The organism is Amycolatopsis thailandensis (genome assembly GCF_002234405.1).
GTDB classification, from domain to species: Bacteria; Actinomycetota; Actinomycetes; order Mycobacteriales; family Pseudonocardiaceae; genus Amycolatopsis; species Amycolatopsis thailandensis.
Window position 1 is genome coordinate 1 of sequence record NZ_NMQT01000013.1, and the last position, 56,032, is coordinate 56,032.

The 56,032-nt window shown below is 68.1% G+C and carries 53 protein-coding genes, 1 tRNA gene and 1 pseudogene (1 of these 55 cut by a window edge); 36 read left to right on the top strand and 19 right to left on the bottom strand.

Features of this window, described 5'->3' with window-relative positions:
* Window positions 1–65: 65 nt before the first annotated feature.
* On the bottom strand, window positions 66–1,178 hold the full coding sequence (locus CFP71_RS03020) for a UDP-N-acetylglucosamine 2-epimerase (RefSeq protein ID WP_020632204.1): 1,113 nt from the start codon (window positions 1,176–1,178) through the stop codon (window positions 66–68).
* A 61-nt stretch (window positions 1,179–1,239) separates the two neighbouring features.
* Between CFP71_RS03020 and CFP71_RS03025 the strand changes: the two genes are divergently transcribed.
* From CFP71_RS03025 to CFP71_RS03080, 12 genes are all read left to right on the top strand, one after another.
* Window positions 1,240–2,256, top strand: a complete 1,017-nt coding sequence (locus CFP71_RS03025; RefSeq protein ID WP_093932289.1) for a glycosyltransferase family 2 protein — start codon at window positions 1,240–1,242, stop codon at window positions 2,254–2,256.
* Window positions 2,253–3,551 carry a polysaccharide biosynthesis protein gene (locus CFP71_RS03030; protein ID WP_093932290.1) on the top strand — a complete coding sequence of 433 codons (1,299 nt, stop codon included), beginning with the start codon at window positions 2,253–2,255 and terminating at the stop codon, window positions 3,549–3,551. The genes CFP71_RS03025 and CFP71_RS03030 overlap by 4 nt, the downstream gene beginning before the upstream one ends.
* A gap of 62 nt (window positions 3,552–3,613) precedes the next feature.
* Window positions 3,614–5,593, top strand: coding sequence for a DUF6541 family protein (locus CFP71_RS03035; protein WP_093932291.1), 1,980 nt, complete (start codon window positions 3,614–3,616; stop codon window positions 5,591–5,593).
* Window positions 5,594–5,652: 59 nt separating this feature from the next.
* Window positions 5,653–6,354: a glycosyltransferase family 2 protein gene (locus tag CFP71_RS03040; protein ID WP_093932361.1), complete on the top strand. Its 702-nt coding sequence runs from the start codon at window positions 5,653–5,655 to the stop codon at window positions 6,352–6,354.
* A gap of 12 nt (window positions 6,355–6,366) precedes the next feature.
* Window positions 6,367–6,804: a DUF2304 domain-containing protein gene (locus CFP71_RS03045; RefSeq protein WP_020632199.1), complete on the top strand. Its 438-nt coding sequence runs from the start codon at window positions 6,367–6,369 to the stop codon at window positions 6,802–6,804.
* Between the two features lie 29 nt (window positions 6,805–6,833).
* Complete coding sequence (locus CFP71_RS03050) at window positions 6,834–7,349, top strand: uridine kinase family protein (protein WP_425266594.1); 516 nt, start codon at window positions 6,834–6,836, stop codon at window positions 7,347–7,349.
* A gap of 339 nt (window positions 7,350–7,688) precedes the next feature.
* On the top strand, window positions 7,689–9,362 hold the full coding sequence (locus tag CFP71_RS03055; RefSeq protein ID WP_482746716.1) for an ABC transporter substrate-binding protein: 1,674 nt from the start codon (window positions 7,689–7,691) through the stop codon (window positions 9,360–9,362).
* 86 nt (window positions 9,363–9,448) lie between these two features.
* On the top strand, window positions 9,449–10,450 hold the full coding sequence (locus CFP71_RS03060; RefSeq protein WP_093932294.1) for an ABC transporter permease: 1,002 nt from the start codon (window positions 9,449–9,451) through the stop codon (window positions 10,448–10,450).
* Window positions 10,447–11,382, top strand: a complete 936-nt coding sequence (locus CFP71_RS03065; RefSeq protein WP_093932295.1) for an ABC transporter permease — start codon at window positions 10,447–10,449, stop codon at window positions 11,380–11,382. Before CFP71_RS03060 ends, CFP71_RS03065 begins: the two co-directional genes overlap by 4 nt.
* A 6-nt stretch (window positions 11,383–11,388) precedes the next feature.
* A complete protein-coding gene (locus CFP71_RS03070; RefSeq protein WP_093932296.1) occupies window positions 11,389–12,384 on the top strand; it encodes an ABC transporter ATP-binding protein in 996 nt (331 codons plus the stop codon).
* Entirely contained in the window at window positions 12,381–13,499 is a 1,119-nt protein-coding gene (locus CFP71_RS03075; RefSeq protein ID WP_093932297.1) for an ABC transporter ATP-binding protein, read from the top strand. Before CFP71_RS03070 ends, CFP71_RS03075 begins: the two co-directional genes overlap by 4 nt.
* Window positions 13,500–13,909: 410 nt before the next feature.
* Window positions 13,910–14,551 (top strand): SDR family oxidoreductase, encoded by a 642-nt coding sequence (locus tag CFP71_RS03080; RefSeq protein ID WP_093932298.1) that lies wholly within the window; start codon window positions 13,910–13,912, stop codon window positions 14,549–14,551.
* On the opposite strand, the gene CFP71_RS03085 is transcribed toward CFP71_RS03080, so the two are convergent.
* The gene (locus CFP71_RS03085) at window positions 14,544–15,107 is read right to left on the bottom strand and encodes a CGNR zinc finger domain-containing protein (protein WP_093932299.1); all 564 of its coding nucleotides are present in this window, start codon (window positions 15,105–15,107) and stop codon (window positions 14,544–14,546) included. The genes CFP71_RS03080 and CFP71_RS03085 overlap by 8 nt on opposite strands.
* Before the next feature lie 87 nt (window positions 15,108–15,194).
* Here CFP71_RS03085 and CFP71_RS03090 point away from each other — a divergent pair, with 87 nt between their 5' ends.
* Window positions 15,195–15,893 (top strand): SDR family oxidoreductase, encoded by a 699-nt coding sequence (locus CFP71_RS03090; protein WP_093932300.1) that lies wholly within the window; start codon window positions 15,195–15,197, stop codon window positions 15,891–15,893.
* 183 nt (window positions 15,894–16,076) lie between these two features.
* Complete coding sequence (gene erm / locus CFP71_RS03095) at window positions 16,077–16,811, top strand: 23S ribosomal RNA methyltransferase Erm (protein ID WP_093932301.1); 735 nt, start codon at window positions 16,077–16,079, stop codon at window positions 16,809–16,811.
* On the opposite strand, the gene CFP71_RS03100 is transcribed toward erm, so the two are convergent.
* Window positions 16,714–17,637, bottom strand: a complete 924-nt coding sequence (locus CFP71_RS03100) for an EamA family transporter (protein ID WP_093932302.1) — start codon at window positions 17,635–17,637, stop codon at window positions 16,714–16,716. The two genes, erm and CFP71_RS03100, sit on opposite strands and share 98 nt — an antisense overlap.
* A gap of 86 nt (window positions 17,638–17,723) precedes the next feature.
* Here CFP71_RS03100 and CFP71_RS03105 point away from each other — a divergent pair, with 86 nt between their 5' ends.
* Window positions 17,724–18,662 carry a LysR family transcriptional regulator gene (locus tag CFP71_RS03105; protein WP_093932303.1) on the top strand — a complete coding sequence of 313 codons (939 nt, stop codon included), beginning with the start codon at window positions 17,724–17,726 and terminating at the stop codon, window positions 18,660–18,662.
* Here the strand turns inward: CFP71_RS03105 and CFP71_RS03110 are convergent.
* The gene (locus tag CFP71_RS03110) at window positions 18,619–19,224 is read right to left on the bottom strand and encodes a TetR/AcrR family transcriptional regulator (protein ID WP_425266593.1); all 606 of its coding nucleotides are present in this window, start codon (window positions 19,222–19,224) and stop codon (window positions 18,619–18,621) included. The two genes, CFP71_RS03105 and CFP71_RS03110, sit on opposite strands and share 44 nt — an antisense overlap.
* 58 nt (window positions 19,225–19,282) lie before the next feature.
* Here CFP71_RS03110 and CFP71_RS03115 point away from each other — a divergent pair, with 58 nt between their 5' ends.
* Window positions 19,283–19,909, top strand: a complete 627-nt coding sequence (locus CFP71_RS03115) for a peroxiredoxin-like family protein (RefSeq protein WP_093932305.1) — start codon at window positions 19,283–19,285, stop codon at window positions 19,907–19,909.
* 363 nt (window positions 19,910–20,272) lie between these two features.
* Here the strand turns inward: CFP71_RS03115 and leuA are convergent, their stop codons facing one another.
* Entirely contained in the window at window positions 20,273–22,030 is a 1,758-nt protein-coding gene (gene leuA, locus CFP71_RS03120; RefSeq protein WP_167405979.1) for a 2-isopropylmalate synthase, read from the bottom strand.
* Between the two features lie 244 nt (window positions 22,031–22,274).
* Here leuA and CFP71_RS03125 point away from each other — a divergent pair, with 244 nt between their 5' ends.
* The 4 genes and pseudogenes from CFP71_RS03125 (at window position 22,275) to CFP71_RS45300 (ending at window position 25,042) form a co-directional block, all read left to right on the top strand.
* On the top strand, window positions 22,275–22,640 hold the full coding sequence (locus CFP71_RS03125) for a hypothetical protein (protein ID WP_093932306.1): 366 nt from the start codon (window positions 22,275–22,277) through the stop codon (window positions 22,638–22,640).
* A gap of 23 nt (window positions 22,641–22,663) precedes the next feature.
* Window positions 22,664–23,203: a chemotaxis protein CheB gene (locus CFP71_RS03130; protein WP_093932307.1), complete on the top strand. Its 540-nt coding sequence runs from the start codon at window positions 22,664–22,666 to the stop codon at window positions 23,201–23,203.
* Window positions 23,200–23,682 (top strand): annotated as a pseudogene (locus CFP71_RS45675) (CheR family methyltransferase); the annotation flags it as partial. The gene CFP71_RS03130 and the pseudogene CFP71_RS45675, both read left to right, overlap by 4 nt.
* 103 nt (window positions 23,683–23,785) lie before the next feature.
* Complete coding sequence (locus CFP71_RS45300; protein WP_341866876.1) at window positions 23,786–25,042, top strand: PAS domain S-box protein; 1,257 nt, start codon at window positions 23,786–23,788, stop codon at window positions 25,040–25,042.
* Window positions 25,043–25,060: 18 nt separating this feature from the next.
* On the opposite strand, the gene CFP71_RS03140 is transcribed toward CFP71_RS45300, so the two are convergent.
* Window positions 25,061–25,810, bottom strand: a complete 750-nt coding sequence (locus CFP71_RS03140) for an ANTAR domain-containing protein (protein WP_093932308.1) — start codon at window positions 25,808–25,810, stop codon at window positions 25,061–25,063.
* Window positions 25,811–25,979: 169 nt separating this feature from the next.
* Here CFP71_RS03140 and CFP71_RS03145 point away from each other — a divergent pair, with 169 nt between their 5' ends.
* Window positions 25,980–26,870 (top strand): ANTAR domain-containing protein, encoded by an 891-nt coding sequence (locus tag CFP71_RS03145; RefSeq protein ID WP_093932309.1) that lies wholly within the window; start codon window positions 25,980–25,982, stop codon window positions 26,868–26,870.
* Here the strand turns inward: CFP71_RS03145 and CFP71_RS03150 are convergent.
* Window positions 26,863–27,456, bottom strand: a complete 594-nt coding sequence (locus CFP71_RS03150) for a hypothetical protein (RefSeq protein WP_244199543.1) — start codon at window positions 27,454–27,456, stop codon at window positions 26,863–26,865. The two genes, CFP71_RS03145 and CFP71_RS03150, sit on opposite strands and share 8 nt — an antisense overlap.
* Window positions 27,457–27,465: 9 nt before the next feature.
* Complete coding sequence (locus tag CFP71_RS03155) at window positions 27,466–28,305, bottom strand: helix-turn-helix transcriptional regulator (protein ID WP_093932310.1); 840 nt, start codon at window positions 28,303–28,305, stop codon at window positions 27,466–27,468.
* A gap of 103 nt (window positions 28,306–28,408) precedes the next feature.
* Here CFP71_RS03155 and CFP71_RS03160 point away from each other — a divergent pair, with 103 nt between their 5' ends.
* Window positions 28,409–29,878, top strand: coding sequence for an MFS transporter (locus tag CFP71_RS03160; RefSeq protein WP_093932311.1), 1,470 nt, complete (start codon window positions 28,409–28,411; stop codon window positions 29,876–29,878).
* On the opposite strand, the gene CFP71_RS03165 is transcribed toward CFP71_RS03160, so the two are convergent.
* Entirely contained in the window at window positions 29,839–30,435 is a 597-nt protein-coding gene (locus tag CFP71_RS03165; protein ID WP_093932312.1) for a nitroreductase family protein, read from the bottom strand. The genes CFP71_RS03160 and CFP71_RS03165 overlap by 40 nt on opposite strands.
* A 281-nt stretch (window positions 30,436–30,716) precedes the next feature.
* On the opposite strand from CFP71_RS03165, the gene CFP71_RS03170 reads away from it, so the two are divergent.
* Window positions 30,717–31,982: an aspartate kinase gene (locus tag CFP71_RS03170; protein ID WP_093932313.1), complete on the top strand. Its 1,266-nt coding sequence runs from the start codon at window positions 30,717–30,719 to the stop codon at window positions 31,980–31,982.
* Window positions 31,982–33,022, top strand: a complete 1,041-nt coding sequence (locus CFP71_RS03175; RefSeq protein ID WP_093932314.1) for an aspartate-semialdehyde dehydrogenase — start codon at window positions 31,982–31,984, stop codon at window positions 33,020–33,022. The genes CFP71_RS03170 and CFP71_RS03175 overlap by 1 nt, the downstream gene beginning before the upstream one ends.
* Before the next feature lie 327 nt (window positions 33,023–33,349).
* Here the strand turns inward: CFP71_RS03175 and CFP71_RS03180 are convergent, their stop codons facing one another.
* Together CFP71_RS03180 and CFP71_RS03185 are read right to left on the bottom strand one after the other, a co-directional pair.
* Complete coding sequence (locus CFP71_RS03180; RefSeq protein WP_093932315.1) at window positions 33,350–34,456, bottom strand: DUF4034 domain-containing protein; 1,107 nt, start codon at window positions 34,454–34,456, stop codon at window positions 33,350–33,352.
* A 9-nt stretch (window positions 34,457–34,465) separates the two neighbouring features.
* Window positions 34,466–35,974 (bottom strand): M48 family metallopeptidase, encoded by a 1,509-nt coding sequence (locus CFP71_RS03185; protein ID WP_093932316.1) that lies wholly within the window; start codon window positions 35,972–35,974, stop codon window positions 34,466–34,468.
* Between the two features lie 239 nt (window positions 35,975–36,213).
* On the opposite strand from CFP71_RS03185, the gene CFP71_RS03190 reads away from it, so the two are divergent.
* Both CFP71_RS03190 and CFP71_RS03195 read left to right on the top strand, forming a co-directional pair.
* Window positions 36,214–37,404 (top strand): RtcB family protein, encoded by a 1,191-nt coding sequence (locus CFP71_RS03190; RefSeq protein ID WP_093932317.1) that lies wholly within the window; start codon window positions 36,214–36,216, stop codon window positions 37,402–37,404.
* Between the two features lie 72 nt (window positions 37,405–37,476).
* On the top strand, window positions 37,477–37,848 hold the full coding sequence (locus tag CFP71_RS03195) for a hypothetical protein (protein WP_093932318.1): 372 nt from the start codon (window positions 37,477–37,479) through the stop codon (window positions 37,846–37,848).
* 71 nt (window positions 37,849–37,919) lie between these two features.
* On the opposite strand, the gene CFP71_RS03200 is transcribed toward CFP71_RS03195, so the two are convergent.
* A complete protein-coding gene (locus tag CFP71_RS03200; protein WP_093932319.1) occupies window positions 37,920–39,062 on the bottom strand; it encodes an MFS transporter in 1,143 nt (380 codons plus the stop codon).
* Window positions 39,063–39,318: 256 nt separating this feature from the next.
* Here CFP71_RS03200 and CFP71_RS03205 point away from each other — a divergent pair, with 256 nt between their 5' ends.
* Complete coding sequence (locus CFP71_RS03205) at window positions 39,319–40,761, top strand: catalase (protein ID WP_093932320.1); 1,443 nt, start codon at window positions 39,319–39,321, stop codon at window positions 40,759–40,761.
* A gap of 449 nt (window positions 40,762–41,210) precedes the next feature.
* Window positions 41,211–41,741, top strand: a complete 531-nt coding sequence (locus CFP71_RS03210; RefSeq protein WP_093932321.1) for a hypothetical protein — start codon at window positions 41,211–41,213, stop codon at window positions 41,739–41,741.
* Window positions 41,742–42,023: 282 nt separating this feature from the next.
* Here the strand turns inward: CFP71_RS03210 and CFP71_RS03215 are convergent, their stop codons facing one another.
* Entirely contained in the window at window positions 42,024–43,070 is a 1,047-nt protein-coding gene (locus tag CFP71_RS03215) for an alpha/beta hydrolase (RefSeq protein WP_093932322.1), read from the bottom strand.
* Window positions 43,071–43,218: 148 nt separating this feature from the next.
* Here CFP71_RS03215 and CFP71_RS03220 point away from each other — a divergent pair, with 148 nt between their 5' ends.
* The 6 genes from CFP71_RS03220 to CFP71_RS03245 all read left to right on the top strand — a co-directional run bounded on the left by CFP71_RS03220 (window position 43,219) and on the right by CFP71_RS03245 (window position 47,281).
* The gene (locus CFP71_RS03220) at window positions 43,219–43,794 is read left to right on the top strand and encodes an NADPH-dependent FMN reductase (RefSeq protein ID WP_093932323.1); all 576 of its coding nucleotides are present in this window, start codon (window positions 43,219–43,221) and stop codon (window positions 43,792–43,794) included.
* 137 nt (window positions 43,795–43,931) lie between these two features.
* Window positions 43,932–44,354 (top strand): organic hydroperoxide resistance protein, encoded by a 423-nt coding sequence (locus tag CFP71_RS03225; protein ID WP_093932324.1) that lies wholly within the window; start codon window positions 43,932–43,934, stop codon window positions 44,352–44,354.
* A gap of 57 nt (window positions 44,355–44,411) precedes the next feature.
* The gene (gene dps / locus CFP71_RS03230) at window positions 44,412–44,888 is read left to right on the top strand and encodes a DNA starvation/stationary phase protection protein Dps (protein ID WP_093932325.1); all 477 of its coding nucleotides are present in this window, start codon (window positions 44,412–44,414) and stop codon (window positions 44,886–44,888) included.
* Window positions 44,889–45,023: 135 nt separating this feature from the next.
* Window positions 45,024–46,397 (top strand): glutamate decarboxylase, encoded by a 1,374-nt coding sequence (gene gad / locus CFP71_RS03235; protein ID WP_093932326.1) that lies wholly within the window; start codon window positions 45,024–45,026, stop codon window positions 46,395–46,397.
* 62 nt (window positions 46,398–46,459) lie between these two features.
* Complete coding sequence (locus tag CFP71_RS03240; protein ID WP_093932327.1) at window positions 46,460–47,086, top strand: TIGR03085 family metal-binding protein; 627 nt, start codon at window positions 46,460–46,462, stop codon at window positions 47,084–47,086.
* A gap of 9 nt (window positions 47,087–47,095) precedes the next feature.
* Complete coding sequence (locus CFP71_RS03245) at window positions 47,096–47,281, top strand: 2-hydroxymuconate tautomerase (protein ID WP_093932328.1); 186 nt, start codon at window positions 47,096–47,098, stop codon at window positions 47,279–47,281.
* 69 nt (window positions 47,282–47,350) lie between these two features.
* Here the strand turns inward: CFP71_RS03245 and CFP71_RS03250 are convergent, their stop codons facing one another.
* Window positions 47,351–49,195 carry a prolyl oligopeptidase family serine peptidase gene (locus CFP71_RS03250; protein WP_093932329.1) on the bottom strand — a complete coding sequence of 615 codons (1,845 nt, stop codon included), beginning with the start codon at window positions 49,193–49,195 and terminating at the stop codon, window positions 47,351–47,353.
* A gap of 39 nt (window positions 49,196–49,234) precedes the next feature.
* Here CFP71_RS03250 and CFP71_RS03255 point away from each other — a divergent pair, with 39 nt between their 5' ends.
* Window positions 49,235–49,927 carry a methyltransferase domain-containing protein gene (locus tag CFP71_RS03255; protein ID WP_093932330.1) on the top strand — a complete coding sequence of 231 codons (693 nt, stop codon included), beginning with the start codon at window positions 49,235–49,237 and terminating at the stop codon, window positions 49,925–49,927.
* Between the two features lie 403 nt (window positions 49,928–50,330).
* Here CFP71_RS03255 and CFP71_RS03260 read toward each other — a convergent pair.
* The 4 genes from CFP71_RS03260 to CFP71_RS03275 form a co-directional block, all read right to left on the bottom strand.
* A tRNA-Pro gene (locus CFP71_RS03260) sits at window positions 50,331–50,404 on the bottom strand.
* 28 nt (window positions 50,405–50,432) lie between these two features.
* Complete coding sequence (locus CFP71_RS03265) at window positions 50,433–51,377, bottom strand: metallophosphoesterase (protein ID WP_093932331.1); 945 nt, start codon at window positions 51,375–51,377, stop codon at window positions 50,433–50,435.
* A gap of 265 nt (window positions 51,378–51,642) precedes the next feature.
* On the bottom strand, window positions 51,643–51,954 hold the full coding sequence (locus tag CFP71_RS03270) for a hypothetical protein (protein ID WP_093932332.1): 312 nt from the start codon (window positions 51,952–51,954) through the stop codon (window positions 51,643–51,645).
* Between the two features lie 75 nt (window positions 51,955–52,029).
* Complete coding sequence (locus CFP71_RS03275) at window positions 52,030–54,198, bottom strand: transglycosylase domain-containing protein (protein ID WP_093932333.1); 2,169 nt, start codon at window positions 54,196–54,198, stop codon at window positions 52,030–52,032.
* Between the two features lie 350 nt (window positions 54,199–54,548).
* On the opposite strand from CFP71_RS03275, the gene CFP71_RS03280 reads away from it, so the two are divergent.
* Window positions 54,549–54,866 (top strand): WhiB family transcriptional regulator, encoded by a 318-nt coding sequence (locus tag CFP71_RS03280; protein WP_005166974.1) that lies wholly within the window; start codon window positions 54,549–54,551, stop codon window positions 54,864–54,866.
* A gap of 63 nt (window positions 54,867–54,929) precedes the next feature.
* Here CFP71_RS03280 and bagB read toward each other — a convergent pair whose 3' ends face one another.
* Window positions 54,930–56,032: the 3' portion of an ATPase BagB gene (bagB, locus tag CFP71_RS03285; protein ID WP_093932334.1), read on the bottom strand. 31 nt of this gene lie beyond the right edge of the window; 1,103 of the gene's 1,134 nt are visible here — the last part of the coding sequence; its start codon lies beyond the right edge, outside the window; its stop codon occupies window positions 54,930–54,932.

Consider the following 56,032-nt stretch of genomic DNA (forward strand, 5'->3'; position numbering starts at 1 on the left):
CGACGCTCGTCCGAGCCCCTTTCCCTCGGCTCAGCCGAGGGAAAGGGGCCTTCACGCGCAAAAGGTCAGCAGTAACCCAGGCGAGCGAGAGTGTCGACGATGATCTCCGACGGGTGGAACTTCTCGACCCACGACTCGCCGCGGCGGTTCTGGTAGGTGTCGAGGAAGTTCTGCAGCTTGTCCCCGCGCATCTCGGTCAGCACGACGGTCTCGCCGAGGTGCTGCGGCGTCTCGGTGCGCTCGCGGTGCACGGCGCACGGCAGGCCGAGGTAGTAGCACTCGGCCGAGAGGCCGCCCGAGTCGGTGACGACGTACTCCGCGCGCGCGACCAGCGGCAGGAACTTCAGGTACCGCATCTTCGGCTGGATGATGAAGTTCTTCTCGTCGAAGAGGTTCGCCAGGCCCAGCGCGCGGATCTTCTCGCGCTCGGGCGCGCCCGCCATGTAGAGGATCGGCATCTGCTTGCTCTGCTCGCGCAGGATCTCCAGCGCCTCGCGGTACTTGTCCGCGCGCGAGACCAGCTCGAAGCGGTGCAGGGTGGCGAGGCCGAACTTCTCCGGCAGGCCCTCGATGTCGAGCGGGCCGTTGATGGCCAGCCGCATCGCGTCGATCGCGGTGTTCGCCTCGGTGTCGACGACGACGCCGCGGGCGTTGCGGAGGTTGTTCACCTCACGCGCGCTCGGCGCGAAGTGCATGTCGACGATCTTCGCGGCGATCTTCCGGTTCAGCTCTTCCGGCAGCGGCGACATGATGCTGCCCGACCGCGCACCCGCCTCGACGTGCCCGACCCGCGACTTGAGGATCCGCTTCCCGATGAGCGAGCCGTACGGCGTGGTGAAGGTGTCGCCGTGCACCAGCACCAGCGGCGGGCGCCCGTCCTCGACCAGCGCGGCCTTCAGTTCGGCCCGGCGGCTCCACGCGGTCCGCAGCACCTGCGCGGCCCAGCCCGGCACCTGCGCGGGCGACTCCAGGTTGTGCGCCTTCTCCTTCGGCACGAGCCAGACGTCGGGCTCCGGGAGGTTCAGGTCGGCGAGAACGTCCGAGACCTCGTCGACGTGCTGCGCGGTGAACCAGATCTTCGGCCGGACCCCGCGTTCGAGGATGCCGTGGTAGACCGGCGCGATTTTGATCAGTTCCGCCGTGGTGCCGAGAATGAAGGAAATCACCGGAAGAGCCATTCTGTCGGGGTCTGCGGTGCCCGAAGGATACTGGTGGGCCGCGCAAGGTAGCCTCGCCGGGGTGAGTGCGAATTCGCTCCTCCCGGCCCTGTCCGTCGTGATCCCGGTCTACAACGAGCAGAACTGGATCGACCGCAGTGTGGGCGCGCTGATCGCGTCGGCACAGGCGGCGAACTGGCCGGTCGAGGTCGTCGTGGTCGACGACGGCAGCACCGACGGCACCGGCGACAAGCTCACCAGGCTGCAGGAGCTCTACGGCATCACCGTCCTTTCCCAGCCGAACAGCGGCCGGTTCGAGGCCCGCCGGGCGGGGATCGCGAAGGCCTCCGGGCGGCAGATCCTCCTGCTCGACAGCCGCGTGATCGTGGACACCGGCTCGCTCACCTTCCTGCGCGACCAGCTCGTCGACCACCCCGAGCGCACGGTGTGGAACGGTCACATCAACGTCGCGTCCGAACACAATCCGTATGCGGGATTCATGGCGGGACTGGTCAAGATCCCGTGGCGCCGTTATTGCGCGAACCCGAGATTGATGTCGTTCGGTATCGAGGAGTTCGACGTCTTCCCCAAAGGAACCGGATTCTTTTCCGCGCCGAAGGACGTTCTCGAGGATTCCTCGAACGCGTTCGAGTCGCTCTTCGAAGACGTCCGTTTCGCCAGTGACGACACGGGTGTTCTGCGCTGGATCGCCGAACGGCACCGGATCTTCCTGGCCCCGGAGTTCTCCGCGACTTACCACGGCCGCGATTCCTTCAAGAAGTTCATCGGGCAGTCGTATTTCCGCGGCACCACGTTCGTCGATTCGTATCTCGCGTCGCCCGGCCCCGCGCGCAACGGCCTGTTCGCCGCGATGGCCGTCGGGGTGCTCGGGCTCGGTGTCGCCGCGAAGCGCCCGAAGACCGCCGTCGCACTGGCCGCCGCCGGTTCGACGGCCGCCGGGTTCGCGGTGACGAAGTTCGGCGCGACCAAGGCCGAGGCCAAGGCCGTCGCCCAGCTCACGCCGGTGTTCGCCGCCGGGTTCGGGGCCGGGGCGATCCGCGGCCTCTTCATGGCGCTGCGGTCCCGGCGCAAACGATGAGCAACGCGGTGAGCGACGAAAAACTGGCCAAGAGCACCGGGAAGTCCGCCGGCCGCATCGGCGTCTACCTGCTGATCGCGATCGCGCTGGGCTACGCGCTGACCGTGGTCTGGGGCCGGACGCTGTCCAAGGCCGACAACGCTGTCCTGCTGTCCTTCTGGGGCATGCTGATGGGGCTGGGCGCCGCCCTGTCCCCGCTCGAACAGGAGATCTCGCGCCAGTCCGCGCACGCCGCGCTCGACGGCCGCAAGGCCGGGCGACCGGCCGTGATCGCCTTCGTCACCAGCGCGATCGCCGTGGTGGTCGTCGCACTGATCACGCTCATCCCGCCGGTGACCGAGAAGGTCTACGGCGGACAGTTCGCGCTCGCCGTGATCGTGCTGGCCGGCGGGGTTTCGTTCGCCTTCCAGTTCGCCGCGCGCGGTCTGCTCATCGGCCAGGACCACGTCCGGTCCTACTCGTGGCTGATCCTGGTCGAGGCCGCGGTGCGGATCCTCGTGGTCGCCGCGCTGGTGGTCGCCGGGCTCACCCAGCTGTACTGGTTCGCCGTCGCCGCCGCGACCGGCTCGTTCGCCTGGCTGCTGTTCGCCCGCGGCGCGGCCCGGCTGGTCGACCCCGAGCTGGACGCCGACGAGCCCGCGAAGCCGATCGTGACGAACATGCTGATGCTGCTGGCGGGCGCCGGGCTCACCGCGAGCGTCATCACCGGCTATCCGGCGCTGGTCAGCCTGCTCGCGCCCGGCGGCGACAAGGACGCGCTCGGCGTGCTCTTCCTCGCCCTGTTCGTGGCGAGGACCCCGCTCACGCTGATGGCGCCGGTCCAGGCCCTCGCGGTCCCGACCGTGGTGCGCCTGTCCAGCACCGAGGAGGGCAAGCACCGGCTGCGCAGGCTGCTCGCGCTCGGCTCCGTGGGCGCGCTGGCGCTCGCGGCCCTCGGCGCGCTGATCGGCTGGCTGATCGGCCCGTGGGTGGTGCGCCTCGTCTACGGCGCGAAGAACGATCCCCAGGCCTGGTGGATGGCCGGGCTGGTCTGGTCGTCGGTGCTGCTGGCCGCGATGCAGCTGCTCGCCGCCGTCCTCGTCGCGCAGGCCAAGGCCAAGAAGGTGCTGATCACCTGGGCCGCCGTCGTCGTCGCGACCGCGCTGGTCCTGCTGTTCTTCCCCGGTGACACCGTCGTGCGCGCCGTCGTCGGGCTCGCCGCCGGTCCGACGGTCGGACTGCTGGTCGTCATGGGTTTCGTGGTGAGGGGCACGCCGGAGACGGGCAACCCGAAGCCGTCCGAAACGTCTCGATAGTGTGGCCGCGCCACGAACGGGTTGGCGTTATTGACGCCGAATAGGGTTGGACAGCGAATTCGATGAACGTTCTTTTGGTGTTGCTGGCGTTCTGGCTGCCGGGTCTCGTCTTCGGCGCCGCGATCAGGCTGCGCGGCTGGACCCTCGCCGCCGCGGCCCCGCTGCTGACCTTCGGCCTCGTCGCCATCGGCATCCCGATCCTCGGCCGGTTCGGCATCCGCTGGACCATGCTGAACGTCGGCCTGTGGGTGCTGCTGCTGTCCGTGATCGGCTTCGCGCTCTCGTTCCTCGTCCTCCGCTTCACCGCGAAGCGGCACGCGGACTGGGCCGAGGACGAAGACGACGACGAGACGAAGCGCTCCCTGCGCGACCACCTGCTGATCGGCGCAGGTGTCGTGGTCGGCCTCGGCGTCGGCACGGTGACCTTCCTGCGCGGTTCGCACAGCCTCGAGAACGTCCAGCAGGGCTGGGACGCCCCGTTCCACGGCAACCTGGTGCGCTGGATCGCCGAGCACGGCGACGCGCGCGCGTCGACCGTCGGCACCATCGCGAACCTGCCGAACCAGACCGACTACTTCTACCCGGACACCTACCACGCGCTGCTCGCCCTGGTCTTCGGCAAGGGCGGCCTGACGATGATGCCGACGCTGAACCTGGCGGCGCTCATGGTCGTGCTGACCGTCCCGGTCGGCGTCGCGGCGATGTGCCGCGCCTGGCGCATGCCGGTCCTCGCGACCGCCGCCGCCGCGGCCGTGTCCACCTGGTTCACCGCGTTCCCATACGACTCGCTGTGGCGCGGCCCGCTCTGGCCGTACGTCGCCGGGGTGGCGCTCGTGCCCGCGATGCTCGCGCTCGCCCGCCTGCTGCTCAAGCCGAACGGCGTCGCCGGGCCGATCGCGATCGGCGTCGGCGTCGCCGGGTTGGCGGGCCTGCACACCAGCCTGATCTTCGTGATCATGGTCTATTTCCTGCTGATCCTGCTCGCGGTGCTGTTCCGCTTCGAGAAGATCGACTGGCGCCGGAGCGCCGCTTCGCTGGTGGCCACGGTCGTGATGGCCGTCGTGCTCGGCGTGCCGCAGGTCCTGCCGGCGCTCTACAACGCGGGCGGCGTGACCAGCGCGTTCTGGGCTTCGGAGACCAGCGTGTCCGGCGCGCTCGGGCAGACCATCACCTTCTCGCCGATGGCGTCGTTCCCGCAGTGGTGGATCGGCATCCCGGCGATCATCGGGGTGTTCTTCCTGGTCAAGCACCGCCGGATGCTCTGGATGGTCGGCGCGTACGTCGTCCTCGGCGGCCTGTTCGCCGCGACGATCTCGCTGGAGACGCCGCTCATCCACACCCTGACCGGGGTGTTCTACAACGACCACTGGCGGATCGGCGCGCTCGTGCCGCTGGCGGGCGCCGTCGCGTTCGGCGAGTTCGTGCACACCGCGTCGGGCAAGTTCGCCGAGAAGATCGGCGAGCGCAAACCGAACCTGAACCCGTTCACCGCCGCCATCGCGGGCGCGCTGGTGATCGGCCTGGTGGTCGCGGTGCTGAGCCGAGGCGGCTACATCGGCCGCAACTCCGCGCGGCTCGCGATGAACTACGGTCCGGACGGCCCCTCGGTCAGCAAGGGCGAGGAAGAGGCCTACGCGTGGCTCGGGAAGCACGTCGTGCCGGGTGAGCGCGTCATGAACGACAAGGCCGACGGCTCGGTGTGGCTGTACGCCCTTTCTGGCGCCCAGCCGGTCGAGTGGACGAACTACGGCGCCGAGTTCACCACCAAGGCGGGCTGGCTCAGCGTCTTCCTGAACGACCTCAACCGGGACCCGCGCGTGCGCGAGGCGCTCACCGACCTCAAGGTGCGCTACGTGCTCGTCGGCAAGGGCAAGGTGGCCCCCAACGCGCAGTCCGCGGTGGGCCTCCAGCGCCTCGACATCACTCCGGGTTTCAAGCGCGTTTTCCACAACCTCGACGCGTCTGTCTACGAAATCGAAGGTCAGCAAGGTGTGGTCGCCGCCGGCGCCACCACCGGGTCCGACACCGCTCACGGCCAGTAAGAAGATAGAGTGATCCAGTGTCCAGTACGTCCGTGACCACCCGTCGAGTGCTCATCGTGATGCCTGCTTTGAACGAGCAGGCCAGCGTCGGCGCGGTCATTTCCCAGGTCAAGCAGTCCTTGCCGGGCATGGACGTGCTGGTGGTCGACGACGGTTCGTCCGACGACACGGCCAAGCTCGCCCGCGCGGCTGGCGCGGAGGTGGCCCGCCTGTCGGTGAACCTCGGCGTCGGCGGGGCGATGCGCACCGGCTTCCGGTACGCGGCCGCCCGCGGCTACGACGTCGTCGTCCAGGTGGACGCGGATGGCCAGCACGATCCCGACGAGGTCGCCGCGCTGTTGGACGCGCTCGACGACGCCGACATCGCGATCGGCTCGCGTTTCGCGGGCAAGGGCGCGTACAAGGCGAGCGGCCCGCGGAAATACGCGATGGTCGTGCTCTCGTTCGTTTTCTCCCGGCTCGGGAAGACCAAGCTCACCGACGTGACCTCCGGGTTCAAGGCGATGGGCCCGCGCGCGATCAAAATGTTCGCCGCGTACTACCCGGCCGAATACCTCGGCGACACGGTCGAATCGCTGGTGATGGCGATCCGCGCCGAACTGAAGATCAAGGAAATCCCGGTGATCATGCGGGAACGGGCCGGTGGCACACCGAGCCATTCCCCGGTGAAATCGGCCGTCTACCTCGGCCGCGCCGGACTCGCCCTGCTGCTGGCGCTGGTGCGCCGCCGCCCCGCGGTCGACTCGTCGGATTCGGCGTAAAAGGAGCTGATTATGGCTGGCTGGCGCATTCTCAGCATCGTCGTCGCCTGTCTGGTGCTGTTCGTCGTCCTCGAGATGATGCGACGACGGAAACTGCGGGAAAAGTACGCGGGTGTTTGGCTCGTCCTCGCCATCGGCGTGGTGGTGCTCGCCCTCGTTCCGCAGGCCGCCGACTTCCTGGCGCGAGTAACCGGCGTGCAAACGCCGTCGAACTTCGTATTCCTCTTGGCCGGTGTCGTTCTCGCACTGGTCGCCTTGCATCTGTCGACCGAGGTCGGACACCTCGAAGAAGAGGTCCGGACCTCCGTCGAAGAGATCGCGCTGCTCCGTTGCGAACTCGCCGACGCCCAGCGTGACCTGGAAGAACGCGTCGCCGCGCTCGAAGCCCGGACGGCCACGCCCGACAACGTCAAAGGGCTCCCCGAAGTGAGCCCCGCACGCGCACGCTGATCGACGCGCTCCTGGCGGCCCCGCCGAAGCTGGGGGCCGTCCGCGTCCTCGCCGTCGACGGGCCTTCAGGCTCCGGAAAATCCACGCTGGCGGGGAAGATCGTGGCCGGACTCGCCGGTCGCGACGTCGCGGTCGCGCTGGTCAGCACCGACGAGTTCGCGACCTGGGACGAGCCCGTTTCCTGGTGGCCACGGCTCGAAACCGGTGTCCTGGCACCGCTGTGCGCGGGCAGGACCGGCCGCTATCGCCGCGTTGACTGGTCCACCGGTGTCCCGTCGCCCGGCGAAGAAGTCGAGATCCCGGTCCCGGAAGTCCTGGTCCTGGAAGGCGTTTCCAGTGGCAGGGCGCGGATGCGGCCGTCGTTGTCCCTGCTGACCTGGTTGGACGGTGGGACCGAAGCCGAACGCCTCGACCGCGCCGCCGGGCGGGACGGCGAGGAGTCCCGGGCGGACCTGCGGCGCTGGCAGCTGTTCGAACGAGGCTGGTTCACCGTGGACGGCACCAAGGCCGCCGCGGATTCCGTGGTCTCGTCTCGTGAGTGGTAAGGACGGTTCTAACCGTCCTTACCACTCACGAGACGCGCCTTGAACCCCTCGGATGTCCACTTCTGTCAGTGATCCAATGAGCCTAGTGGTGGACACCCATTTGAGTTAGTGGACCGGCACTCTGTGCGTTAGTGGACCGGAATTGATTACACTAAGTGCGGAATTGTGGACACTTTGCGGTCGTATTGGCCTTCGTGTAGCGCGATCGTAACCTCGCGTGCTTAAGTGCGGGCTGAGTTCCCGCTAGTGTCGGCGAGCACACCGATCGTCCGCGGAGTTCGAGTTTTCGACCGACGCCGACGGTGCCTAAACACCGAAATTCTCCTCAAGGGGTGCCAGATGCAGCAACTGCGGGTGACCCGAGCACGCCGTGTGGCCCTGATCGGGCTTGCCGGCGCACTCGCGGTCTCCATGTCCGCCTGTGCCGATTCGAAGCGTGAAGAAGGCGCAGGGGGTGGCTCGGGAGGCACCATGGTCTTCGGCGCCGCCGGTAACCCGAAGACTTTCGACCCGCTCTTCAACGACGACGGTGAGACCTTCCGCATCATCCGCCAGATGATGGACACCCTGATCATGAACAAGCCGGGGACCGCGGACCTCGAGCCCGGCCTTGCCGAGAAGTGGGAAGGCAGCAACGAAGGCAAGACGTGGACCTTCACCCTGAAGAAGGGCGTGAAGTTCCACGACGGCACCGCGTTCAACGCCGAAGCGGTCTGCTTCAACTTCAACCGCATGTTCAACATGAAGGGCGCGGCGGCCCAGAGCCAGATGATCTACTACGGCGACGTCTTCGAGGGCTTCGCCAAGAACGAGGGTGACGCTTCCGGCGCCCCGGTGTTCAAGGACTGCCAGGTCAAGGACGAGTCGACAGCCGTCCTGAACCTGAACAAGGCCAAGGGCGCGTTCCCGGCCGCCTTCACGCTGCCGTCGTTCTCGATCCAGAGCCCGGACGCGCTGAAGAAGTACAACGCGGACAACGTCACCCAGAGTGGTGACTCGTTCTCCTACCCGGAGTACGCGTTGCAGCACCCGACCGGCACCGGCCCGTTCAAGTTCGACAGCTGGGACCAGGCCAAGGGTGAGATCACGCTCTCCAAGGCGACCGACTCCCCGACCCAGACGGCCAAGCTCGACAAGCTGGTCTTCAAGGTCATCCCGGACGAGAACGCCCGCAAGCAGGCGCTCAAGGCCGGCGACATCCAGGGCTACGACTACCCGTCGCCCGCGGACTACGGCCTGCTGCGCAACGACGGCGAGCAGGTGCTCATCCGCCCGTCGTTCAACATCCTCTACCTGGGCATCAACCAGGCGAACAACCCGAAGCTGAAGGACCTCAAGGTCCGCCAGGCGCTGGCCTACGGCCTCAACCGCGACCAGTTCGTGAAGTCGAAGCTCCCCGAGGGCGCCGAGACCGCGACGCAGTTCGTGCCGAAGGCGATCGACGGCTACAACGAGAACGTCACCAAGTACCCGTACGATCTCAACAAGGCCAAGCAGCTTCTCAAGGAAGCCGGCGCCGAGGGCATGACGCTGAAGTTCTACTACCCGACCGAGGTCTCCCGGCCGTACATGCCGAACCCGGCGGACATCTTCACGTCGCTGTCCGAGGACATGAAGGCCCTGGGCATCAAGGTCGAGCCGATCGCCAAGCCGTGGAACGGTGGCTACAAGGACGACGTGCAGAAGGCCGGCAAGCAGGACGTCCACCTGCTCGGCTGGACCGGTGACTACAACGACGCCGGCAACTTCGTCGGCACCTTCTTCGGCCGCGAGAAGCCGGAGTTCGGCTTCACCAACGCCGAGCTGTTCTCGGCCATCTCCGCCGCGGACGCCGCGCCCGCCGGCGAGGCGCACACCAAGGCGTACCAGGACGTGAACCAGAAGATCATGGAATACCTGCCCGCCATCCCGATCTCCTACGGCCCCCCGGCGATCGTCGTCGGCCCGAAGGTGAAGGGCCTGGTGGCCAGCCCGCTGACCGACGAGCGCTTCTACACCGTCACGGTCAACTGATCCACCACCACTAAGCCACCAGGGGGTGGGCGCTACCGCGCCCGCCCCCTGTGGCCCATTCCCGGGCTGGCAACAAAGGAACGCACGTGCTCCGTTTTCTCGTGCGTCGGCTGCTACAAGCGATACCGACGCTCTTGATCCTGTCCATTTTGATCTTCGCCTGGCTCCGGTCCCTTCCCGGCGGCCCCGCCGGCGCCCTCCTGGGTGACAAGGCGACCCCGGAGAAGATCGCCGACCTGAACCGGATCCTCGGCCTCGACGATCCCATCTTCGTCCAGTACTTCAAGTTCCTCGGCCGGGCCATCACCGGCGACTTCGGCAACTCGCTGGTCTCCGCCCAGCCGGTCATGTCGGAGATCGGGAACTTCCTCCCCGCCACCATCGAGCTCGGCTTCTGCGCGATGCTCATCGCGGTGGGTCTCGGCATCCCGTTCGGCTACCTGTCCGCCCGCTTCCGCGGCGGGGCCGTCGACAACGTGATCATCGTGCTTTCGCTGGTCGGTGTCGCCGTGCCGGTGTTCTTCCTCGGCTACATGATGCAGGACCTGCTGGCCGCCCCGCTGGGACTTCCCTCGCAGGGCCGTCAGATGGCCGGTCTCGACGCCACCACCGTCACCGGGTTCGCGGTCTTCGACGGCATCATCACCCAGGAATGGGACGCCGCCTGGGACGCGATCCTCCACCTGATCCTCCCGGCGTTCGCGCTGGCCACCATCCCGCTCGCGGTGATCGTCCGGATCACCCGCGCGTCGGTGCTGGACGTGCTGAACGAGGACTTCATCCGCACGGCCAACTCGAAGGGCCTGACCCAGCCGATCGTCCGGCGCCGTCACGTGCTCCGCAACGGCCTGCTGCCGGTGGTCACCACCATCGGCCTGCAGACCGGCGCGCTGCTCGGCGGCGCGGTGCTGACCGAGCGGGTGTTCAACTTCCGCGGCCTCGGCTTCCTGCTCGCCGAAGGCATCGAGCGGCGTGACTACCCGCGCCTGCAAGCGCTGCTGCTGTTCGGCGCGCTGGTGTACGTGCTGGTGAACATGCTGGTCGATGTCTCGTACGGGCTCATCGACCCGAGGGTGCGTGTCCGATGAACACATTGCTGAACAAGAAGAAGGAACCGATCGACAAGCTCGCCGCGTCGACGGCCAAGGGGCACAGCCTCGGTGGCGAGGCGCTGCGCCGGATGCTGCGGAGCCCGGTGGCCATCACCGGTGCCGTGATCACCGGCCTTTTCCTGCTGGTGGCGATCTTCGCGCCGCTTCTCGCGCCGAAGGACCCCTACGAGCGGTACCTGCAGAGCGAGGTCATCCTCGGCCAGGGCATCATCCCCGGCGCGCAGGCCGGTTTCCCGCTCGGCGTCGACGACTTCGGCCGTGACTACCTTTCGCGGCTGCTGGTCGGCGCGCAGAACACGCTGCTGGTCGGCGTGCTCGCGACGGTCATCGGCGTCGTGGTCGGCATGATCATCGGCGGGCTCGCCGGTGCCTTCGGCGGCTGGGTCGACACGGTGCTGATGCGCCTGGTCGACGTCATGCTGTCGGTGCCGTCGTTGCTGCTGGCGATCTCGGTGGCCGCGCTGTTCCAGAAGCCGAGCCAGTGGACCGTGATCGTGGCCGTGTCGATGGTCGGCGTGCCGATTTTCGCGCGGTTGCTGCGCGGTTCGATGCTCGCGCAGAGAAACAGCGACCACGTGCTCGCGGCGACGTCACTCGGCGTCAAACGCGGGACGATCGTGTTGCGGCACATGCTGCCGAACTCGCTCGGCCCGGTCATCGTGCAGGCCACGCTGACCCTGGCGACGGCGATCCTCGAGGCGGCGGCGCTGTCGTTCCTCGGTCTCGGCGACCCGGACCCGAACCGGGCGGAATGGGGCATCATGCTGAGCCGCAGCGCTCGGCAGTTCCTCGACATCCGCCCAGAGCTGGCGTACTACCCGGCCATCGCGATCATCATCGTCGCGCTCGGCTTCACGCTGCTCGGCGAGTCCTTGCGGGAAGCCCTCGATCCGAAGAACAGGCGGTGATCTTTCATGGCTCTCCTTGAAGTACGCGACCTCAAGGTCGTTTTCCAGCGACGCGGCGAGAAGCCGTTCACCGCGGTGGACGAGGTCAGTTTCGACGTCGAACCCGGCCAGACGGTCGGCCTCGTCGGCGAGTCCGGTTGCGGCAAGTCCGTGACCTCGCTGGCGATCATGCGGCTGCTCGCGAAGCGCGGCAACCAGGTCAGCGGATCGGTGTCGTTCGAAGGCACGGACCTGCTTCGCTTGTCGGACAAGGAAATGCGGGACCGCCGGGGTCGCGACCTCGGCATGGTCTTCCAGGACCCGCTGTCCTCGCTGAACCCGGTCATCCCGATCGGGCTGCAGATCACCGAGGTGCTGGAGCGGCACCGCGGGATGTCGCGCAAGGTGGCGTCGAAGGAAGCCATCGAACTGCTCGACAAGGTCGGCATCCCCGACCCGTCGAGGCGGCTTTCCGAGTACCCGCACCAGCTTTCCGGCGGGATGCGGCAGCGCGCGCTGATCGCGATCGCGCTGGCGTGCCGTCCGCGGCTGCTCATCGCCGACGAGCCGACCACCGCGCTCGACGTGACGATCCAGGCGCAGATCCTCGCCCTGCTGCGGGAACTGGTGCAGGACACCGGGACCGCGCTGATCATGATCACGCACGACCTCGGTGTCGTCGCCGGTCTCTGCGACGAGGTCAACGTGCTCTACGGCGGCAAGATCGTCGAGCGCGCGGAACGGCACTCGCTGTTCGCCGAACCGCGGCACCCGTACACGCACGGCCTGCTCGCCTCGATCCCGCGTCTCGACGCGGGCCGCGGCGAGAAACTGATCCCTATCAAGGGATCCGTCGCCGACAACATCCCGTGGGACGGCGGCTGCGCGTTCGCGCCCCGCTGCCCGAACGCTCTCGGCGTGTGCCGGGAGGTTTCACCGCAGCTGACCCCCGATCGCGGTGGGCTGCTGCGCTGCCACAACCCGGTGATCCCGGCCGTGGCCGCACAAGGAGGGGCCCGATGACGCACGCGGTACCGGAGCAGGAAGTGCTCCTGGAGGTCGAAGACCTCAAGGTCCACTTCCCGATCAAGCGCGGCATTGTGGTCGACAAGACGGTCGGGCACGTGTTCGCCGTCGACGGCGTCGATCTGGCCATCCGCAAGGGTGAGACCTACGGCCTGGTCGGGGAATCCGGCTGCGGCAAGTCCACTTTGGGCAGGGCGATCCTCCGGCTCACCGAGCTGACGGCGGGCAAGGTCGTCTTCGACGGCACCGACGTCGCCGGGCTCAAGGGCGAGGACCTGCGCAAGGCGCGCCGCCGGATGCAGATGGTCTTCCAGGACCCGATGTCCTCTTTGGACCCTCGGCAGTCGGTGGAATCCATTCTGACGGAAGGGATGAAGGCGCACGGCCTCGACAAGGACAAGGAAGCGACCGCCAAGCGGTTGCGGGAACTCCTCGCCGCCGTCGGTCTTCCGGAGTCTTCGCTGCGGAAGTACCCGCACGAGTTCTCGGGCGGTCAGCGTCAGCGCATCGGCATCGCGCGGGCGCTCGCGGTCCAGCCGGACCTGATCGTCGCGGACGAACCGGTGTCGGCGCTGGACGTCTCGGTGCAGGCGCAGGTGGTCAACCTCCTGGAGGACCTTCAGGAGAAGCTCGGTCTCACGTACCTCGTGATCGCGCACGACCTCGCGGTGGTGAGGCACATCTCGGACCGCATCGGCGTGATGTACCTCGGCTCGCTGGTCGAAGAGGCCGACGCCGACACGCTGTACGAGAACCCGCTGCACCCGTACACGCGGGCGCTGCTCTCGGCGATCCCCGTGCCGGACCCGACGGTGGAGGACAGCCGGGAGCAGATCCTGCTCGCCGGTGACCTGCCTTCGCCGGCGCGGCCGCCGTCCGGGTGCCGGTTCCACACGCGGTGCCCGTGGAAGCAGCAGAGCCTGTGCGACACCGACCGCCCGCAGCTGCGGGAGATCGGCGCCGGTCACCGGGTCGCGTGCCACTACGCGGAGGACATCCGCGACGGGCGGATCAAACCGCACGCGGTCGAGGCGGAACTCGTCGGAGCCGGGGACCTGAACCCCGACGTCGGCGGACTGCCGGACGTGGGCTCGGCGGCGGAGATCCTCTAGCCCCGCTGTAGTACATGAAGGCCCCCTTCCTTGCGCCTAGGTACAGGAAGGGGGCCTTCATGTACTTTCCGCATTTAGAGGACGAAATGCGGGGGGCGCGGGCCGCCCGTAGCGAAGGCCTCCTTGCCTACCCTCAAGGTAGTGAAGGGGCCCTTCACGGACCCTGGGTCCCTTAAGGAGTCCTTCACGGACCGCCGGATCGCCTCAAGCGCCTCAGTAACTCGACACATCACAGCTCCGGTCCAAGTGCATGAAGGGGTCCTTCACGGAGCTAGGCGCAAGCAAGGGGGCCTTCATGTACTTCCGGCACCTGTGGCGACGCGGCCGCCCAAGCCCGCATTTAGAGGACGAAATGCGGGGGAGGACGCGTGACCGGCGGGGGTGGCCGTGATCGGGCAGACTCTCCTGTCATGCGGGTCACAGTGCTGGGTGCGTCGGGGCGGACGGGGATTCACGTGGTCCGGCTGCTGCTGGAGCGGGGACATGAGGTGCGGGCGGGGCTGCGCAGCCGTCGCCGCGCCGAGGAGGTCGCCGGGCTCGGCGCCGAAACCGTGGTCGCGGACGTCACCGCCGACGCGGACGACCTGGTCGAGGCACTCGTCGGGTCCGAGGTGGTGATCAACGCGATCGGCGCGCCCGATCCGGATCAGGCCTCGGTCGACCTCGTCGACCGCGACGGCGTGATCACCGCGATCCGCGCCGCGGAGAAGGCGGGGGTAGCGCGGTTCGTGCAGCTTTCCGCGCAGTTCGCGGATTCGCCGGATCAGGGCGATCGGCTGGTGCGGTCGATCCTGATGGCGAAACAGATCTCCGACAGCGTCCTGCGGCGCTCCAGCCTGAACTGGACGATCGTCCGCCCCGGCACTCTCACCGACGACCCGCCCACCGGCCGCGTCAAGCTCGGTGGTCACCTCGAACCCGGGCACGTCTCCCGCGCCGACGTCGCCGGGGTCCTGGTCGCCGTCCTCGACGAGCCGCTCGCGGAGAACCAGGGTTTCGACGTCATCGGCGGCGAGATCCCGATCCCGTCGGCGCTCGCCGCACTCAGCTGAGCGCCTTCTTCCGCTCCCGAGAGGCCCGCAGGTTCGCGACGTTCCCGCAGGTCCGCACGTCGTGCCAGACCCCGCTGTTGTTGCGCGAGACGTCGTAGAACGCCGAGCGGCAGCCGTCGAGACGGCACAGTTTCAGCCGCTGCCAGATCCCGGCCTGCTGCGCGAGCAGTGTCTCCGTCCACAGTGCCGAAGCGAGCCACTGCCTTCCTGTGCCCGACGGGAACAGCCGGACGACGCCGTCCCGCACGGCCAGGTCCGCCTTGATCGGTTTCTCGACGGCCGCTTCGTCGCCGTCCAAGAGCGAAACGAACGACTCCCGCAGATCGCGAAGCGGGCGAAGGTCACCCGAGCCCGGAGTGAAGCCGGGCACTTCGGCGCCTCGCACGCGAGACCATTCCGCCAGCGCCTCGGCCGCCCACGGTCGCGCCAGATCGGCGTCGCTGAGCAGGTCGAGGCCGTGCGTCTTGATCGCCTTCGTGTTGAGGAAGTCCTGAACGAGCGCCAGCCCCGAGGGGGCGGTGCGTAACCGGTATCGGTCCGTCGCGGTCCATGACATAGGTCAAGCGTACTTGACTCTGTCAGTGCGCGCCGCCATGCTGACGACAGAGGCAAAAGCCGAACACTTCTGTCAAGGGAGCAAGTCATGACCTCCATCGAGGGCGCGGTCGTCCTGGTCACCGGCGGACAGCGCGGACTGGGCAGGGCGTTCGTCGCCGAACTGCTCGACCGCGGCGCCGCCAAGGTCTACGCGACGGCCAGGACGCCGCGCGCGGAGGCCGATCCGCGGATCGTGCCGCTCCCGCTCGACGTCACCGACCCGGAGTCCGTCCGCGCGCTGGCCGCCGAAGCGAGCGACGCGACCATCGTCTTCAACAACGCCGGTGTCCTCGGCCTCGGCTCGCTGCTCGCCGAAGACGTCGACGCGCACCGGCCGGTCTTCGAGACGAACGTTTTCGGGGCGCTGCGCGTCGCGCAAGCGTTTGCGCCACGGCTCAAGGACGGCGGGGCGCTGGTCAACGTCCATTCCGTCCTGTCTTGGGCGGCGGGCTCGGGGTCCTACGGCGCCTCGAAAGCGGCCTTCTGGTCGCTCACCAACTCGCTCCGTATCGAGTTCGCCGAACAGGGCACCCAGGTCGTCGGTGTCCACCTCGGCTACACCGACACCGACATGACCCAGGGCCTCGACATCCCCAAGAACGACCCGCGCGACGTCGCCCGTCAGGTCGTCGACGGGCTGGAGAAGGGCGAGACCGAGGTGCTCACCGACGACCTCACCCGCCGGGTCAAGGCCGCGTTGTCCGGTCCGGTCGAGCAGCTCGGCACCAGCCGGATCGCCGGGTGAAAAACCGTTGGCGGAAGCACGCGAGCCCGAGGTAGCTTCGCCGCCATGTGTGCTTCCGCGTTCACCAGGACCCGCCGCGCCTAGCGGCGGATCCAGCGCTTCAGGCAAGGAACCGCCGCCCGAGCGAGTCATCGCCGGGCAGGCCTCGTGCTGCCCGGCTCACCTCGAAGCCGCGGAGATCCCTTGCGCACACACCGTCCTGGCCGCCATGAACTCGGCCAGAACTTCCTCATCGACCGGAACATCATCGAAACCGTCGTGCGGCTCGTCGACGGCACGACCGGGCCGATCATCGAATTCGGCACGGGCGACGGAGCCCTGACCCTGCCGCTGGAACGGCTCGGCAGGCCACTGACCGGCGTCGAAATCGACGACCGCCGCACCGCCCGGCTGGCGGGCCGCGTCCAGCCGCCGACGAAGATCGTCACCGCGGACTTCCTGCGGTTCCCGTTGCCGAAGACACCCCACGTGCTGGTCGGAAACCTGCCGTTCCACCTGACCACCGCGACCCTGCGCCACCTCCTCGCCGCTCCCGGGTGGACGGACGCCGTTCTGCTCATGCAGTGGGAGGTGGCGCGCCGCCGGGCCGGGGTCGGTGGCGCGACCATGATGACCGCGCAGTGGTGGCCGTGGTTCGACTTCCGGCTGGCGGGCCGGGTGCCCGCGGAGGCGTTCCGCCCGAGGCCCGGCGTCGACGGCGGTCTGCTCACGATGACCCGCCGTGAGCGGCCGCTCGTCGACGACGCGGATCGTGAGCGCTACCAGGACTTCGTGCGGCGGGTGTTCACCAGCCCCGGCAGGGACGTCGTGCCCAAACGGCTCACCGCACGCCAGTGGGCTGAGGCGTTTCGGCCTCGGCGAGGAAATCCGGCTCGCGGACGCGGCGCTTCGTCGAACCGAACAGGACGCCGCCGATGACGACGGCCGCGGCGACGATCTCCACCAGGGAGGGCCGCTCGTCGAGCACGAGGAACGCCATCGACAGCCCGACCACCGGCACCAGCAGGGAGAACGGCGCGACGACGCCCGCCGGGTTGCGGCGCATCAGTGATGTCCAGATCCCGGAACCGACGATGGTGCCGAACAGCACGACGTAGGCGAGCCCGCCGAGGCCGATCAGCCCGGTGGTCGTGCCGAGGGTGCTCAGCGAGCGGCCGATCTCGGCGGGGCCCTCCATCACCAGCGACAGCGCGAACATCGGCAGCGGCGGCACCACGGACATCCAGAGGACGAAGTTCAGCGGATTGTCCGGTGCCGCCTGTCGCGTGCTCAGGTTGCCGAAAGCCCAGCTCAGCGCGCCGAGCAGGGTCAGGATCACCGGCAGCAGGGCGGCGTTCCCGGCCTGCTGCCAGGCGATCGTCGCCATCCCGGCGACGGCGAGCAGGATCCCGGCGAGCTGCCGTCCGGACACCCGCTCCCGTAGGAAGACGGCGCCGAGCAGGACGGTGAACGGGGCCGAAGCCTGCAACACCAGCGACGCGAGGCCGGTCGGCATGCCGGTGTCCATCGCGATGAAGAGGAAGGCGAACTGCCCGGTGCCGAAGCCCAGCCCGTAGCCGAGCAGGTGGCGGATCTTCACCTTCGGCCACGGCACGAACAGGATGGTCGGGATCGCGATGACCGCGAAGCGCAGCCCGCCGGCGAAAACAGGCGGGAACTGTCCGAGGGTGGCGTGAATGGCGAGGAAGTTGCAGCCCCAGAGGACGACGACGAGCAGGGCGAGCAGACGGTCGCGGGCGGGCATGTCTTCACTCTGACGTGGATGACCATTTAGGACCAGCGAGAATATTTGCAGCGACCGTTCAGTTTCGCTTCACATATGCTGGCGGTATGGACATCGGCCGGCTGCGGACCCTGCGGGAGTTCGCCGACCGCGGCAGCGTGACGGCGGCCGCGAAGGCGTTGCACTGCACCCCGTCCGCGGTTTCCCAGCAGCTGCGCGCTTTGCAGAGTGACGTCGGTCTCGCGCTGACGGAGCCCGCCGGGCGCGGGCTGCGGCTGACCGACGCGGGCCGCGCGCTGGTCGCCCGCGCGGACGACGTGCTCGCCGCGCTCGACCGCGCGGAGTCCGAATTGGACACTTACCGCAGCGCCCCGCGCGGCCGGGTGCGGGTGGCGATCTTCCAGTCCGCCGGGCTGATGCTGTTGCCCGGACTGCTGCATCGGACGGCGGAGTTCGACGGGCTGGACGTCATCGTGCGTGACGTCGACATGACGCCACCCGAGGTGCCGGGACTCGTCGCGGACTACGACATCGTGGTGGCGCACCGGGACGAGCACGCGGAGTCGCTCGGGTCGGAGCGGCTGGAGTCGCGGCATCTGCTGCGCGAACCGCTCGACGTCGCGCTCCCGGCGGGACACCGGCTCGCGAAGCGGCGCCGCCTCGAACTCGCCGAACTGGCCGACGAGCGCTGGATCAGCGTCAACGCCGGGTTCCCGGTCGACGACATCCTTCAGTCGCTGATCATCCGCACCGGCGTGCGGCCGCGGGTCGTGCAGCGCATCAACGACTTCCGGATCATCGAACGGCTGGTGGCCGCGGGGCACGGGATCGCGCTGCTGCCCCGGTACACAGTGGACACCCGGCGCGGGAGCGGGATCGTCTGTCGTCCGCTCGCCGGGATCAAGGCGGCGCGGCACGTCGAAGCGGTCTGCCGGCTCGGCGCGTCTTCGCGGCCCGCGGTGGCGAAGGTGCTCGACGCGCTGGCCGACGAGGTCGAGGCGCTCACGGGCGAGCGTGACTCTTCAGGTGGTCCAGCGCGATCTTGAGCGCGTCGGTGATCGGCGTGATGTCGTGCCGGAGGTGTGCCATCAGCAGGCCGCCCTGGAGGCAGGTCATCGCGGTCTGCGCGAGCCGGGCCGGATCGGCGTCCGCGGCGAGCTTTCCCTGATCTTGCAAGGACTTCAAGCCGCGTTCGAGATGGGACTCCCAGGTGCGGTAGGCGTTGTCCAGCAGTGGCGCCAGCTTCGGATCGTCGCCGAGTTCGCCGGTGAGGTTGCCGAGCGGGCAGGCGACCGGTCCTTTCGGGGTGCTCTGGATGGCGAGGATCTCCTGGGCCCACTGGTCGAAGTCGGCCCACTCGCGGAGTTCGAAGATCGCGGGCTGGTTGCCGAGGATCAGTTCGAGGCAGCGGTCGATGACCGCGCCGACGAGTTCGTCCTTGTTCTTGAAGTAGTGGTACATCTGCGATTTCCCGGCGCCGCTGGCCGCGAGCACCTTGTCGACGCTCGTCGCGGCGACGCCGTTGACGTACATCAGCTCGGCCGCCGCGTCGACGATCGCGTCACGAGTCATCCGCCCTCGCGGGGTCTTCGCCGGTTGACCACTCATGTACCGAATAGTACAGTCGGCCGCACTGTACCGATCAGTACAACAAAAGGAGCTGACGATGGGGGATCTCGACACCGACCTCGCCGACCTGCGTGTCGCCGTCGCGGAGCAGGTGCCGGCCGAGGTCGCGCCGGTGCTCAAGGCCGATCGGGAGAAGTTCGTCGGGCTGGCCGTCGAGGCTGCGGTGAAGCCGGGGGTGGCGATGCCGGACTTCACGTTGCCGGACGCCGGTGGTGCCCGGGTCCGGGTCGCGGACGGGCCCGCGGTCGTCGTGTTCTATCGCGGCGCGTGGTGTCCGTACTGCAATCTCGCCTTGCGCGCGTATCAGCAGGAGTTGCTGCCGGAGCTGGAGAACCTGGGGGTGAAGCTGGTCGCGGTCAGCCCGCAGCTGCCGGACGGTTCACTGTCCACGAACGACCTGGCGTTCACCGTCCTGTCCGATGTGGACAACGAGCTCGGGCGAGCGCTCGGCATCACGTTCCGCCAGGACCCGGAGCTCAAGCCGACCTTCGACGCGCTCATCGGCGACGTCGAGAAGATCAACGGGGCGGCGGAATGGGAGCTGCCGTACCCGACCGTCCTGGTCGTCGACGGCGAAGGCGTCATCCGCTACATCGACGTCCACCCGGACTACACCACCCGCACCGACCCGGCCGACGTCCTGGCCGCGGTGAAAGCCCTGTAGAGGTACATGGAGGCCCCCTTCCTGTACCTAGGCGCAAGGAAGGGGGCCTTCATGTACTTGGGGCCGGCGGGAGTGTCCTGCCCCGTCGGTCCGGCGGCTGAAGTCGGGAGGTGCCGTGAAAGCCACTTTCGCAACCTTCAACGTTGTGAAAGCCACTTTCGCAACCTGCGGCGGGTACGTAAAGCCGGAAGTCCGTGAAGGCCTCCTTCCCTACCTTGAAGGTAGGGAAGGAGGCCTTCACGGACTGTCGCCAGTGACACGGTCACGAGCGGCCCACGCCTAGCCGCGACAGGTACATGAAGGCCCCCTTCCTGTATCTAGGCGCAAGGAAGGGGGCCTTCATGTACCTGGGAACAGCGACGGCTACCGGTTCGCCCGGTTCACCGCCGACACGACGGCCCGCAGCGAAGCGGTCACGATCGACGGGTCGATCCCGATGCCCCAGAACACCCTGTCGGAGATCGCGCACTCGATGTACGACGCCGCCCGCGCGTCGTCGCCCGGCGAGAGCGTGTGCTCGCTGTAGTCCAGCAGCCGCAGGTCGAACCCGACGGTCGACAGCGCGTCGAAGAAGGCCGCGATCGGGCCGTTCCCGCGCCCGGTGACCTCGTGCTCGTCGCCCTCGACCCGCACGGTGGCGGTGATGTCGTACTCGCCGTCACCGTTGTCCCGCACGTGCTGGCGGACCAGCTCCAGCGGCGTCTTCAGCTCCAGGTACTCGGCCGAGAACGCGTTCCACATGGTGGCCGGGTCGACCTCGCCGCCCGCGGTGTCGGTGTGCCGCTGGACGACCTTCGAGAACTCGATCTGCAGGCGCCGCGGCAGGTCGAGCTGGTGCTCGGCCTTCATGATGTAGGCGACGCCGCCCTTGCCGGACTGCGAGTTCACCCGGATCACGGCCTCGTAGTTGCGGCCGATGTCCTTCGGGTCGATCGGCAGGTACGGGACCTCCCACGGGTGCTCGTCGACCGGCGTCCCCGCCTTGTCGGCGGCGGCCTTCAGCGCGTCGAGGCCCTTGTTGATCGCGTCCTGATGGCTGCCGGAGAAAGCGGTGAACACCAGGTCACCGGCCCACGGGCTGCGTTCGTGCACCGGCAGCTGGTTGCAGTATTCGACGGTCCGCTTGATCTCGTCCATGTCGGAGAAGTCGATCTGCGGGTCGACGCCCTGGCTGTACAGGTTCATGCCCAGCGCGACCAGGTCGACGTTCCCGGTGCGCTCGCCGTTGCCGAACAGGCAGCCTTCGATCCGGTCCGCGCCGGCCTGGAAGCCCAGCTCGGCGGCGGCGATGCCGGTGCCGCGGTCGTTGTGCGGATGCAGCGACAGGATCACCGAGTCGCGGCGCTCCAGGTTGCGGTGCATCCACTCGATCGAGTCGGCGTAGACGTTCGGCGACGCCATCTCGACGGTGGCGGGCAGGTTCAGGATGACCGGCTTCTCCGGCGTCGGCTGCCAGATCCCGGTGATCGTGTTGCAGACCTCGAGCGCGTAGGACAGCTCGGTGCCGGTGTAGGACTCAGGGGAGTACTGGAAGCGGAAGTCGGTGTCCGGCTGCTTCGCCGCGTAGTCGACGACCAGTTCGGCCGCCTGCGAAGCGATTTTCGTGATGCCGATGCGCTCCTCACGGAACACCACGCGACGCTGGAGGATCGACGTCGAGTTGTAGATGTGGACGATCGCGCGCGGCGCCCCTTCGAGTGCCTTGAAGGTGCGCTCGATCAGTTCCGGGCGGCACTGGGTCAGCACCTGGATGCTGACATCGTCCGGGATGGCGCCTTCGTCGATGATCTCGCGGACGAAGTCGAAGTCCGTCTGCGACGCCGCCGGGAAGCCGACCTCGATCTCCTTGTAGCCCATGCGGACCAGCAGGTCGAAGAACTTGCGCTTGCGCGCGGGCGACATCGGGTCGATCAGGGCCTGGTTGCCGTCGCGCAGGTCGACCGCGCACCACAGCGGGGCGGTGTCGATGCGCTTGTCCGGCCAGGTGCGGTCGGGCAGCGAGATGTCCTCGACCAGGTCGTACCAGGGGCGATAGCGGTGTACGGGCATCGAAGTGCCGCGCTGAGTGTTCCACGAGGCCTGCTCGGAAGGGGCCGGGCGCGTGGGTTTACGGATGCTCATGAGGGGACGGTTCTCCTGAAGAATCGGGTGCGACGACCGGCACCACGAAGCCCCGCGACGGGGAGCCGGTCCGATCAGGCCCCGTCGCGGCAGCGAAGCAGGAGAGCTCGAGCCACGAGGTCACCTTAACCGCGAGATCGCCCGGAAGGAAACCCGGGCCGCGATCGAACCGTGACCAGAGTGGCGCCCATTCGGGTTACTCACGGGTAGCAATCGGACCAGGGAGCGTGCCACACTGCCCGGCATGGGCGAGCACGCTGAAGAGAAGGAAACCGCTGATCAGAAGACCCGGCGCAAGGTCGACTGGCGCGCCGGGAGCGGACGCGCGGCGGGGATACTGGCGAGTGTCGTCCGCTGGGTCGGCCTGGTCTTCGCGGCCATCCTGGTGCTGCACGTGGTCTTCGTGATCGGCGAAGCGAATCCCGACAACGGCATCGTGTCGTTCGTCCGCGGCTGGGCCGAGGGACTCCTCTTGGGCTTCAAGGATCTCTTCATGCCTGAAGACGCCAAGCTTCGCGTGCTGGTCAACTACGGCATCGCCGCGATCTTCTGGATGGTGGTCTCCGGAATTCTCGCCAAGATCATCCGGCGCGTGGGCGGTTCCGCCTAGCTTCGGAGCATTACGCTCGAAACATGCTCGGCGCCAGCCGACCTCGGGCGGTGCCTTACGAGATCGTCGCGATCGGGAGTTCGGCGGGCGGAGTCAAAGCACTCGTCAAGGTGCTGGGGGCCTTGCCCGCCGATTTCCCCGTGCCCTTGGTCATCGTCCAGCATCTCGACCCCCACCACGACACGATTCTCGCCGACCTCGCTTATCTCGCGCCGCCGGACCGGCATCTCCTGGTCGCCCCCGGCGGCAAGCTCGTGCTGTCGCAAGGTGACAAAGTGCGGTTCGTCCGGCCGTCGGCCGATTTGCTCTTCGCGTCCGTCGCCGAGGTCTACGGGGCCGCGGCCCTGGTCTGCGTGCTCACCGGAACCGGGTTCGACGGCTCGACGGGAGCGAAAGAGGTGACCGCCCGTGGCGGTACCGTAGTCGCCGAAGATCCGGATACCGCGGAATTCAAAGGTATGCCACAGGCTGTGGCGAATGCCGTGGCGGTCGACCTGGTGCTGCCGCTGGACGACATCGCGGGTGCGCTGGTGGCCCTGACCGAAAGGACGAGGTCACTGTGACCGCGCATGACGGCGAGGCGGAAGACGAGCGCGAGCTCGAATCCTTGCTGACGTTCATCGACGATTCCCGTGGCTTCGATTTCACCGGGTACAAGCGAACCTCTCTCGGCCGCCGGATCCGCAAGCGGATGCAGACCGTCGGCTTCGAGAAATATCCTGACTACCGCGATTTCCTGGAAAGCAACGCCGACGAGTTCCAGGAACTCTTCAATACCATTCTGATCAATGTCACCAGCTTCTTCCGGGACCCCGCCGCCTGGCATTACCTCCAGACGGTGGTCGTTCCCGAGCTGATCGCCAAGGCGGGCCCCGGCGGTGACATCCGGATCTGGAGCGCCGGCTGTTCGAGCGGGGAAGAGGCTTATACCCTCGCGATCCTCTTCGCCGAACAGCTCGGCGTCGAGGCGTCCACCAAGCAGGTCAAGATCTACGGCACCGACGTCGACGAAGAAGCCTTGCGCGAGGCCAGGGCCGGTGTGTACTCGCTCAAATCGCTCGAGAAGCTCCCCGACGAGTTGAAGGCGAAGTACTTCGAACCGAACGGCGCCCTGTTCGCCTTTCGCCGCGATCACCCGCCGGCGGGTGATCTTCGGCAGGCACGACATCACCCGCGACGCCCCGATCTCCCGGGTCGACCTGCTCGTCTGCCGCAACACTCTGATGTACTTCAACGTCGAAGCGCAGGCGAAGATCATCGAGCGGTTCCATTTCGCGCTCAACGACGGCGGCCACCTTTTCCTGGGCAAGGCCGAGATGCTGCTCGCCGACGGCTCCCGGTTCGAAGTCACCGACATGCGCAACCGGGTGTTCAAGGTCCAGGCGAGCGCGGCGGCGCGATCGGCACGCTTCGACCTCCGGGCGGCGGCAGGGATGGAGAAGATCAGCAGGCGTCAGGTGGTGGAGCTGGCCCTGGCTGCTTCACCCGACGCGGTGATGGGCATCGAACGCGACGGTACGGTCGCGGTCGTCAACGGCGCGGCGAGGCTTCAATTCGGGCTCTCCGCGAACATCGCGGGCACGCCCTTCCGAGATCTGGAGATCTCCTACCAGCCGATCGAACTCAGATCCTTGATCGACAGAGCCCACAACGAGCGTCGAAGCGTCCGGGTCAACGCCGTGCGCCGGGAAAAGGGCGACGGCGAGGTCCAGTACTTCGACATCATCGTCAAGCCCTTGCTCACCAGCGACGGTGAGGACCTCGGTGTCGCGATCACCTTCATCGACACCACCGAGGCGACCCGTCTCCAACAGGAAGTCAAACGGGTGCAGGAGGACCTCGCCACGGCCTACGCGGAACTCCAGTCGACCAACGCCGAACTCGAAACCGTCAACGAGGAACTTCAGTCCAGCATCGAGGAACTCGAAACGACGAACGAGGAACTTCAGTCCACCAACGAGGAACTCGAGACCACCAACGAGGAACTCCAGTCGGGCAACGAAGAACTCGAAACGATGAACGAGGAGATGCGGATCCGCACCGCGGAGCTGGACGAGGCACGCACGTTCCTCGAAGGGGTGCTGTCCAGCGTCGCTGCCGGAGTGGTCGTCCTCGACAGCGACCTTCTGGTGCGAAGCTGGAACCGCGGAGCCGAAGACCTGTGGGGAATGCGCGCCGACGAGGTCTACGGAGCCGACTTCTTCACCCTCGACTTCGGTTTGCCGACGGAAGGTCTTCGCGACATGGTCGAAATCTGCAACGAGACCGGCCATCGCGCACTCCCGGTCGAAACCGACGCGGTGGACCGGAAGGGCAGGCCGTTCGTCGCGTCCGTCAGCTGCTCACCGTTGAGCGGACCGGGCAGCGGCGTCGTACTGCTGATGGAGAAGCGACGGGAGTGAGCTCCGCGCCGCGCGCGATCACCGGCGACGGCCCGCTTTGACGGCTTTCGAAGGTGAAACCGTCAGCTCGCCGACCGTGAGACGCCGGCTCATCAGCGACGCGCACAGCTCCCCGATCTTCATGTTGTGGCCGCGGGCGTACCGGCGCAGCAGCAGAAAGGCCGCCTCCGGGCTGATCTCCAGCCGGGCGGACACCAGGCCCTTGGCCTGTTCGATGATCACCCGGCTGGTCAACGCGCCTTGGAGCTGCCCGGTCGTCGTGGTCAGCTTGGCGATGGCCTGGTGGTTGAGCATGCCGATCGTCGCGACGTCGGCGAGCGCGGCCGCGATCCTCAGATCCGCCACCGGGAGCGGCGTGGTCTCCGAGGTCAGGACCGTCACCGCGCCGAGCACGTCCTCGCGGCGGCTGAACGGGAACGCGTGAATCGACCGATAGCCGAGGGAAACCGCGGCCTGGCTCAGCCGGCGCCAGCGTGTCGTCGCCTCGGCGAGGAGCACGTTGACGACTTGCTCCCCGCCGTCCCGGCTGTCGACGCCGGGGCCTTCCTCGGCGAGGATCCGGTCGAGCGGTGCTGTCCCGAGCCGGTCGTCGGTGTTGATCACGACCGGGTGGTCGCCGACGGCTGCCAGGTGGACCGCCGACGAGGCGACGAGCTGGGCGTAACGATCCGCCACGCAGTGCCAGTATTTCGTCGGATCGAGAGCGGGCACGAGCGTGTCCGCCAGCTCCACCAAGGTGTCGGTGACCCATCTTTCGCGATTCTGCATGAAAATTCGGCCTTCCCGCGGATTGCAGTATCGAGAGGCACTTCCGGACGGGACCGCCGGAGTGCTTGGGGAAGAGTCAACGCTAGTCCTCTCGGTATGGCCGGGAAAGGCGCCTCACTCAGCCATCCGGGTCACATCCGCGGGAGGATCGCGAGCGTACGCTCGGTTCATGTGGGATCGCACCGGTGGCCGATACGACCAGGCGACCCTGCGCGATCTGGTCGAAACCGAACGAGGACGTGCGAATCGCGCGGCGCGCGTGGCTCTGCGCCACGAAAACCTGCTGGAAGCGGCCATCGAGATCATGCGCCCGTTCCATCTGCGGATGGCGGAACTGCACCGTGCCACGGAGAAGAGACATCGCGCCGCGGTCGAACTGCACACGGGCTACGCCGACGCGGTGAAAAGCTGGGCGGAGGGGCCCGAGCGGGCAGGACTTCCCCCGGCGTTCATGGCGGCGGTGGCCGAGGCGTCCGGCATCCGCAGCCTCGCGGTGACCTTGTTCACCAAGGGCGATGGCGGCGCCGCGGTCGTCGTCTCCGATCTCGTCGCCGCCAAGGTGAACGATCTGGAGTACGTCTTCGGCGAAGGACCCTCACTGGGAATCCCGTTCGAAACGGGGGTCTGCGGCGAGCGTGAATTGGTGAGCAGATGGCCCCGGTTCGGTCCCGCCGCGCGGGAACTCGGAGTCCGGGCGGTGGTTTCGGCTCGGCTGGGGCTGCTGGAATCCCCGATGGGAACCCTCATCGCGTATCGGCCCGAGCCCGAACCGGACGCGGAGATCGCCCGTTCGACGAAGGTGGTGGCCGACGTCCTCACCGACACCGCGCTGCATCCGGGCACGCGGCTCGACGTCGAGGACGGGCTGCCCGTGCATCCGTTGTTCGGCGACAGCGATCTGCGGGTGGTGGTGCATCAGGCCACGGGAATGGTCATGACCACCCATCACTGCACCGCCACGGACGCGCTGGCCCTCATCCGCGCGCACGCCTATTCCCTGGACGAGAGCGTCATCGAGGTCGCCCGCATGATCGTGAACCGGACGACGGCCCTCAACTGACTCCGAGCCTTTCGTAGGCCTCGACGGCGGCCTTCGGGTCGTCCGCCTGGAACTTCACGACGCGGACGGTCTCGGCCTTGCCGAGCGGACGGGTCACGGTGATCGGCTCGCGCAGTTCGGCGACCAGGTTCGTCTCGTAGAAATTGTCGTGGCTGAGCCAGGTCCCGTCGCGGAACTTCTGCGCCTTGAGCGGGTCGTGGCTCTCCTTCAGATGCCGCAGCGCGGCGACGTTCTCCCTCGGGATCCGCACGTCGTAGAACGAGCTCCAGCGCACCCGGACCTCACGCGACGAGACGACGTGCGGCCGCACGACGGTGCCGGCGTAGACCCCGAACACGAGCAGCACCGAGTACACGCCCAGGACGAGCAGCACCACGTCGACGACGATGCCGAAGTCGATCAGCCAGAAGAGACCGGCTTCGACCGCGCTCACCACGGCCATGACGACGAAGATCGCCTTGCCGTTCGCGCCGTAGGGCACGGCCACGGCGTCCCCGTCGACACCGTCCTCGCGGCGTCGCACATACAGCCAAAGCCCCGTCATCGTGCGGGATTCGTTGCGGACGAGATTGCGCAAAGCCCCCATGACCCCAGGTTAGCGATCGAAACGGGTCAGGATCTTCAGCGCGTCGGCGGATCCCGGGTCGTTCGGGGTGTAGATCTCCAGCCGGTGGTCGGGGCTGTCGGGCTGGAGCCACACCTGGTAGTCGACGTCGACCGAGCCGACCGTCGGATGCCGCAGAAGCATGGTGCCGACGGTGCAGTCGGCGACGTCACCGGTCGCCCAGAGCGTCGCGAACTCGTCGCTGCGCATGGTCAGTTCGCCGATGAGCCCGGCGAGGCGGGCGTCCGTGGGATGACGGCCCGCGGTCAGCCGCAGGTAGGCGACGTGGACGCGGGCGAGTTCGGCCCAATTGCCGAAAAGGTTCCTGGTGAGCGGGTCGAGGAAGAACATCCGCGGCACGGACGGCCGTCGTGCGGGGTCCTGGGGCGAGTCGAAGCCGACGTGTTCGGCGGTGAGCGCGTGCCCCGCGCGGTTCCAGGCGAGGACGTCGCCGCGTCTGCCGAGCACGACGGCGGGCACGGTCTCGCCGAGGTTCTCCAGCAGCGCGAGGACGCGGGGATGCGGGTCTTCCGGGCCGGGGTCGGACAGCTTCGGGAGGGCGGACTGCCGGGCGAGGTTGTGCAGGTGGCCGGTTTCGACGTCGTCGAGCCGGAGCGCGCGGGCGAGCGCGTCGAGCACCTGCCGTGAAGCGGTCTCGGCGAGTCCCTGCTCCAGCCGTGTGTAGTACCCGGCGCTCACCCCGGCGAGCTGGGCGAGTTCCTCGCGGCGCAGACCGGGCACCCGGCGGGAGGTGCCGTAGGTGCGCAGGCCGATCTCGGCGGGGGTCACCCGGTCACGACGGCTTTTGAGGTACACGCCGAGGCTTTCCATGACTTCGAGCCTAAGTTCCTTCGCGGCCGCGTGGGTGTACCCGCTGGGTGTACCCACGGCACGGGGATGGTTGCCACGACGGGACTGACCGACCGTCGAGGGCATGACAAGACAGCACAACCGGGCCTGGTTCGGCCTGCTGGTGATCCTCTGCCCGGTCTTCCTGGTCTCGATGGACGGGTCGATCCTGTTCCTGGCGATGCCCAGGATCAGCCAGGCGCTCACGCCGACGGCCGATCAGGCGCTGTGGATCCTGGACGTCTACGGCTTCGCGGTCGGCTCGCTGCTCATCGCGTTCGGCAACATCGGCGACCGGTACGGCAGGTTGAAGCTGCTGATGATCGGCGCCGCCGTGTTCGGCCTCGGTTCGGCGGGCGCGGCGTTCGCCCCGAACCCGGAGCTGCTCATCGCGTTCCGTGCCCTGATGGGGCTGGCGGGCGCGACCCTGCTGCCGTCCGCGCTGGCCGTACTGAGCGAACTCTTCCCCGATCCGCGACGACGGGCGCGGGCCATCGGCGTCTTCGCGGCCGCGTTCGCCACCGGTTTCGCGATCGGCCCGGTCGTCGGCGGTGTCCTGTTGGAGCGGTTCCCCTGGGGCTCGGTCTTCCTGGTCAATCTGCCGGTGATCGCGGTGTTCCTGGCGCTCGCGCCGGTGCTGCTCCGGGAGGTGCGGGCCACCCGGCCCGGACGGGTGGACGCGCTGAGCGTGGTGCTCTCCGCCGCCGGTCTGCTGCTCGCGATCCACGGGATCAAGCACGCCGCCGCCGACGGGCTGTCCGTCGTCGCGGTCTCCACGGGGATCGCCGGGGCCGGGCTGCTGTGGTGGTTCGTCCGGCGCCAACGTGGTCTCGACCACCCGCTGATCGAGTTCTCCCTGTTCCGCGACCGCGTCTTCACGATCGCGGTCGTCACCGGGTTGCTGCCCCTCGCCGCGTGGTCGGCGGCCGCGTACCTGTCGGGGATCCATCTGCAGTCCGTGCTCGGCCTGCCCGTCCTGCACGCGGCGCTGCTGGCACTGCCCGGGGCGGCCGTGCTCACGACCCTGTGCGTCGTCACGCCCGCCCTGGTCGACCGCGTCGGCAAGCGCGCGGCGCTGGTCGCCTGCCACTTCTCCATCGCCCTCGGGCTGGCGCTGCTGCTCATGACCGGCGTCACGGGCGTGGCGGGCTGGTACGTCGCCTCGACCGTGGTCGCCGGAGTCGGCTACGGCATCTCGTTCAGCGTGGTGGCCGACACGGCCGTCGGTGCGGTGCCCGCCGAACGGGCCGGGGCGGCGGGCGCGATCGCCGAGACCAGCAACGAGATCGGCAACGCGCTGGGAATCGCGCTCATGGGGTCGCTCGCCGCGCTGGTGTTCCGCCTGGCCGGTCCGGGCCTCGCGCCCACGCTCGGCGAAACCCTCCAGCGTCCGGGGATCGCGCCCACGGACATCGTTGACGCGAAGGAGGCCTTCGTCGCGGGTCTGCACACCGCCGTCGCGGTGCTGAGCCTGCTTCACGCCGGGCTCGGTGTCCTCGCCCTGCGCTGGCTCCCTCAGTCGGAGAGGGCGCTCGCGCCCCAGGTGTCGGCGTAGGCGAATTCCGCCAGCGGGACGCGGTCGCGCGGCGCCTTCTCACGCTCGATCCGCCAGTCCTCTTCGAGTACCGAGGGGTCCGCGGGGTGGCCGACGGCGATGGCGACCTTGGGGACGACGTCGTCGGGGAGCCCGAAGAAGTCCGTCGCCGCCTCGGCGGAGAAACCGGCCATCTGGTGCGCGATCAAGCCGAGCTCGACGGCCTGGAGCACGAGGTTCTCGGTCGCGAGACCCAGCCCGTACTCGGCGTACGGGACCTCGCCCTTCTCGTTCGTGGTCACCATCACGCCGATCAGCAGCAGACCGGCGCGATGGGCCCACGCGCTGTTGCCCGAGTTGAGCGTCGAGAGGATCCGGTCGAACGACGGCGTGCCCCGGAGGCCGACCAGGTAGCGGGCGGGCTGGGTGTTGCCGAACGACGGCGCCCAGCGGGCCGCTTCGAGCAGCGCGCGGACCTGGTCTTCGGTGACCGTGGCGGTCTCGTCGTAGGCGCGAGGGCTCCACCTGGCGGCCATGATCGACGCGATCGGGGTACTCGTATCGGCGGGCTTGTGCATGGCTCGGGAAGATACAGCGGAGCGAAGCTCCTCGTTTGAGGGTGGCGGCGGGGGCATGGATGGATAACAAGGGGTGCTCTCCGTCACTAAAGTGAAAGCCCTCCGACTATTTCGTTGGTGTTAAGGAAGATTTACTTCGAGAAGTCCCTGAAGTGGTGGTCAGGCCCACTTACGAGGGTGGCGGGCGTGCGTGACCCCGGTAGGCTTTCGCCCAAATAAGGGACGCGGGGGCTCCTCGGTGCCCACCAGGAGCACGCCCGGCCCGTCGAGGAGGTTCGGGCGTGGCCCTCGTGGTCCAGAAGTACGGCGGTTCGTCGCTGGAAAGTGCCGACCGGATCAAACGCGTCGCGGAACGCATCGTCGCCACCAAGAAGGCGGGCAACGACGTCGTCGTCGTCTGCTCCGCCATGGGAGACACGACGGACGAGCTGCTCGACCTGGCTCAGCAGGTCAACCCGGCGCCGCCGGAACGCGAGATGGACATGCTGCTCACCGCCGGTGAGCGCATCTCCAACTCGCTGGTGGCGATGGCGATTTCGGCGCAGGGCGCGGAGGCCTGGTCGTTCACCGGTTCGCAGGCCGGTGTGGTGACGACGTCCGTGCACGGCAACGCGCGGATCATCGACGTCAGCCCCAGCCGCGTGACGGAAGCCCTCGACCAGGGCTACATCGCGCTGGTGGCGGGGTTCCAGGGCGTGTCCCAGGACACCAAGGACATCACCACCCTCGGCCGCGGCGGCTCGGACACCACCGCCGTCGCGCTGGCCGCGGCGCTCAACGCCGACGTCTGCGAGATCTATTCCGATGTGGACGGTGTGTACACCGCCGATCCCCGGGTCGTTCCCGACGCGCGCAAGCTCGACACCATCGCCTACGAGGAGATGCTGGAGCTGGCCGCGAGCGGGTCGAAGATCCTGCACCTGCGCTCGGTGGAGTACGCGCGCCGCTACGGCGTCCCGATCCGAGTCCGTTCTTCCTACAGTGACAAGCCGGGCACCACCGTGACCGGTTCTATCGAGGAGATCCCCGTGGAACAAGCGTTGATCACCGGTGTGGCGCACGACCGCTCCGAGGCCAAGATCACGGTGACCGGCGTGCCCGACACCGCCGGTGCCGCCGCCCGGATCTTCCGCGTGATCGCCGACAACGAGATCGACATCGACATGGTGCTGCAGAACGTGTCGAGCACGTCGTCCGGCCGCACCGACATCACCTTCACGCTGTCGAAGGCCAACGGGGCCAAGGCCGTCCAGTCGCTGGAGAAGATCAAGGGCGAGATCGGTTTCGAGTCGGTCCTGTACGACGACCATGTCGGCAAGGTGTCGCTCGTCGGCGCGGGGATGCGTTCGCACCCCGGTGTCACGGCGACGTTCTGCGAGGCGCTCGCGCAGTCGGGCGTGAACATCGAGATCATCAACACCTCCGAAATCCGGATCTCGGTCCTGATCCGGGACGCGCAGCTCGACGACGCGGTGCGCGCGATCCACGAAGCATTCGAACTCGGCGGCGACGAAGAAGCCGTCGTCTACGCGGGGAGTGGTCGCTGATGGCTGAAGGTTTGCGAGTAGGGGTCGTCGGGGCGACCGGTCAGGTCGGCGGCGTCATGCGCCGTCTGCTGGCCGAACGGGGTTTCCCGGTCGCCGAAATGCGGTACTTCGCTTCGGCGCGGTCCGCGGGCTCGAAACTTCCTTGGGGTGACGGGGAAATCGTCATCGAGGACGCGACGACCGCGGATCCGTCCGGTTTGGACATCGCGCTGTTCTCCGCCGGCGGCTCGACCTCCAAGGCGCAGGCGGAGCGGTTCGCCGCCGCGGGCGCCACGGTGATCGACAACTCGTCGGCCTGGCGCATGGACCCCGAGGTCCCGCTGGTCGTCAGCGAGGTCAACCCGGAGGCGGTCAAGGAGGCGCGCAAGGGGATCATCGCGAACCCCAACTGCACCACCATGGCCGCGATGCCGGTGCTCAAGCCGCTGCACGCCGAAGCGGGCCTGGTGCGGCTGGTCGCCAGCACGTATCAGGCGGTGTCCGGCAGCGGGCTCGCCGGTGTCGAGGAGCTGGAAGGCCAGCTGGCCGCGGCGGCGCCGAACGCGGGCGCGCTGACCCACGACGGCGCGGCGGTGACCTTCCCCGAGCCGAAGAAGTACGCGCGGACCATCGCGCACAACGTCCTCCCGATGGCCGGGTCCATTGTGGACGACGGCGAGTTCGAGACGGACGAAGAGAAGAAGTTCCGCAACGAGAGCCGCAAGATCCTGAGCATCCCGGAGCTGCGCGTCTCCTGCACCTGTGTGCGGGTGCCGGTGTTCTCGGGGCACTCGATCTCGATCAACGCGGAGTTCTCGCAGGCGCTTTCGGTCGCGCGCGCGACCGAGCTGCTGACCGGCGCGCCCGGCGTGGAACTGTCGGACATCCCGACGCCGCTGCAGGCCGCGGGCCAGGACCCGTCGTACGTCGGGCGGCTGCGGACGGACCCGGGCGTCGACGGCGGTCGTGGTCTGGCGCTGTTCCTGTCGAACGACAACCTGCGCAAGGGCGCGGCGCTCAACGCCGTGCAGATCGCGGAACTTCTCGCCGCGAACTCCTGACCAGCTTCACGCGTTTAGTCCTCTGAATGCGTCAAGCGCGTGAAGGGGGCCTTCACGCGCGGGCCGGGAAAGCATCGCATTCAGAGGACTAAACGCGGAGCCCTCGCGCGACGCGGTTGTGACGCCTGGGGCCTCCGTGCCTGCCCGCAAGTCCGTGAAGGCCTCCTTCACTACCTTGAGGGTAGGCAAGGAGGCCTTCACGGACCGGCGCGGTGCGGGGACCGGCCGGCTGCAATGAAGGGGCCTTTCATAGCAAAATTTGCGATGAAAGGCCCCTTCATTGCACGCGCGGCACCGGCCACCACCGCATTCAGAGGACGAAACGCGTCAGGGCTTCGTAGCCCCGAAGCAGGCCGCGTACCGCGTTGCGAGGAACTCGGCCCGCGCGTCCCCGCTGTAGGCCCACATCCCGCCGTCGGCCCGCGTCCCCAGGTGCCGGAACTGCTCGACGGCCTCGTCGAAGCGCCCGTTCTCCACGAGCGCCTTCGCCGCGTAAGCCCGGTCCGAGCGCGTCGACGGGTGGTCCCGCCCTTCGCCGTCGAGCCACGCCACGATTCCGTCGAGCGCGCCGGTGACCCGCGGGTCACGCCACGCGGGAACGTCCTGGAACTCGGCCTCGTGCGCGGCGATCAGCAGCAGCGGAGCCAGCTTCGGCGACTTCGCCGCGGCGGTCTCGGCGAACTCCCACATCTTCTCGTTCGAGCCGAACCACTTGGCGCACCAGTACTGCAGCGCCCGGGTGTGCGCCCCGCGGTGCTGCGGGTCGCGTTCGACGAGTTCCGCCCAGACTTCGAGGTACTGGTCGTTCTCGTACTGCCGCCCCATCGCGATCGCGAGCGCGGTCACCCACGGCGTCGGATCCTCGGGAGCGAGCTCCGACGCCTCGCGCGCCGCCTCCTCGGCCTGCTCCAGCACCCGGAAGAACGCGGCGAACTGCTCTTCGGAGACGTGCTTCGCCATCAGCCCGCTGCGCACCTCCCACGCCACGTGCACCAGCGATTCCGCGTTGACCAGCGCCACATCCGCGTCACCGGGGCGGGCCTGGCGCCACGCGCGCAGCCACTCGTCGTCCTTCGCGGCGGCCTCGCCGAGCGCGCCGGTCACCAGGTTGCGACGGTCCCAGTCACCCCAGGTCGACGCCAGCAGCGCGGCGGCTCCCTTCCATTCGCCACGGGCGGTCGACTCCTGGACGGCGAGGACCTCTTCGTCGGTCCAGTACTCCTTGGTCGACACCTCGCCGTCGGCAGGAAGACCCCAGCGCGTGACGTCCGGGATCTTGCCCTTGAACTTGGGCTTCTTCGGCGGCAGCATCGCGGCGAGCTCTTCCGGCGACATGGTCGCGGTGAGCTCGTCGACCTCGATGCCGCGCCGCTTCGCCTCTTTCATCAGCGCGAAGACGGCCTTGCGTTCACGGGATTTGAGCAGCCAAAGCATTGAAACTCCTTACGAACGAACAAGAGTGGGTGACGGCCGGTAGCCGGCGGGCACCCCGGCGGCCGTCAGCAGCGCGCGCAGTGGCGCGGTGTCGGATTCGGCCGCGGCGGCCTTGTCGAGCGCGGGCACCAGCTCGTCCTTCAGTGGCTCGTCCAGGACGAACGGGGCCGGACCGGACCACGACAGCGACCAGCGACCGGCGCCGACGTCGGTGAGCGCCGCGTGCGCCACGATAGCCAGCCGTCCGCGGACCGACGCCGAAGCGAACTCCCGGCGGGCGCGGGAGCCGGCCCCGGCGGGCAACTTCGAGGCAGCGTCGGCAGCGTCGGCTAGCTCCTCGTGCCTGCCCGCGTCGAGCAGGTCCAGCGCCATGTCCAGGGTGCGTTCTCCGAGGACCTCGGCGGCCGCTTCGGCGGCGACGTGACGTCGGCCGATGGCGACCAGGGACTGCCAGTCGGTCCGCCGTTTGCTGTGCGCCTCGTCGGAAAAGACGGTGAACAGCGCCTCGTCGAGCATCTTCTCGGCGCCGGTCAGCAGTTCGGTCGCCGGAAGCTCGCCGCCGGGGCGGACCGGGAACCGGGCGCCCGCTTCGAGCGTCGCGACGCGGTCCCGGGTGGCCGGGTGCGTGTCCCACCGCGAGGTTTTCTCCTCCGACGGGTTCCGCCGCATCTCCTCCATCTGCTCCGCCCTGGTCGGGTCGGTGAGCAGCGCGCGGTAGCCCTCGCCGAACCGGTCCGGCAGGTAGCCCGCGTCCCAGCCGATCGCGGCGTAGTTGTTCATGAAGAACCGCCAGGTGACGGCCAGAGCTTCGATCTCGCGCAGGGCCGAGGCCGCCGCGTCGGTGCCGGCGAGCCGTGCCGAGACGGCGTCTGCCGCGAGTTCCTGGTCCCGGCAGACGCTCATCGAGACCATGAAGTACAGCTTCGCGTACTGCCTGAAGAGCCAGCCGACGAAGCGCTCGAAGTAGCCGTCGCGGCCCAGGCCGTTGACCACCCGCGCGATGGACTTGCGCCCGCGATAGGTCAGCGCGGAGAACCGGGTGTCCTTGTTGCTGTAGTGGCCCAGTTCGTGCGCGAGCACCGCGCGGAACTGGTCCTGGCGCAGGCCCATGAGCAGCGGGACGCCGATGATCATCCGGCGGCGCAGCACCCGCAGCCCGAGCCACGACGTCCGCTCGGTGACCGCCGCGTTGACGTCGGCGTCGAGGTAGATCTCGTCCGGCGGACGGGTGCCCGCCTCGTCCGCCAGCTCCCGGACCAGCGCCCACAGGGCGGGCTGGGACTCCGGTGTCACGGCGACACCGGGTACGTCGTCGTCGGTCGCCCGCTCGACCGTTAGCAGGGTCTTGAGCAGGATCCAGCCGACCGGAACGGTGATGATGCCGAGCTTCGCCGCGGTGAAAACGTTGTGCCGCAGCGCCAGCACTTCGAGCGCCACGATCCCGCCCACGAAAGCCAGCACGAGCAGCGGGAACCCGGCGAGCAAAACGGCAGCGAGCAGCCCACGTAGAGACTTCACTGTGAAACTGACCTTCCCCAGAGTTGGTGTACCCCCGACACCGAGCGCTCATTGTGCCCGAAGCGCCCTCCCCGGCCGATCACTTTTCGAATACGATCGAAGGCTTCGCGATGAACATCACCTCACGCGCGGTGGTCGCTTGTGGACTGTCCACTGTGGATATCAGTAAATGCGTTGTCCGGTTCGTCCGGCCCGTGCATGCTCAGCGGTGACAAAACGTTTTCCACGAAAGGAAAGTCATGTACACGGCGGTCGAAGGCTCGCGGGTTCCGATCCGGATGTGGGCCGACCCCACGTCGGTCGAAGACCAGGCCATGCGACAGCTGCACAACGTCGCCAACCTGCCGTGGGTGCACGGCGTCGCGGTCATGCCCGACGTCCACTACGGCAAGGGCGCGACCGTCGGCAGCGTGATCGCGATGCGCGACGCCGTGTCCCCGGCCGCCGTCGGCGTGGACATCGGCTGCGGGATGAGCGCGGTACGGACCTCGCTCACCGCCGCCGATCTGCCCGACGACCTGCTGAAGCTCCGCCGCCGGATCGAATCGGCCGTCCCGGTCGGGTTCGGCCTGCACAAGACGCCGGTGAACCCGGCGAAGGTGCACGGTGTCGGTGGCTGGGACGCGTTCTGGAAGTCCTTCGGCGACCTTCATTCCGGCGTCCAGGAGCTGCACGACCGTGCCGCCCGCCAGATCGGGAGCCTCGGTGGCGGCAACCACTTCATCGAGGTCTGCCTGGAGCAGGGCGGCGACGACGAAGGCCGCGTCTGGCTGATGCTGCACTCGGGCTCGCGCAACATCGGCAAGGAGCTCGCGGAACGGCACATGGCCGTCGCCCGGAAGCTGCCGCACAACGCGGACCTGCCGGATCCGGACCTCGCGGTGTTCGTCGCGGGCACCCCGGAGATGCAGGCGTACCGGCGCGACCTGTTCTGGGCGCAGGACTACGCGGCGCGCAACCGCGCCACCATGGTCGCGCTCGTGAAGCAGGCGCTGAAGGACGTCGTCCCGCAGACGACGTTCGACGACGCGATCTCGTGTCACCACAACTATGTCGCGGAAGAGACCTACGACGGCGTCGAACTGCTGGTGACCCGCAAGGGCGCGATCCGCGCGGGTTCCGGTGACCTCGGGATCATCCCGGGCAGCATGGGCACCGGTTCGTACATCGTGCGCGGTCTCGGGAACGCGTCGTCCTTCCAGTCCGCGTCGCACGGCGCGGGCCGCCGGATGTCGCGGAACAAGGCCAAGAAGCTGTTCACCGCCGAGGACCTCGCCGCGCAGACCGCCGGGGTGGAATGCCGCAAGGACTCCGGTGTGGTGGACGAGATCCCGGCCGCGTACAAGGACATCGAAACGGTCATCAAGGCGCAGACGGATCTCGTCGAGGTGGTCGCGCACCTCAAGCAGGTCGTCTGCGTGAAAGGCTGAATTACCGGGCGATTCGTGGGTGGTGGTCAGGGGAACCCGACATACCACCCACGAAATCGCTACCCTGAAAGCATGAAGAGGTTGGTATTCGCGGCGCTCCTGGCGACCGCCGGATTCACGCTGGCCGGCTGCGCCGAGGTCACGAACGCGGTGGATCAGACGAACAAGGCCGCGACGAAGGTCGGTGCCTGCGCCGAGGCGCTCAGCCTCGCCGACCTCAACCCGGACCCGGCGACGCTCAAGGAGCGGGCCGCGGACAAGGAGAAGCGCCTGCGCGAGCTGGCGAACAGCGTCGGCGAGCAGGACGTGGCGGGCGCGCTCACCGGCATGGCCGATTCGTACTTGCAGGCCCAGAAGGAGAACATCCACGACGCGGGCAAGATCGCGGACTGGACCAAGCGCAACATCGACCGGCTGGATGCGCTCCGCAAGGTCTGCGCCTGACTCTCTCGCGTTTCGTCCTCTGAATGCGGTAGTTGGCGACACGAACTACCGCATTCAGAGGACGAAACGCGTCAGGAGGAAGTGAGCGCGGGCACCTGAGCGGGGGTCCGGGAGCGCCGCCAGAACAGGCCGACCGAAGCGATCGCCAGCGCGCCCAGCGCCGACGCCGCGAATCCCCACCCGGGGCTGGAGTGGTCGATCACGAACCCGATGATCGGGCTCCCGACGGCCAGCCCGATCCGGCTGGCCGCGTCCAGCAGGCCCATCGCCTCGCCACGCACCCGTGCCGGCGCCGCCGCGCTGACCGTCTCCGTGCTCGCCGCGAGCGTCGGCGCGCACAGCACGTTGCTCGGGAAGAGCACGATCGCCAGCAGCCACCACGGGTGGTCGATCAGCCCGACCGGCAGCGTCAGCACCGCGAGCAGCAGCATCAGCGTGCCCTGCGAAAGCGACCGCCGGACCGCGCCGTGGATCGCCCCGCCGAGCACGGACGCGACGCACATGAACGTGATCAGCAGCCCGGACCAGGCGATGTCGCCGCTCGCGCGCAGCGTCGCCAGCGCGGCGAGCTCCATGCCGACCAGGCAGAACAGCGCACCGGCGGCGATGAACATCGCCATCACGAGCCGTCCGGTGAGCCAGCTCCGCACGGACGGCCGCTCCCCGGTGACCACCTCGGTGTCGGCTTCGGAGCGGATCGGCGGGTTCAGCCGGTAGATCAGCGTCGCCGAAAGCGCGAAGCAGACACCGATGCCGGTGAGCGCGTAGACCGCGGGCAGCTGCGTGATCGCCATGATCCCGGCCGACGGCCCGATCATGAACGACGCCTCCACGAAGATCGTGTCCAGCGAGTAGGCGGCCCGCCGCTGCTCCAGCGGCACGAGCGCGGTGAGCACCAGCCGCGCGAGCGTCCCGGCGGGCACCGACAGCACGCCGGCGGGGAGCGAGACGGCCAGCAGCGCCTCGTACGGCAGATGCGGCGCGCTGATCCAGAACGTGCTCGACGCCACGCCGCAGATCGCGACCACCGGCCGCAGCCCGTAGCGGTCGACGTACCGGCCGACGAGCGGCGCCCCGATCGCGCTGCCGAGCGTGGTGGCCGCGCCGACCAGCCCGGCGGCCCCGTAGCCGCGGCCGAGGTCGTTGACGACGTACAGCGTCATCGTCACGCCCATGGCCGTCATCGGCAGCCGTGCCAGGAACATCAGCAGCATCGAACTGGGGACTCCGGGCACGGCCAACACGCAACGGTACGGAGCTAGGGCCATGATCCGATGAGAACCCAACTTGGTACGCGCGTGCAAGTTTTTTTCGCGAGGTCGATCACCCGCGCCGGGGTGTTTTCTTGACTGATTCCATTTTACGCGAGAGGGTGGGTGAGCCAGGTCGTCCACGAAGTGCTGAGCGCGCGCACTCGGGCGAAGCTGGTGTGGCTGACCGCTCCACCACCACGAACCAGGAGGCACCGGCGTGACCTTGCCGACCACGAACAACGTGGGCATCCCCGTCGCCAGCGACAACGACTCGCTGACGGTGGGTGCCAACGGCCCGATCCTGCTCCAGGACCACTACCTGATCGAGAAGAACGCCCAGTTCAACCGTGAGCGCGTCCCGGAGCGCGTCGTCCACGCCAAGGGCGGCGGTGCGCACGGCTTCCTCGAGGTCACCGAGGACGTCAGCCAGTTCACGAAGGCCGCCCTGTTCCAGCCGGGCGTGCGGACCGAGAGCCTGGTCCGCTTCTCGTCGGTCGCCGGTGAGAACGGCTCGCCGGACACCTGGCGTGACCCGCGCGGTTTCGCGGTGAAGTTCTACACCTCCGAGGGCAACTACGACCTCGTCGGCAACAACACCCCGGTGTTCTTCATCCGCGACCCGATCAAGTTCCCGGACTTCATCCACTCGCAGAAGCGCCGCGCCGACAACCACCTGCGCGACCACGACATCCAGTGGGACTTCTGGACGCTGCGGCCCGAATCCGCGCATCAGGTCACCTGGCTGATGGGCGACCGCGGCATCCCGTCGAACTGGCGCGAGATGGACGGCTTCGGCTCGCACACCTACCTGTGGGAGAACGCCGGCGGCGAGAAGTTCTGGGTCAAGTATCACTTCAAGACCGACCAGGGCATCGGCTACCTGCCCCAGGCCGACGCGGACCGCATCGCGGGCGAGGACTCGGACTACTACATCCGCGACCTGTTCAAGAACATCGAGAAGGGCAACCACCCCAGCTGGACGCTGTACGTCCAGGTGATGCCCTACGCCGAGGCCGCGGACTACCGCTTCAATCCGTTCGACCTGACCAAGGTGTGGCCGAAGGGCGACTACCCGCTGATCAAGGTCGGCCGCTGGGTGCTCGACCGCAACCCGGCGAACTACTTCGCCGAGATCGAGCAGGCCGCGTTCGAGCCGTCCAACCTGGTGCCGGGCATCGGCCCGTCGCCGGACAAGATGCTGCAAGGCCGCCTGTTCGCGTACCCGGACGCGCACCGCTACCGGATCGGCGCGAACTACACGCAGCTGCCGGTCAACGCGCCGAAGTCCCCGGTGAACAGCTACTCGCGCGACGGCGCGATGCGCTACAACAACCCGGGCGACCCGGTGTACGCGCCGAACTCCAAGGGCGGCCCGCACGCGAACGCGGAGATCGCTTCCGAGACCTCGTCGGGCTACGGCGTCGAGGACGAGGTCATTCGCTCGGCGTACAAGCTGCACGCCGAGGACGACGACTTCGGCCAGCCGGGCACGCTCGTGCGCGAGGTGATGGACGACGCGCAGCGTGAGCGGCTCGCGAACAACATCATCGGCCACGCTTCGAACGACGTCTCGCGGCCGGTGCTGGAGCGCGTCTTCGAGTACTGGCGGAACGTGGACAAGGACCTCGGCGACAAGGTCGCGGACGCCTTCCGCGAGTAGAACGACCTCTCCTCCGAGAGGCTGCTCCCACCACCGGAACGCACCCGGTGCGCGACATCCCCCGCGCACCGGGTGCGTTTCCATGTCCCCACTCGCATGTGAAACCAGAAGACGCCGTGGCGTGCGTGGGGGACACCCCGAGTGGAGCAGTAAGACACGCCTGTCCGACGGAGTGATGAAGCCAAACGATCACCGTTTACACCGCTGTGGGTGAACGAAACGCACCACGGTGTCGACCGGTCACCGGTAGTCATAAAACAGCGGGAAAAGGGTGATCTTCAGGGGGAGGCACAAGATTTCGACGTTAATCAATTGCGGGGGTCTTCACCGGGAATGAATCCGGCACGTAAGGGTTAGAAAATGGTTCCAACCGGTGATCGGGTGGTGTTCGGCCGATACGGCGGGTATCGATTTACCTCGTCAGGTCCCAGAGGCCAGGAGGTAAGGGAATGAAAGGCAACATTGCCCGGACGATTGCCGCGGTAGCCGCGGGCAGTCTGTTGGCGGTGGCCTCAGCCGGCGCCGCGACGGCTAGTACCGATGGTGGAAAGGGTTCGTCGAATACGCAGGCGCTCGCCGCGCAGGTGCTGCAGATGCGAGACGGCCTCACCAAGGTCGCGTACGGCGGCGACGTCGCCAAGACGCGGGCGGACTTGGACAAGCTGAGCCCCGTCCTCGGTGACATCGCGGCGGGCAAGCGCTACCAGATCCAGACCGAAACGCAGAAGCTCGGCGACCTCGCGCAGGGCCGCTCCGTCGAGTCCAGCAGGCTGCTGGCCGACCCGACGGCCAAGGCGCGCCAGCTGCCGCCGCTGCCAGTGCCGATCCCGTCGCTGCCGGACCTTCCCGGACCGCTGAAGATCGTCAGCGACCTGGTGAAAGCCCTGTTGACGGCCGTGACCGGCATTCTCGCGGGCCTGCTCGGCGGACTCCCCGTCCCGCCGCTGCCGGTGCCGCCCGTACCGCTTCCCACGCCCTAATATCGCCGCGCTGTGCTGTCTCCGCGCGCTGACGGAAACCTTTCGCAGGGCGCGGGTTCGAGGCCCGCTCACGCAGGCAGGTAGGGGCGCCCTACAAAAGGTTTCCGTGGCCTTCGGCCAAAAGAGGCGCGCGGGGTGAAGTCTCTCGTCGCGCTGACGCGCTTCCGAGAGACAGGCGTGGGTCGTTAGAAGATCGTCAGGGTTCGCCGTGCAGGGCGGCGGGCCATGAAATGGGGGCCGGAGCCCGGGTGGGGACATTCCTCCTCACCCGGGCTCTGGCCGTCACTTCGGGGCGAGGCCCAGCCGCAGGGCACCCGCGGCTTCGGCGGTCGCTTCCCGGAACCGGCGGCCGACGCCGAGGAAGTTGATGTACCCGTGAATCAGGTCCGGCTGGCGGCTCAGCGCCACCGGCACCCCGGCCTTCCGCAATTTCTCCGCGTAAGCCTCACCCTCGTCGCGCAGCGGATCGAAACCGGCCGTCGCGATATACGCGGGCGGCAATCCGGAAACGTCGCCGTGCAGCGGGGAGAGTTTCGGGTTGTACAGATCGGTGCCCTTCGGCACGTAATGCCCTTCGAACCAGGTCATATCCGAATCGGTGAGGAACAGGTCCTCCGCGAACAATTCCCGGGAACGACGGCGAACGGTGAAATCCGTCGCCGGATAGAACAGCAGCTGGAACGCCGGGATCCCGCCGCCGCGTTTCACCGCCTGCTGCGCTGTCACCGCCGCGAGGTTCCCGCCCGCGCTGTCACCGCCGACGGCGATGCGGGCCGGGTCGGCGCCCAGGTCCCGCGCCTTGGCGAAGGCGTACTCGAACGCCGCGATCGCGTCATCGGTGGCGCCGGGGAACCGCGTCTCGGGCGCGAGCCGGTACTCCACCGACAGGACCCGCACCCCGGCCTGTTTCGCCAGGTAGCGGACGGTGTTGTCGTGGGAGACGCGGCTGCCGACCACCCAGCCGCCGCCGTGGAAGAACACCAGCAGCCCGGACGGGTCCGGCAGCCCGGCGGGCGTGTAGAGCGTGGCGGGCACGTCTCCGTCGCCCGTCGGGATCAGCAGTTCCCTGGTGGCGACGGGCTCGATCGTCGGCCCACTGACCAGGTGCCTGCTCGCCAGCAGCATGCGGCGCGACTCTTCGACGGTTCCCCGCACCAGGGATGCCTTCGCCAGCTTCTGGAGGCGAAGCAGCAGCTGGGCGTCGAGGGCGAGCTCCTGTCCGTCCAGGCGGAGTGGAGGCCCGGCGATGGCCCGTCTGACCGGCCCTGGGAGCCAGAACGCCAGCTGCGAGAACGCGGCCTCGGCACGGATCTGGAGCGGTATCGCCATGTCTCCTCCTGGGGGCTTCCCGACAGGTTACTTGCGAGTAGGTAGGCCGTCCAGCGGAACGGACGGCCGTTGAGGCGAACGGGTGTGACGCAGGACTCCGTTCCAGATCCTGGTCCTCCACTTAAGTAGAGGGGTTAGCCTCGAAAGCGTGACTTCGACGAACGCGGTTCATGTCCTCGGTATCGGCGGCTCCCTGCGGGAGGGCTCGCAGTCCGAGCGCGCGCTGCGCATCGCCCTGGACGGCGCGGCCGAGGCCGGGGTCACCACCGAACTGATCTCCGGTCCCGAACTGGTGCTGCCGTTCTACGACACCGCGTTGGCGGAGCGGCACGAAAGGGCCGTTCGTCTGGTCGAGGCGATCCGCCGCGCCGACGGGATCGTCGTGGTCTCGCCCGGGTATCACGGCGCGTTGTCCGGTCTGGTCAAGAACGCCCTGGACTACGTCGAAGACCTGCGTGACGACGCCCGTCCGTACCTCGACGGCCGCGCGGTCGGCCTGGCCGCCGTCGCGTTCGGCTGGCAGGCCGCCGTCACCACGCTGGAGCAGCTGCGCACGATCACGCACGCGCTGCGCGGCTGGGCCACCCCTTTGGGTGGTTCGATCAACACCGCGGAGACCAAGTTCGACGAGGCGGGCGGCGCCTCGGACGACAAGACCGTCCGCACTCTTCGCCTGATCGGGAGCCAGGTCGCCGGGTTCGCGCTGAGTCGCGCCGGTCACTAGTCGTTTGTTTCGGCCCACGTCCGGGTAATTCCCGGACGTGATGCCTGCCATGGGGTGGCAAGGTTTCGCGGTTGCGGGACGTTGGCACCACAGAGACGCTCAACGGGGCGTGTCTTGAACCAGGAGGTAGGCGAAGAATGGCTGAGGCTCTGTACACCGCTGTTGCCACCGCTCGCGGCGACGGCCGCAACGGTGAGGTCACGTCCTCCGACGGCGTCATCGACGAGTCGCTGGCGGTCCCGAAGGAGATGGGCGGGCCGGGCGGGGACAAGACCAACCCCGAGCAGCTGTTCGCCGCCGGTTACTCCGCCTGTTTCCATTCCGCTCTCCAGGTCGTCGCGCGCCAGGCCAAGGTGAAGCTGGCCGGTTCGACCGTCTCCGCCGAGGTCAGCGTGCTCAAGCAGGGCGAGGGTTTCGGCCTCGCCGTCGCACTCAAGGTTTCGCTGCCCGGTCTGGAGCAGGCGCAGGCCGATCAGCTCGTCGAGCAGGCGCACCAGGTGTGCCCGTACTCGAACGCGACCCGAGGGAACATCGAGGTCGCGCTGTCCGCGACGGTCTGATCCCGTCCAAGGCAGGTCCACTCCCGAACCGACTGATTTCCGAAAGGAAGACCGAAGATGGGCAAGTCCCCGATCAAGAGTCCGTTGAGCGACGCCGACAAGGAGATCACCGGTAACGCCTTGCAGGCCACGCTGGTCGATCTGGTGGATCTGTCGCTGATCGCGAAGCAGGCCCACTGGAACGTCGTCGGCGCGAACTTCCGCAGTGTGCACCTTCAGCTCGACGAGCTGGTCGACACCGCGCGCCAGTACACCGACGAGGTCGCCGAGCGCGCCAACGCCATCGGTGTCTCGCCGAACGGCCAGGCGAAGGCCGTCGTGGAGAGTTCCGGCCTGCCGGACTATCCCGACAACTGGCAGTCCGTCGAGTCCACGGTGGCCGCGATCGTCGATATCCTCGCGGCGCTGATCGAGCGCCTGCGCAAGCGCATCGACGAGACCGACAAGAGCGATCTGGTCACCCAGGACCTCCTGATCGCGATCACGCAGGAGCTCGAGAAGGCGCACTGGATGTGGCAGGCGCAGCAGGCCTGACCCTCCCTCTCACGCGGCGCGCAAGCGCAATGAAGGGGCCTTTCATCGCAAAATTTGCGATGAAAGGCCCCTTCATTGCACGTCAGAGGGCCGACCGAGGTGCCACCGGAGGCTTCCGCGGTTAGGTTCGGGTCCATGGTGCTGCACAAGGGGAAAGCGACCGATCCGGACCGCAAGAGCGGGGCCAACCCGTTGTACGCCGGCGCGTATCCCGCGCTCGCCGCGAACATCCGCCTCCCGCACGACAGCCTCGCCGAGGATCCGCTGCCCGCCGACACCGCGCTCCAGCTGGTGCGCGACGAGCTGATGCTCGACGGAAACGCCCGGCTCAATCTCGCCACGTTCGTCACCACGTGGATGGAGCCGCAGGCCCGCGAGCTGATGGCCGAATGCGTCGACAAGAACATGATCGACAAGGACGAGTACCCGCAGACGGCGGAACTCGAGCGCCGGTGCGTGAACATCCTCGCCGATCTGTGGCACGCGCCCGATCCCACCGAGGTCATGGGTTGTTCCACGACGGGCTCCTCGGAAGCCTGCATGCTCGCCGGGATGGCGTTCAAGCGCCGCTGGTCGAAGTTGGGGCGCACCGGGAAGCCGAATCTGGTGATGGGCGCGAACGTCCAGGTGTGCTGGGAGAAGTTCTGCGAGTACTGGGAGGTCGAGCCGCGGCTGGTGCCGATGGACGGCGACCGCTTCCATCTCACGGCGGACGAGGCGATCGCCCGGTGCGACGAGAACACCATCGGCGTCGTCGCGATCCTGGGGTCCACTTTCGACGGCAGCTACGAGCCGGTCGCCGAGATCGCGGCCGCGCTCGACGGGCTGCAGGAGCGGTCCGGTTGGGACATCCCGGTGCACGTCGACGGCGCTTCGGGCGCGATGATCGCGCCGTTCCTGGATCCGGAGCTGAGCTGGGATTTCCGGCTGCCGAGGGTGGCGTCGATCAACACGTCGGGGCACAAGTACGGGCTGGTCTATCCGGGCGTCGGCTGGGTGTTGTGGCGTGACAAGGCGGCGTTGCCCGACGAGCTCGTCTTCAACGTCAACTATCTCGGTGGCGACATGCCGACTTTCGCGCTGAACTTCTCGCGTCCCGGTGCCGAGGTGGCCGCGCAGTACTACACGTTCGTCCGGCTCGGGCGTGAAGGTTTCCGTGCGGTGCAACAGGCTTCGCGAGATGTGGCCACCCAGCTGGCGGACGGGATCGCCGAGCTCGGGCCGTTCGAGTTGCTGACGCGCGGTGATCAGCTGCCCGTGTTCGCCTTCACGACGAAGGCGGACGTCGAGGGCTTCGATGTCTTCGACGTGTCTCGACGGCTTCGGGAGCGTGGGTGGCTTGTCCCGGCCTATACGTTCCCGGAGAACCGGACGGATCTCGCGGTGCTGAGGATCGTGGTGCGCAACGGTTTCACGCATGACCTCGCGGATCTGCTGCTGGACGATCTGCGGCGGCTGCTGCCGGAGCTCGATCACCGGCCGCGACGGCGGACGGCGTTCCATCACTGAGCCGGGTGCCCTGCGTCACGCCGGATTTCCCCGGGCCCTACCGGCGCGTAACGTCGGGGGGTATGGGAGTCGCCGGAGACGAACGTCGTGCGTTGAGCGAGCTTTTCGAAGAGGTCGGCCCGGACGCGCCGACTTTGTGCGCGGGCTGGAAGACGCGGGATCTCGCGGCTCATCTGCTGGTCCGGGAGCGGCGGCCGGACGCGGCGCCGGGGATCCTGGTGCCCGCTCTGGCGTCGTACACGCAGCGGGTGCAGGACTCCTATGCCGCGCGGCCGTGGACCGAGGTCGTCGGGAAGGTGCGGTCGGGTCCGGCCTGGTTCTGGCCGACGTCGATCGGCGCGCTCGACGAGCTGGCGAACAGCGCGGAGTTCCTGATCCACCACGAGGACGTCCGTCGTGGTCAGCCCGGCTGGGAACCGCGTCCGGCCGAGTCCACGCGGGACGCGGCGGCGTGGAAGTCGGCGAAGCAGGCGTCGAAGCTGAACCTGCGGAAATCACCGGTCGGCGTGGTCCTGAAGACGCCTGAAGGGCGCGAAGCCCGGGTGAAGGAAGGCCCGGACACGGTGACCGTGGTCGGTGCGCCGATCGAGCTGCTGCTGTTCGTCTTCGGCCGCGACGCGGCCCGGATCACCTTCGAAGGGGACGCCTACGCCGTCGACCGTCTGCGGAAACACGATCGCGGCCTCTAGAGTCCGGTCATGCCGATGATCAGCGTTTCGATGTTCCCCGGCCGGACGGCCGAACAGAAGCAGGCCCTCGTACGCGAGGTGACCGATGCCTTCGTCCGCACCTGCGGCGGCAACCCCGACGGCGTCTGGGTGACCATCAACGAGATCCCCGCCGAACACTGGGCGGCCGGCGGCACCCTCTTCTCGGACCGCTGACCCCGCACCGGATGTCATGAAAGGGGCTTTCAAGACATTTTTTGTCTTGAAAGCCCCTTTCATGACACTTCAGCGAAGCCCGAGGGCCCGCAGCGCGAAGTACACCTCGATCGCCGTCTGCTTGATCGTCTCGGCGATCACCAGCGATCCGTGGCCCGCGTCGAAGCGGTAGAACTCGAACGGGATCTCGCGCTTCGCGAGCCTGTCGAGGTAGTTCTCGACCTGCCGGATCGGGCAGCGCGGGTCGTTGTCCCCGGCGAGCACCAGCACCGGCGCCGTCACGGCCTCGACGTAGGTGATCGGCGAGCATTCCCGGTACACCGCCGGCACCGTCTCCGGCGAACCGCCGAACAGCGCCCTGTCGAACGAGCGCAGCTGCTCCATCTCGTCCTCGTACGCGGCGACGTAGTCCGCGACAGGCACTCCCGCGACCCCCGCCGCCCACCGCGCCGGCTGGGTGCCCAGCGCCAGCAGGCTCAGGTAACCACCCCACGAAGCGCCGTTCACCACGCACTTCTCCGGGTCGGAAAGTCCACTTTGGACGGCCCAGTCGTGCACGGCGGCGACGTCTTCGAGTTCGGTCAGGCCGGGACGTCCCTCGATGGCGTCGCGCCAGGCCGAGCCGTAGCCGGTCGAGCCGCGGTAGTTGACCTCGACGACGGCGAATCCGGCGTCGAGCCAGACCGCGCGGTACGCGGAAAACCGGTCCTCGTCGGCCGAATGCGGACCACCGTGCAAGGAGAAGACCGTCGGAAGCGGGCCTTCGGGCGCGTCGGCCGGACGTGAGACGAGTGCGTGGATCTGCCCGCCGATGCCGTCGACGAACGCGTCGGTGACGGGCGCGGATTCCGGCGCCCGCTCGCCCGGCGGTTCGAGGAGGACCGAGTCGGCGCCGCCCGCGGTCCGCGCGCGCACCGCCGTCGGCTGCGCGGCGCTGGACCACGAGTACTCGACGGTGCCGTCGGGTCGCACGCCGGCTCCGCCGATCCGGCCGGGCGGAGTGTCCAAAGAGGACAATTGGCCGCTCGCGAGGTCGTACCGGTGAAGGGAACTGCGGCCCTGGTGGAAGTGAACGACCAGCAGCGCCCGCGCGTCCGGGTACCAGCCGGCGACCACTTCGCCGGGCAGGTCGAGCTCGATCTCCTGCTCGGTGTCCGCGGCGGTGTCCCAGATCAGCAGTTCCTCGCGGCCGCGCCGCTCGTGCAGCACCAGCAACCGCTGGTCGCCCGCGACCGGGGAGAACTCCAGCGCGCCGAGCCCCTTGCCCTCGCCGTCCCACTTGTCGGCAACCGTGCCGAAGCCGTCTGTCGACAGGACGCGCAGCGCGGGGTGGCGCGAATCACCGTGCTCGGAATGCGAGATCGCGAGCAGCGATTCGTCGCGGGAAAGCGAAGCGATTCCGGCGTCGTCTTGGTGCCGGTAGAAACTGGTGGTCTCGCCGCCGATGTGGGCGAAGAGCTCGCTGCCGTCGTCGGTCGAGACGCCGACGGCGATCACGCGGGTGCCGATCTCGAGCCCGGCGGGGTAGCCGTCGTGGACGTCGGGCACCGCGCGCTCGGCGGCGGCTCCCGGCGCGAACGGTTCGCGGACCCAGGAGCCGAATTCGTCGCCGTCGGTGTCGTTGAACCACCAGATCCAGCGGCCGTCGGGCGACGGCGTCGCGTGCATGGTGCCGTTGGGCCGGTCGGTGACGCGGCGGTGCTCACCGGTCGAGCGGTCCCAGGAGTAGACCTCCCAGACGCCGCTGGCGTTGGAGACGTAGATGTTCGCGTCGGGGGCGTCGATGGCCCACTCGGGGACCGAGATGCGCGGCGCGTGGAAGCGGGCCCGCCACCTGGCCTCGGCTTCGGCGTCGTCGAACAGGCGGTCCGGGACCGCCGCGGACGGATATTCATTGCCTGGCTGCGTGCTCACCCCTCGATCCTGCCACTCCGGAGCCGTACTGTGTGCGGGGTGCTGGAGGGAAACGCGCCGCGCGCCGCGGTGTCCGCGCGGTCAGCGCGCCAAGCGGTCGAACGGGCCGTGTTCGCGCAACCGCTGTTCGGACCGGGGATGGGGTTCGTCGACGTCGGCTGCGGGCCGGGATCGATCACCCTCGGTATCGACAACGGGCACAGAAAGTCCACAGTGGACTTTTTGGTGGCGGAGGCGTGCGCGTTGCCGTTCGCCGAGGCGTCGGTGGACGTGGTCTTCGCGCACGCCGTCTTCGAACACCTTCGGGAGCCAGGTGTCGCGCTGGCGGAGCTCCGGCGGGTGCTCAAGCCGGGCGGCACGCTCGCACTGTCCACATCGGACTGGAGTCGGGCGCGGTTGCGGCCGAAGACGGCGAACGTCGATGCCGCTCTTCGCGGGCACTATCTGCTGTGCCGTCGCGCGGGTGGCGACCCGTTCGCCGGACGCTCGATTCCCGCCGCGGTCACGGCCGCCGGTTTCAGCGACGTGCGAACGAAAACCCGCTACCGCACGGACACGACGTATCGTGCGCTGGCGACGTACGTGGAGGCACGGCTGGTGACGGCGTTGGAAACCGCGACGACCCCGGATCGAGACCAGCTCGCTTCGGCCGCCCGCTCGGCGTGGTCCTGGGCGCGTTCGGGAGACGGCGATTTCGCGCAGTGCTGGACCGAACTACTCGCCACCCGCTGACCCCTTTCCCCACTCGCCGCTTCGCCACCTCCCTGCTTCGCTCCTGCCGCCTCGCCGCTTCGCTGCCGTGCCGCTTCGCTGCCGTGTCCCCAATGTGGCATTGGGGACACTCAGCGTCCCCAATGCCACATTGGGGGCACGGCGACCCCGGTTGTCCACAGTCATCCGCCGTTGTGGACAACCAGCCCCGTCGCCCCGCTCTCAGCCAGTTCCGACACCCCCTGTCGATACGCTGGACCCGGGGTCGCCCCCCTGGGAGTGGCGGGGGCTGCTCGGGGGCGAGCGAAGGGGGAATTCCCGTATGCGGCGCGGGCGAAAGTGTCCTTCGGCCGAGGTGCCGGCCGAACGCAACGCAAGAAGGCCCCGCTCACATTTCTGCGAGCGAGGCCTTCTTGATCCAACGTCGGGGTGGCGGGATTCGAACCCACGACCTCCTCGACCCGAACGAGGCACGCTACCAAGCTGCGCCACACCCCGGATACTTCTTAGCGGGTCGAGGAGAAGTTTAGCGGACGGTGTTTCTGGCTTTGCGGGGGGCTGCTTTCCGGTGATTGTCGCTGGTCGTACCCCGTGGGACGAGGGTCAGCAGGCTCGCTTCCGGCGGGCACGCGAAACGGGCCGGGGCGTACGGAGACGTGCCCAGACCGGCGGAGACGTGCAGCCACATCTGGGCACCCCAGCGGGACGCGCCGCGGGCGCGGGTGCGGTCGAGTTCGCAGTTGGTCACGAGAGCGCCGTAGCCGGGGACGCGGAGCTGCCCGCCGTGGGTGTGTCCCGCGAGGACGAGGTCGTAGCCGTCGCCGGCGAACTCGTCGAGGACGCGGGGCTCCGGGGAGTGGGTGACCCCGATGCGGACGGCGGCGCCCCGGTCGGCCGGGCCGGCGATGTCGGCGTAGCGGTCGCGGCGCAGGTGCGCGTCGTCGACGCCGGCGGTGAACACGTACTGGTCGGCGACCTCGATGGTGCGGCGGACGTGCGTGAGGTCGTCCCAGCCGTGTTCGACGAAGGCCGCGCGCAGATCGCGCCAGGGCAGGTGCTCGCCGTGGATCCGCTTCTTCTTGCCCTTCGGCATGAGGTAGCGGGCGGGGTTCTTCGGCTTCGGTGCGTAGTAGTCGTTGCTGCCGAAGATGAACACGCCGGGCCTGTCGAGCAGGGGGCCGAGTGCGCGCAGCACGGACGGCACGGCCTGGTGATGTGACAGGTTGTCACCGGTGTTGACGACGAGATCCGGTTCCAGCTCGTCGAGCGCGGCTACCCAGCGTTGCTTGCTCACATGTCCGGGGAGCATGTGCAGATCAGAGATGTGAAGGATCGTGAAGGGTTTCGCCCCTGCGGCGAGGACCGGGAGCTCCGCCGTGCGGAGCGTCCACCGGCGCCTTTCGATACCGACTGCGTAACCGAGGGTCGCGGCTCCCAGGGCGACGGTTCCCACGGCCAAGCGCCGTACCATCGCCCCCGACGTACTGTTGTTACTGAGCGTGCTCACAATGTCCAGTTTACGTGCTCATCGGTGGTGATCGTCCGCCCCCATTCCGGCGATGCCGAAGAATCGCTGGAATGGCCTCTTTTCTTCACTTTCCGTGGTCGGCGCGGGGTGTCGTGATCAGACGACATGATCCCGTCGACCGCAGGCCACTCTTAGGGCGCCAGATGCTCACGTAAAGTTAGATTCAGGTAACGCATGGTGATTTGAGCTGGTGAATGCCGCCCTTGAGTCACCAGCCGCCCTTGGGCGGTGTACCCCACTTTTGTCTCTCGGGAGACCCGGAGATCTGGCGCCACAGTATGCCAAGCAGGCGGCACAGTGCGATAGCGGCGCCGGGGCCGAAGATCACCAGCCAAAGCCCGATGATGCCGGAATTCCCGGGACTGACCGTCGCCATGCTCAGCCACGCCACCGTGACAGCGGACAGGAGTGAATGGACCGACAGGACGACGAGCCCGGTTCGCCGCGTCGGGTACGACCGGCTGGCGAGGTAGCCGGACAAGAGGAATACGAGAAGGTAAGCGAGCCCTGCCCCGGTCACGTTTGTTCATCGCCATGGCTGTCGACGAACGTTAGCCCGGAGCAGGGCTCTGCTTTGAATCCTCAGTCGGCCGGATCAGCGGCCGCCGCCCATGTACTTCGGGTCCGGCTGCGGCAACGGCAGCGCTTCCTGGCCTTCGAGGATCTTCGACATCGCCCCGAACCAGGTCTGCGCCGGCGTCTTGCCGCCGAACATGTTTTCGCAGCCGCGGGTGGTCACGTTGCCCGGGCCGAGGTAGCAGAGACCGCCGTTTCCACCCTTCGGGCGGAACACCATCGCCGCGCCCGCGAGCTGCGGGGTGGCCCCGAGGTACGTTCCCGAGCCGTTGCTCTGGGTGGTTCCGGTCTTGCCCATCACCGGCCGGTTCCACTTGGCGTTGCTCGCGGCGCCGGCCGACGTGCCGCCGGGCGCGCTGTCCCGGCTCAGGCCGACGGCGAGGGTGTTGGCGAGACCTTCGGGCACCACCTGCTCGCAGGCGGCTTCCTTGACGGGCACGGGCTTTCCGTCCCGGTCGGTGACACCGGACAGCGGGGTCGGGGGGCACCAGACGCCGCCGCTCATGATCGTGGCGCCGACGTTCGCCAATTCCAGGCCGCTCAACGGAGCCGGGCCGAGGGTGAACGAGGCGTTCCCGGGCCAGCCGGGCCTCGGGCCGAACGCCTGGAGTTGACTGGCGTTGGCACCGGGGTTGTCGGATTTCGGGTCGACGGCGCCGCCGCCGAGGTTGCTGGCCATGGTGTCGCGCATGCCGAGCTTCCGCGCCATCTCCACGATCGGCCCGGTGCTCCCGACCTTCTCCTCGAGGGCCACGAACGCGGTGTTCGGCGACGTCGCCAGCGCCTGCTGCATCGACATCTGCCCACCGGCGGGGTTGTAGTCGCCCGCGTTGCCGAGGCAGTACCAGCGCGAGCGCATGGGCGGCCCGGTCGGAGCGCATTTGTTGCCACCACCCGCGAACACACTTGAGGTGTAGAAGTCGGGCACCGGCAGCGGACTGTTGATCCCCGCCACACCCGCTTCCAACGCGGCGGCGGCGGTGAAGACCTTGTACGCCGAGCCCGCGCCGCCGGTGTTGTAGACGCCGGAAGGCAACGCGAACGTCGTCTGGCCCTGATCTTCGTGCAGCCCGTAGTCACGGTTCGCCGCCAGCGCCACCACTTCGTGCCGATTCTTGCCCGGCTTCACCAGGGAAAGCGTGTTCGCGACGTTGTCCTGGGTCTTCTTGACCTGGGCTTCGGCCGAGATCTTGGCTTCGTGGTTCGCCCGTTCGTCCAAAGTGGTCTTGATCTGGTAGCCGCCGGTGTACAGGTCGTCCTTCGTCATGCCGTTCTTGAGGAGATAGTCCTCGACGTACTGACAGAAGAAACCGTTCTCCGTACCGGCGCCGACGCAGTTCGACGCGGGTTTCTGCGGGCCGCCTTCGACGACGCCGAGCGGCTCGGCCTTGAACCGGTCCGCGTCCACCTTCGCGAGCTTCTTGTTGTCGACCATGCGGTCCAGCACCAGGTTCCGGCGTTCGGTCGCCTTCGCCGGGCTCTTCCACGGGTCGTTGACGGCCGGGTTGTTCACCAGACCGGCCAGCAACGCCGCCTGCGGCACCGTGAGTTTTTCGACGGGCGTGTTGAAGTACGCGTTCGCGGCCGCGCCGACACCGTAGATCTCGCGCGAGAATTCGACGACGTTCAGGTAGCCGGTCAGGATCTGCATCTTGTTCAGCTTGGTTTCCAGCTGGATCGCGATGCGGGCTTCCTTCAGCTTCCGGGCGACCGACTGCTCCTGTGCGCGCTTCTGGCCCGGCTTGTCGTCCCGGTAGACGACGTTGATCAGGTAGTTCTTGACGTACTGCTGGGTCAGCGTCGACGCGCCTTGGGTGTCCCCGCCGGTGCTGTTGCTGACCGCCGCGCGCAGCGTGCCCTTCCAGTCCACCCCGTTGTGCTCGTAGAAGCGCTTGTCCTCGACCGAGATCAGCGCCCACTTCATGGCGTCGTTGATCTGCGTCTCGGTGGTGGGGATGCGGAACTGCTTGTACAGCGTCGCGATCTGCTTGCCGGTGTTGTCCGTGATCGTCGTCACCAGCGGCGGCGGAATGTCCGCGAGGTCCGAAGATGTCTTGTCGACGGTCTCGCTCGCCTGGTTGGAGAGAACGCCCGCGGCGCCCGCCACCGGGAACAACATCCCCGCGACCAGCACTCCCGCGAGCACACACAGGCCAATGAGCTTCAGCAGACCGTCCGTTTTGCGCACGCGGACCAGGGTACGCGGATCCCGTTAGCCCACCGTGACGTCACCTCGCTGTGGGTGGGGATCCGGTTACGAAACCGACCCCATGGGGTGACGGCTGGTAGTCGGAGGCATTCTAGGGCTTGGCGGAGGGAACCGAGGGCCCTTACAGTCCGTCAACGTCTCACGTATGAAAAAGCCGACAGACGGGTGAGTGCGAGCGGCAGTCGCATTCGACCGAACGGAGGCACCCGGCACCGGGGAGGTGCCGGCTCAACCGACGTGAGCAACAGGGAGACACGCTCATGGGGGCAGGAGCGCAGGCTTTTCGTCCTCCCGTGGTGTGTCGAACACCAGGGTAGGGAGCTGGGGGTATGGAAACCAACCAGTCGAGCTGGCGAGTCAATGCGTCGTGCCGCGACACCGATCCGGACGGCTTGTTCGTCCGGGGGGCGGAACAGAACCGGGCCAAGGCGGTCTGCCTCGGTTGCCCGGTCAGGACGGAATGCCTCGCCGAAGCGCTCGATGGCCGGATCAACTTCGGCATCTGGGGAGGTATGACTGAACGGGAACGGCGGGCGCTGCTGAGGCGGCGGCCGGACGTTTCCAGCTGGGCGGACCTGCTTGAAGCGGCGAAGCGCAGTTTCACCGGGATCGACGAAGAGGAAGACGTACGCGTCCGAGTCTCGTGATCATGATTCCGTGAAGGGCCCCTTCCCCGAGTCCAAGGTGGGGAAGAGGTCCTTCACGGAGGATCAGGACTGAGTCGCCAAGCGCGTGCCGATGTCGCGCAGGCCTTCGAGATCGTGCACGTCACTGGGGAGCGCGGGCACCCGCACCAGCGGGACCTCGGGATGCGCCCGCGTGAACCTGGCGAGCAGCCGCGTCTCCCGTTCGGCCAGCGCGACCCGGTCCGCGTGCAGGCGGAGGACGGCTTCGGCCAGCGGTGCGCCGGTCTTGCCCTTCGCGAGCTGCTCGGCGGCGGCGACGGCTTCCGCACTGGACAGCGGGGCGAGCACCGGATGCGTCCGGTTCGCGACCAGCCCGGCCAGCGGCATGCTCTCTTCCGAAAGCCGCTCCACGAAGTAGGACGCCTCGCGCAGCGCGTCCGGCTCCGGCGCGGCCACCACCAGGAACGACGTCCCGCCGGACCGCAGCAGCTCGGACGTCTTGCGCGCGCGTTCGCGGAAGCCGCCGAACATGCTGTCGAAGGCCTGCATGAACGCCGAAGCGTCGGTCAGCAACTGGCCGCCGATGATCGTCGAGACGGCCTTCGCGAACATCGAGAACCCGGCGTTGACGACCTTGCGCAGACCCCAGCCGCCCGCTTTCGCGGGCCCGGTGAGCAGCCGGATCATCCGGCCGTCGAGCGCGCTGGAAAGCCGCGTCGGCGCGTCGAGGAAGTCCAAAGCGGACCGGCTCGGCGGCGTGTCGACGATGATCAGGTCCCACTCGTCGGTGGCCGCGAGCTGCCCCAGCTTCTCCATCGCCATGTACTCCTGCGTGCCGGAGAAGGACGTGGAAATGGTCTGGTAGAAGGGGTTCTGCAAGAGCTGTTCGGCGCGTTCCGGGCCGGCGTGCACGCGCACCATGTCGTCGAAGGTGCGGCGCATGTCGAGCATCATCGCCCAGAGCTCGCCCTTGGGCTCGAAGCCTTCGACCTTCACCTGCTTCGGGTGGTTGCCCAGTTCGCGCAGGCCGAGCGCCTGCGCCAGCCGCCGCGCCGGGTCGATGGTGAGCACCACCGTCTGCCGTCCGCGTTCGGCCGCGCGCAACGCCAGCGCCGCCGCGGTGGTCGTCTTGCCGACGCCGCCGGATCCGCAGCAGACGATGACCCGGCTCTCCGGATCGTCGATCA

Coding starts and splice junctions, on each gene's coding strand:
- CFP71_RS03030 (WP_093932290.1), top strand. CDS start 2,253: ATGAGCAACGCGGTGAGCGACGAAAAACTGGCCAAGAGCACCGGGAAG.
- CFP71_RS03065 (WP_093932295.1), top strand. CDS start 10,447: ATGAACACATTGCTGAACAAGAAGAAGGAACCGATCGACAAGCTCGCC.
- CFP71_RS03240 (WP_093932327.1), top strand. CDS start 46,460: ATGGGAGTCGCCGGAGACGAACGTCGTGCGTTGAGCGAGCTTTTCGAA.
- CFP71_RS03180 (WP_093932315.1), bottom strand. CDS start 34,456: ATGCTTTGGCTGCTCAAATCCCGTGAACGCAAGGCCGTCTTCGCGCTG.
- CFP71_RS03105 (WP_093932303.1), top strand. CDS start 17,724: ATGGACATCGGCCGGCTGCGGACCCTGCGGGAGTTCGCCGACCGCGGC.
- dps (WP_093932325.1), top strand. CDS start 44,412: ATGGGCAAGTCCCCGATCAAGAGTCCGTTGAGCGACGCCGACAAGGAG.
- CFP71_RS03215 (WP_093932322.1), bottom strand. CDS start 43,070: ATGGCGATACCGCTCCAGATCCGTGCCGAGGCCGCGTTCTCGCAGCTG.
- CFP71_RS03280 (WP_005166974.1), top strand. CDS start 54,549: ATGGAAACCAACCAGTCGAGCTGGCGAGTCAATGCGTCGTGCCGCGAC.
- CFP71_RS03035 (WP_093932291.1), top strand. CDS start 3,614: ATGAACGTTCTTTTGGTGTTGCTGGCGTTCTGGCTGCCGGGTCTCGTC.
- leuA (WP_167405979.1), bottom strand. CDS start 22,030: ATGAGCATCCGTAAACCCACGCGCCCGGCCCCTTCCGAGCAGGCCTCG.
- CFP71_RS03160 (WP_093932311.1), top strand. CDS start 28,409: ATGACAAGACAGCACAACCGGGCCTGGTTCGGCCTGCTGGTGATCCTC.
- CFP71_RS03195 (WP_093932318.1), top strand. CDS start 37,477: ATGAAGAGGTTGGTATTCGCGGCGCTCCTGGCGACCGCCGGATTCACG.
- CFP71_RS03200 (WP_093932319.1), bottom strand. CDS start 39,062: ATGCTGCTGATGTTCCTGGCACGGCTGCCGATGACGGCCATGGGCGTG.
- CFP71_RS03265 (WP_093932331.1), bottom strand. CDS start 51,377: ATGGTACGGCGCTTGGCCGTGGGAACCGTCGCCCTGGGAGCCGCGACC.
- CFP71_RS03070 (WP_093932296.1), top strand. CDS start 11,389: ATGGCTCTCCTTGAAGTACGCGACCTCAAGGTCGTTTTCCAGCGACGC.
- gad (WP_093932326.1), top strand. CDS start 45,024: ATGGTGCTGCACAAGGGGAAAGCGACCGATCCGGACCGCAAGAGCGGG.
- CFP71_RS03110 (WP_425266593.1), bottom strand. CDS start 19,224: ATGAGTGGTCAACCGGCGAAGACCCCGCGAGGGCGGATGACTCGTGAC.
- CFP71_RS03155 (WP_093932310.1), bottom strand. CDS start 28,305: ATGGAAAGCCTCGGCGTGTACCTCAAAAGCCGTCGTGACCGGGTGACC.
- CFP71_RS03085 (WP_093932299.1), bottom strand. CDS start 15,107: ATGTCATGGACCGCGACGGACCGATACCGGTTACGCACCGCCCCCTCG.
- CFP71_RS03145 (WP_093932309.1), top strand. CDS start 25,980: ATGTGGGATCGCACCGGTGGCCGATACGACCAGGCGACCCTGCGCGAT.
- CFP71_RS03165 (WP_093932312.1), bottom strand. CDS start 30,435: ATGCACAAGCCCGCCGATACGAGTACCCCGATCGCGTCGATCATGGCC.
- CFP71_RS03090 (WP_093932300.1), top strand. CDS start 15,195: ATGACCTCCATCGAGGGCGCGGTCGTCCTGGTCACCGGCGGACAGCGC.
- CFP71_RS03075 (WP_093932297.1), top strand. CDS start 12,381: ATGACGCACGCGGTACCGGAGCAGGAAGTGCTCCTGGAGGTCGAAGAC.
- CFP71_RS03125 (WP_093932306.1), top strand. CDS start 22,275: ATGGGCGAGCACGCTGAAGAGAAGGAAACCGCTGATCAGAAGACCCGG.
- CFP71_RS03115 (WP_093932305.1), top strand. CDS start 19,283: ATGGGGGATCTCGACACCGACCTCGCCGACCTGCGTGTCGCCGTCGCG.
- CFP71_RS03080 (WP_093932298.1), top strand. CDS start 13,910: ATGCGGGTCACAGTGCTGGGTGCGTCGGGGCGGACGGGGATTCACGTG.
- CFP71_RS03140 (WP_093932308.1), bottom strand. CDS start 25,810: ATGCAGAATCGCGAAAGATGGGTCACCGACACCTTGGTGGAGCTGGCG.
- CFP71_RS03190 (WP_093932317.1), top strand. CDS start 36,214: ATGTACACGGCGGTCGAAGGCTCGCGGGTTCCGATCCGGATGTGGGCC.
- CFP71_RS03040 (WP_093932361.1), top strand. CDS start 5,653: ATGCCTGCTTTGAACGAGCAGGCCAGCGTCGGCGCGGTCATTTCCCAG.
- CFP71_RS03245 (WP_093932328.1), top strand. CDS start 47,096: ATGCCGATGATCAGCGTTTCGATGTTCCCCGGCCGGACGGCCGAACAG.
- CFP71_RS03150 (WP_244199543.1), bottom strand. CDS start 27,456: ATGGGGGCTTTGCGCAATCTCGTCCGCAACGAATCCCGCACGATGACG.
- CFP71_RS03210 (WP_093932321.1), top strand. CDS start 41,211: ATGAAAGGCAACATTGCCCGGACGATTGCCGCGGTAGCCGCGGGCAGT.
- CFP71_RS03055 (WP_482746716.1), top strand. CDS start 7,689: ATGCAGCAACTGCGGGTGACCCGAGCACGCCGTGTGGCCCTGATCGGG.
- CFP71_RS03130 (WP_093932307.1), top strand. CDS start 22,664: ATGCTCGGCGCCAGCCGACCTCGGGCGGTGCCTTACGAGATCGTCGCG.
- CFP71_RS03225 (WP_093932324.1), top strand. CDS start 43,932: ATGGCTGAGGCTCTGTACACCGCTGTTGCCACCGCTCGCGGCGACGGC.
- CFP71_RS03100 (WP_093932302.1), bottom strand. CDS start 17,637: ATGCCCGCCCGCGACCGTCTGCTCGCCCTGCTCGTCGTCGTCCTCTGG.
- CFP71_RS03045 (WP_020632199.1), top strand. CDS start 6,367: ATGGCTGGCTGGCGCATTCTCAGCATCGTCGTCGCCTGTCTGGTGCTG.
- CFP71_RS03020 (WP_020632204.1), bottom strand. CDS start 1,178: ATGGCTCTTCCGGTGATTTCCTTCATTCTCGGCACCACGGCGGAACTG.
- CFP71_RS03175 (WP_093932314.1), top strand. CDS start 31,982: ATGGCTGAAGGTTTGCGAGTAGGGGTCGTCGGGGCGACCGGTCAGGTC.